Here is a 54,970-nt window from a genome sequence, read left to right on the forward strand (position 1 = left end):
GTCGGTCAGGTCGGTGGCGTAGCCGGGGCGGGAGGGCAAGGCGTCGATCCGGGTTGGTGAAGGTCGACGCCCCATGAATCATACGGCCAAGGCCGAGGGAATCCCGCTTCTCAAACACGCTCTCATATACGGACCAGATTCGAGCTTTGGTTTGGTGAATGCGCAATTCTGGAGTGATGCGAAAAAAGAAATGCTCGACACACTTAAAGCAGCGATGCCTTTGGATATCGTTTACCTCGCTCTACACGGTGCAGGTGTTGTGGATAGAACTCCCGATCTTGAAGGAGATCTGGCGGAGTCCGTCCGTGAACTTGTCGGAAAGGACACGATGATCGTCTGGTCCGGCGACCTGCATGGCAAGATCACGGACAAGATGAAGAACAATATGAATTTCTTCAGTGCATGCAAAAAATATCCTCATCTGGATATGAATGAAGCTGCACGCGATGCCATGTATCGTGCCGCTGCGATCCTGGCTGGAGAGTCGGATCCCACCCCGGCCTATCGCAAAGTGCCGCTGATGATGCCGCTCAGTAATACAGAAGAGGAAGGCATTTTTGGAAATCGGCTCAAGGAAAAGTGTATTGAGATCGAAAACCGTCCCGGTGTTCTCAATTGCTCTGTAATGCATGGTTTCCCATACCAGGACACCGATTTTTGCGGCGTGTACCCGATGGTCACCACCGAAAACAACGCTCAGCTGGCGCAAGAACTGGTGGACGAACTGTCACAGTGGATATGGGATCACAGGGAAGAGGCCTTTTATCCATTGAATGATTTGGACACGACGATGAACAGCGTACTGGCCATGCTCGACAGAGACGGCCGCTACGAACGCAAACAGCCGACCAAGGGCGATATCATCGATCATACCCCGATTGTGATTGGGGACGCTGCGGATAATCCCGGTGGTGGGGCAGGCGGCTCGGGGACGCACCTGCTGAGGGCCCTTTTGGAAACAGAGGGCTTGGGTAAAGTCGCCTTCATTTCCATACACGATCCGGAAACCGCGCAGGCCGCAGTCGCTGCCGGTGTCGGAGCGACAATCGATGTGAGCCTCGGTGGCAAGTTTGAGCCGATTGCGGGCGAGCCGATCAAAACCAAAGCCTATGTCAAGTCGATTTCGGATGGCTACGAGTTCGTCCGCGGGGGAACCGCTTACGGTATTCCTTACACGTTTGGCCCCTCAGTCAGGCTTATCATCTCGGATACGGTGGATGTCATCGTCATATCCGGCCTGGTCCAGGCTTATGACGACTCACAAGCGAGGCCACATGGCATCGCCATCCAGGAATATGACGTCATAGGTGTCAAAAGCGGGAATCACTTCCGAGCGTTCTATGAAAATTTCACCGACAAGGTGCTGATCGTTGATGTTCCCGGAGCCACCAGTCGCGACATTACTCTTTTCGAGCACACTCAGTTGACGGAACCCATCTACCCTCTCGACAAAGAAACAACTTTTTCTGTTGCGAATTAGCAAAAATTCTACAGGTACACGCTGCCAAAGGAAATTTTTCATTATGCTTCGAGCCGGCGTTGTTGATCAAATCAAAGCGGAGGCGGCCTACCTTAACGTGGCTCCGGCCCTTGGCTCCAGCTGCTTCATACATGTAGTTGGCTTTTGGCGCATCGGACTAAGAGGACTGTGTCAAGGCAGCCAAGTTGAGTGTATCGAATGAGGGCATTGCACGTCCAAAATCTGAGTTTTAATTGGCCAGGCTCACAAAATGTGACGCTGCGCATACTAAATCTGTCGCTTGCTCAGGGTGAGCGGATTTTCTTGTTTGGACCCAGCGGCAGCGGAAAATCTACGCTCCTCTCGGCTATTGCAGGCGTGGTGGATGTTTCACCGGGGGCAATCCTGATCGCGGACAAGGATGTAGGCGCGGTAAATGGCGGTGCGCGGGATCGGTTCCGGGTCGATCACATCGGCATGATCTTTCAGGTGTTCAATCTCGTTCCGTGGCTGAGCGCGCTCGAGAACGTGCTGCTGCCGTGCAGGTTTTCCGAGCGCCGTCGCAAGCGCGCCGGCGACGATCCCGCGACGACGGCCCGGCGGCTGCTCGGCGAGCTGGGCCTGTCCGATCCGGCTCTGGCGACGAGGCAGGCCGGCGAACTGAGCGTGGGGCAGCAGCAGCGTGTCGCCGCCGCGCGGGCGCTGATCGGCAAGCCGGACCTGATCCTGGCGGACGAGCCGACCTCGGCGCTGGATGAGGCGGCCACGGCGGCCTTCGTCGACCTGCTGGCGAGGGAATGCGCGGCCGCGGGATCCGCGCTCCTGTTCGTGAGCCACGACCGCAGCCTCGAGCGTCACTTCGACCGGAGCGTCGATTTCCAGGACCTGAACAAGGACGCCGCCTGATGCTGCGGTTCAGCCTGCGCAGCTTGTGGAACCGCCGGTTCGTCGCCGCGCTGACCGTGCTGGCCATCAGCCTCAGCGTCGCGTTGATCCTCGGTGTCGAGCGGCTCAGGGACGGCGCGCGCGACAGCTTCGCCAACTCGGCGTCGGGGATCGATCTGATCGTGGCGCCGCGCGGCAATCCGGTTCAGATCCTGATGGCCACCGTCTTCGGCGTCGGCGGCACCGGAACGGGCATGACATGGGAGAGCTTCGAGTGGCTTGAAGACAGGCCCGAGATCGCCTGGGCCGTGCCGATCCAGATCGGAGACAATCATCGCGGATTTCCCGTGGTCGGTACGGACGCGGCGTTTTTCGAGCATTTCCGCCACTCCGGAGGCCAGCCGTTGTCGCTGGCTGCGGGCGCGTTCTTTCCCCGTGGTGAGCCTGACGCCGCCGTCGTGGGGGCTGAGGTCGCTTCGCGGTTCGGGTATGTCCCAGGCTCGGTCATCGTCTCGGCCCACGGCTCCGGCGAGGCGTCCTTCGACCTTCACGACGACGCGCCCTTCACCATCTCCGGCGTGCTCGCGCCGACGGGCGCCGCCGTCGACCGGATGGTCTTCGTCACGCTCGAGGGGTTCGGTTCCCTCCACGCGCAGGCGGAGGCGCCTCCGGCCGACCCGCTCGACCCGACGGCCATGTCTTTCGACGATCATGGGAACCATGACGAAGACGGAGACAACGCCGAGCGCGACGATCAAGATGCGCACGACGCAGCGCGGGCTGTGCACGGACGCGAACCGGATCGGATCAATGCGGTCTATCTGGGGCTTTCCCACCGGGCGGCCGTTCTCGGCCTGCAGCGCGCCGTCAACGAACGAACCTCGGATCCGTTGAGCGCGGTCCTTCCCGCGGTCGCGCTGACCGAGCTGTGGGGCATCACCGGGACGGCGGAGCGCGGGATGCGGCTGATGGCATGGGCCGTGGCCGTGGCGGGCATGATCGGCATGGTGGTCATGCTCTCCGCCACCCTCGACGCCCGCCGCCGCGAATTCGCGATCCTGCGGTCCGTCGGCGCGACGCCTACCCGGATCTTCGGGCTGATCGTCACGGAAGCGGCCTTTCTCACCGCAGCCGGGCTGTCGCTGGGGTTGGCGCTGCTCACGCTGGCGACGCTCGCGGCCGATCCGATCCTGTCGGCCCGCTTCGGGGTGCGGCTGGGGGTGGACTTGCTGGGCGCGCGCGAAGCGACCACGCTCGCGATCATCTTCTGCGCTGGGCTTCTCGCCTCGCTGATCCCGGCGGTCCGGGTCTATCGGATGACGTTGGCCGACGGGCTGTCGGTTCGGCTGTGACTCACCAGCAAAAAGGGGCGTTCCGATGTTCAGAATCTTGCGGCTCCTCACGATGCTCGCCTGCCTCGCGCCGCCTACGCTCGCCCAGGCGTCCGAACCGAGGGATATCTCCTGGGACATGCTCGCGCCTCCGGCCGCCACGATCAAAAATCCGTTCGCAGCGCTCGCCGATGAGCAGCTGGACGCGCTGCGCCGGATCCTGCGGCTAGAGGCCCGCGCCGCGCGGGACGGCGACGCCGACGCGCGCGCCGGCGCCGAGGCGTTGCGCGCAGAGCTGGCCGAGGCGGGCATCGACGTCGACGGGCTGTTCGCCGCGCGCCTCGCGATCATGAAGGAGCGCGAGGAGGCGGCCACGGCGGTGAACGAGGATCTCGTCGGCGGCACGGTAAGGATTCCGGGGTATGTGCTGCCCTTGGATTTGAAGGACCGCAAAGCGGTCGAGTTCCTCCTCGTGCCGACCGTCGGCGCCTGCGTCCACACCCCGCCGCCCCCGGCAAACCAGATCGTGCATGTGGTCTATCCCGAAGGCGTCGAGGTCAACGGCCTCTTCACCCCGGTCTGGATCACCGGGGCCATGATCGCCCTGAGTTCGGTTCAGGAGGTGGGGTATGTCGACGGCCAGGCCCCGGTCTCAGTCAGCTATTCGATGCAGCCGATTTTGGTCGAGAAATACGGCGATTGATCACAAGAGTTGCTTTTCTCCATGGCCACTCTGGCATTGTGGCAACGAAGCCCGAACGTGTGTGTTGTACCACACAACCCGGCGCCGTTCGTGTAAAGTCCCGCCCCCCTCGCTGATGTGTTTGGATAGGCGCGGACGCCGCCTCTCCCCGCCGAGGGCGCGCCCGAGATCGTCTCGGACGCGGCCCAAGCGAGGAGAGCGACATGACCCACGTCACCGAGGACGCGGACCTGATCGGCGCGATCGACGCCGTGCCCACCTGCGAGCGCTGCGGCTCCGAGAAGGTCGTCCACGACGCCTGGGCGGCCTGGAATCCCGGCGCGGGGATCTGGGAGCTGCGGACCGCCTTCGACGAGGCCTTCTGCGAGGCCTGCGAGGAGAGCACGCGGTTCGTCTGGCTGAAGGAGGAGGACCTGAAGCGCCGGCGCATCGCCGCGCTCAACGACGCCCTCCGCCGCGGCGACCCGGGGGCGGAGGGCATGGTGGTGATCACCGAGGGCGTGCGCGCGCTCGGCCCCGCCTTTCTCGAGGCCGCGCGAGAGGCGATCCGGTGCTTCGACGGGTTCGGGCTGGACAACGACCCCCATGGCGAGCACGATTTCGGCGCGCTCGAGGTCTGCGGAGAGAAGCTGGTCTTCAAGATCGACGCCTACGACCGCCGCATGCGCGGCGCCTCGCCGGATCCGTCGATCGCGTCGGCCACGCGGCGCGTGCTGACGATCATGCTGGCGAGCGAGTACTGACGGCCGAGCGGCCGCCCAACACAAAGACCGCCCTCTCAACGGAGGGCGGTCTCTTCATGTCCGAGCAGGCGGTCGAGGCGGAGCTCTTCGGCGTCGGGGTCGTGGCTGTAGAGCAGCGTGCGGTCCCCCACCGGGAGACTGCGCCGGCGGCGGCCGAGTTCGGGCCGGCGTCGGCCGAGCGTCGGGTGCAGCGCGAGCGCCTCGCGGCAGACGGCGCGCAGGTGATCGAGCGCGACGGATGCGTCGGCCGGCCTATGGCGGGCGGCCTGATCGGTCATGTCGTCGAGGTCGGCGAGGAAGCTGGGGCTGAGGCAGATGCGCATAGGCTCAGAAGTCGATGGTCCGCTCCGCCCGCCCGAGGCGCGCCTCCCAGAGAGCGTCGCAGTCGTCAAGATAGCGATCCTCCGCGAGCTCGGCGTCGGCCTCGGAAAGCCGCGCGCGCAGCTCGGTCAGCGACGGCTCCATCAGGATCGACAGCGCGATCATGTCCCGGTCGGCCGGGTCTAGCCTGCGGACCCAGGCGACGGCCTGCTCGAAGAGGTTGGTCATGTCTGAATTCTACCATGGATCTGGATTTCCACAATCTTGACAGGTGCTTGGACACCTTCCCCGGTTCGGCCGTGGTATCATTCGAGCATATGGAACTGATCGATCTCACCGGTGCGGACCGGTTCGAACCGGAGCCGACCGGTTCGGGCGGGTTCGCCCCCTGGCTCACTGTCGCGGAGGCGGTGGCCCATTGCGCCGCCGAAGGCCTCCCCCGCACGCCGAAGACCGTCCGGAAATGGGCGCGGCTTTCCCACGAGACGCAGGAGAGCGCCGAGCTGGAGGTGCGGCGCGAAGACGTGGAGAACGGCGATCGCTGGCTGATCGAGCGCAGCTCGCTGGACCGCAAGATCGCCCAGGAGCTCGCCTTCGAGGCCCGGCGCGTCGACGAACCGGTGCGGACCGGTCCGGACCAGGCCGATCCGGTGCGAACCAGTTCGGACCGGGACGCGAACACCGCGCAAGCATCGGCCACGCCGGACGTCCGCGACACGATCATCGCGTCGCTGGAGGCGCACGTGGTCGATCTGAAGGAGGAGGTCGGCTTCCTTCGCGAGGAGCTGAAGGATCGCCGCAACGCCACCACCGCGCTGACAGGCGTCATCGAGACCTTCCGGCTGACCGCCGAGCGCAACGCTGCGTCAAGGGCCGCCGAGGACCACGATCGGAGAGGGGAGCGGCACGTCGACCATGAGAGCCGCTTGGTATGATATCATGATGAAAAACGAATTCCGCAGCGGCGAGATGAAGGCGATGTTCGAGCTGCTCGCCGAGAAGAACATCGTGCTGACCGGCGCCGACGCCTTCACCGAGAAGGGCTTCACCCAGGTGCCGAATGCGATCCTGCGGACGCGAGAACTCTCGATGGGCGCCAAGATGGCCTACGCCGCGATGCTTTCGTACAAGTGGAACGACGGAGAGTGCTTTCCCGGCCAGCAGCGCTTGGCCGACGACATCGGCGTTTCGCGCCAGACGGTAAACGAGTACGTCGGCGAGCTCAGCCGCAAGGGCTACATCTCGATATCCAAGCGGGGACAGGGCAGGCCGAACCGCTACGAACTGCATGTCGACCGGATCAGCGGTTCGAAGCGTCCGAAATCCTGATGTCGGGAATCCCGACAGCTGGTTGTCGGATATCCCGACATCTGGATGTCGGGATATCCGACACTAATAATACTCAGAGAAGAATATCCAGAAATTAATACAAAGAAGAAATTTCAAAAAATGAAAGACGGCTCGATCGGTCGAACTCACGACGATTTTGACGGGCCGTCTGCATCACGACGATGTCAGAAAACCGGCCCATCTATCCATGAGCTCTCGCCGCCGCTCGAGGCGGTCCGAACGCTGGTAGGCCCGCGCGACCGCGCCGTCGACCACGTGCCCGAGGCAGGCCTCCTTCACCTCGTATGGCGCGTCCGTGCATTCCTCGACCCAAGTGCGGAAGGTCGACCGGAAACCGTGCGGCCGGGCCGCGTACCCCTCTCGCTCCATGAAGCGTGCCATGGTGGCGTCGGACATCACCATGCCCCTGGGCGAGGGGAAGAGCAGGTCGCCATCGCCGACGCGGGGCGCTTCCGCGACCACGCGCAGCGCCTCCTCGCCGAGCGGGATCCGGTGTTCGTTCCCCGTCTTGGTGCGGTCAGCCGGGATGATCAGCACTTCGCCTGCGAGATCGTCGCGGCGCGCGAAGCGGATCTCGCTGGTCCGCGCCGCCGTCAGCATCAGGAACCGCAGCGCAAAGCACGACATGTAGGTCTTCCCGCACAGCATCCGGTAGAACGCCGGGGCCTCCGCATAGGGGATGGACGGCACGTGCTCTACGACATGCCGCTGCTTTCCGAGAAGGGCGCGAGCCTTCATCGGCGCCTGGAGGTCGACGTCGAGCCCCAGCGCGGCCGCGTGCTTGAGGGTCAGGTTGATCCGGTTCATCGCCTTGCGGGCGGTGTCGGGCTTGTCGTGCCAGATCGGCTCCATCATCCGCTTCAGCACGTGCTGGTCGACGTCCTCGACGGCGAGCCTGCCGATCGCTGGGATGACGTGCACGGTCATGGGGGAGAGCCAGCGTCCAGCAGAACCGTCGCCCTTGAGCTCCGCCTGCCGAGCCTCGAAGCAGCCCAGGATCGCTTCCTTGACGGTGAGCCGCTTCGCGCGCCGGCGGTGAGAGGCTCTCGCCTCGACCGGATCCTCGCCATCCCGCACCTTCCGGCGTGCGTCCTCGGCGCGGCTCCGCGCCTCCGCGATCGACACGTCGGGCCATGGGCCGAGACCCATCTCGCGCCTCCGGCCGTGGATCGTGACGCGCAGGATCCACTTGCCGGCGTCCTTGTCGCGCTTGACCAGCCACAGGCCCTGCCCGTCCGCGTGCTTGCCCGCGGCCAGGTTCTTCGCCTTCATCTGGGTCAGCGCGCTGCGCAGCACGGTTCGGTTCCCACCCATCCTCGAGGGCCGAAAAGTACCCAAGGCCCACCTTTCAGCCCCCCCTGATCGACGCGAAACTATGCGCAGCGATGGTTCAGTTCGGTCAAGAGGGGAACCGCAAACATCTGGAAAACAGAAGGACTTGGAGGTCTTGCGAACCGCTATGTTCAGCTTGTTCGATGCCGCCCCCGGGCACCACTTGCCCCCCCATAATCGAAACCGCGAGAGCTTGGGCGTTATGCCGACCCGGGCCCGATTGCGGTCTACGCCTTTTCAGCCGAGCGCTACGCCCGGCGCATCTGGCCGGCGTGATCGCGTGACGCGAATCCGGCGCCCGGCCGTCCTCGATCTTTCGGGCGAGGCGCGCCGCCTCGAGATCGCCGCCCGGGCGCCGATCCTCTCTCCCGTCTCGGATCGCCTGACTCGCCCGGTCCTCGGCCGCTCGTCGCCCGCAAGCCGCCTCTCCACGGTCCATCCCGCTCGTCGGCGAGCCTGGCGCGCTCCGGTTGACCGCGCCCACGCAGCGCGCTCCAGCCTCATCGCCGTCGCCCCTCCCCCAAACTTTCCGCTTGAAACAACAACCAACCAGTCGGTATTTTTCCTCCACCCGAAAGGACTCGCCCCGATGACCGACCGCCCCGCCTCCGCCCCAACCTCCCGCCCGCGCATCAAGCGCGGCGACGCGCGGCCGGCGCTGCTCGACGCCGCCCTCTCGGTGTTCCGCGCGCGCGGCTATGCGGGTGCCTCGGTGGACGATCTCTGCCAGGCGGCGGGCTGCACCAAGGGCGCGTTCTTCCACCACTTCCCCTCGAAGGAGGCGCTCGCCGTCGCCGCGGCCGACCACTTCGGCCGCCGGGCGGACGGGCTCTTCGCCGACGCGCCCTTCCGCGCCCTGCCCCGCGCCGCCGACCGCGTGCTGGGCTACGTCGCGCTCCGCCGCGCCATCATGCAGGGCCCGCTGGAGGCCTGGACCTGCTACGCCGGAACCCTGACGCAGGAGGTCTGGGCCTCCCACCCCGCGATCCGCGAGGCCGCCGCCGCCGAGATCCTGGGCCATGCCGCGGCCCTCGAGCCCGACTTCGCCGAGGCCCTGGCCGAGGCCGGAGAGGACCCCGCCGAGGCGCCCGGCCTCTCGCGCCACGTGCAGGCGGTGATCCAGGGCGCCTTCATCCTCGCCAAGGCCTCCGGCGACGCGTCCCTCGCGCGCGAGAGCGTCGACCACCTGCTCCGCCATCTCTCCGCGCGGCTGCGCGCCGAGATCCCGTCTCCGCCGACCCCGCCGACACCCTGATCCACCAAGGACGTCCCCGATGCCCGAGATCCTCGACGCCGAACCCGCCTCCGCCCGCGAGCTGGTGATCCGCCGCCGCCTCGCCGCCCCGCCCGCCGCCCTGTGGCGCTGCTGGACCGAGGCGCCGCTGCTCGAGCGATGGTTCTGTCCCACCCCCTGGCGCGCCACGGACGCGGTGCTGGACGTGCGCCCGGGCGGCGTCTCCTCGATGGTGATGCGCGGCCCCGACGGCGAGAGCTTCCCCAACGAGGGCGTCTATCTCGAGGTCGTCCCCCCCTCCCGCCTGGTCTTCACCGACGCCTTCCGCCCGGGCTGGGAGATCGCCGAGAACCCCTTCTTCGTGGGCCTGATCGAGTTCGAGGCCGACGGCGCCGGCGGCACGATCTACACCGCCCGCGCCCGCCACTTCTGCGACGAGGGCTGCGAGCGTCACAAGGCGATGGGCTTCCACGACGGCTGGGGCGCCGCCGCGGCCCAGCTCGAGGAGGTCGCCCGCACCCTCCCCGAGGCCGCCGCCTGACCCGGCGTCGGCGCGTGGCGTCCACCGGCGCCGCGGCCGCCCCGCCTTGACCCCCCGCTCCCGCGCCCCTTCTCTGGGCGCAGGAGCGGGGAGAGCCGATGACCGACGTGTTCGACGTCCAGACGCGTTCGCGGACCATGGCGGCGGTGAAGGGGCGCGACACCTCGCCGGAGCTTCGCCTGCGCCGCGCCATGCACGCGGCCGGGTTCCGCCATCGCCTGAACGTGCGTGCGCTGCCCGGCAGTCCGGACCTCGTCTATCCGCGCTTTCGCGCCGCGGTCTTCGTCCACGGCTGCTTCTGGCACCGCCACCCCGGCTGCGCCCGCGCCACCACGCCTGCGACACGCACCGACTATTGGCTGCCGAAATTCGCCCGCAACGTCGAGCGCGACGGCCAGGCCGTCGCGGCGCTGCGCGCCTCCGGCTGGCGGGTCGCGGTGGTCTGGGAATGCGCCCTGGGCGTGCGCCGCGCCCCCGCGACGGCGAAGACCCTCGCCGACTGGCTGCGCAGCGAAGCCCCCCTGCTGGAGCTTCCCGGCGCGCCGGAACCCGCCGGCGCGTGAACCGGTCGAACTTCGGGCATCATGCCCTTGGAAACGCTGGGAACCCCGACGAGCGAGGCACGGCGCCGCTTGGCTGCCCCAGTCGCGCCGAAACAGGGAGACAGGCCGCAAGACGGTCGGCCAATCGCCTGATCTGAAGGGGAATTCCGCCTCGCGCGCCTATGCGCTTTCCATCGGCTTCGCCTAAGAGCGCGCGCTGGCCTGCGCCAAGCGCCGTCCCTTCCCGCAGGCGGAGGGACCGCGGGCGCTTTGCCCGCGTTTCCCCGTCATCTCATGCGTTTGCGCCCCGATGCTCAGGTGCTGGTGAGGGTCCGGCGCACCGCGTCGCGCCAGCCTTCCACCTTCCGCGCCCGGTCGGCGTCCTCCATCGAGGGCTCGAACCGCCGGTCCAGCTTCCAGCTCGCCGCGAACTCCTCCATTCCCGGCCAGACGCCGGCCTTGGAGCCGGCGAGCCAGGCCGCCCCCAGCGCCGTCGTCTCCAGGATCCGCGGACGGTCCACCGGCGCCTCGATCATGTCGGCCAGGAACTGCAGCGCCCAGTCCGAGGCCGTCATGCCGCCGTCGACGCGCAGCACCGTGTCGGCCTCGCTGCCCGGCCAATCGCGCCGCATGGCCTCCAGAAGGTCGAGCGTCTGGTAGCCCACGCTCTCCAGCGCCGCCTTGGCGAGCTCGGCCGGCCCGGTCGCGCGCGTCAGCCCGTGGATCGCGCCGCGCGCGTCCGGGTCCCACCAGGGCGCGCCGAGGCCTGCGAAGGCCGGCACCAGGTAGACCTCTTGGTGCGGGTCCGCGCTCTCCGCCAGGGCCTGGGTTTCAGAGGCATGGCGGATGATCTTCAACCCGTCCCTCAGCCACTGCACCACCGCGCCCGCGATGAAGATCGAGCCCTCCAGCGCATAGGTCGCCCTGCCGTCGATCCGGTAGGCGATGGTCGACAGCAGCCGGTTCTCCGACAGCACCGGCTTCTCGCCGGTGTTGAGCAGCGCGAAGCAGCCGGTCCCGTAGGTCGACTTCAGCATCCCCGGCTTGAAGCAGGCCTGGCCGACCGTGGCCGCCTGCTGGTCGCCCGCCACCCCCAGGATCGGGATCGGCGCGCCGAACAGGTCCGCCCGCGCCATTCCGAAATCCGCATTGGAATCGCGGACTTCCGGCAGCAGGCTCTCGGGGATCCTGAGCAGGCGGAGCATCTCCTCGTCCCAGCGCTGCTCATGGATGTTGAAGAGCAGCGTGCGCGCGGCGTTGGTGGCGTCGGTCGCATGCACCTCGCCGCCGGTGAGGTTCCAGATCAGCCAGCTGTCCACCGTGCCGAAGGCGAGCTCGCCCGCCTCCGCCTTCGCCCGCGCCCCCTCGACGTTGTCGAGCAGCCAGGCGAGCTTGGTGGCCGAGAAATAGGGATCCAGCAGCAGGCCGGTGCGCTCGCGCGCCATCGCCTCGTGGCCCTGCTCCTTGAGATCGTGGCACATTTCGGCGGTGCGCCGGTCCTGCCATACGATGGCGGGGGCCACCGCGCGGCCGGTCTTGCGGTCCCACAGCACCACCGTTTCGCGCTGGTTGGTGATCCCGATCGCCGAGATCTCGCCCGCCCGCACGCCGGCGCGCTCCATCGCCTCGCGGCAGGTTGCGGCCGTGGTCGACCACAGGTCCGAGGGGTCGTGCTCGACCCAGCCCGAGCGTGGAAAATGCTGGCGGAACTCCTCCTGTCCCGTCGCCACGATCGCCCGGTCCTCGCCGAACAGGATCGCCCGCGTCGAGGTGGTTCCCTGGTCGATGGCCAGAACGTAGCCCATCCGCGCCTCCCTGCCGCTTCTTTCGTCCGAAAGACTTGCAGCCCCGGGCCCACGCGGCAACCCCGCCGCGTCATCGAAGCCCGCTGGCCGCACGCGCCCCAAGGCGCTCCCTTCGTCGCCCGCGCTCCGGGCGCCCCTGTCGTCGCCCGCCCCAGGCGCGACGCCGGCCCGCCGCGGCGGGCGCAGGGCCCGACCCGGGCGCGAGGGTCCACGCCGCGGCCTCCTCGCCGCGGCGCGTCGCCCGCTCAGCCGGCGCGCCAGTGCGCCTGGTAGGTCGCCAGCCGCTCCGCCTCCCGCGCGCGGAAGGCGGTCATCGCGGCTTCGCCCGTCATCTCATGATCCGGCTCCAGCCCGTTGGAAAGGCGCACGATCTGCTCGTACCACCAGGCCATCTGGGCGGAGCGGGGCGTGATCTCCGGGTCCGGCTGGCCCTCGGTCTCGCCCGCGATCAGGCGGCGGGGGAAGTCGGGGTCGGCGATCATCGGCCGCCCCAGCCCGATCACGTCGCAGGCCCCCTCGGCCAACGCCGCCTCCATCGCGGCGCGCGTGCGGAAGCCGCCCGTCACCATCATCGGCAGCGTCACCGAGCCGCGAAGCTCGGCCGCGTAGTCCAGGAAGAACGCCTCCCGCGCCCGCGTGCTCTCGCGCCGGTCGTCCCGCCGCCCGCCCAGGATCATCGCCGGCTGCTCGTAGTTGCCGCCCGAGATCTCCAGCAGGTCCACGCCCGCGTCCTGCAGCCGCCGCGCCACCTGCGCGCAGTCCGAGAGCGTGAAGCCCCCCTCCTGGAAATCGGCCGAATTCAACTTCACGGACAGCAGGAACGTCGGTCCGCAAGCCGTTCTGATCGCGTCCACGACCGCCAGCAGCGCCCGCGCCCGCGCAGGCTCCGAGCCGCCCCAGGCGTCCTCGCGCCGGTTGGCGAGCGGGTTTAGGAAGGCCGACAGCAGGTAGCCGTGGGCCGAGTGCACCTGCACCCCGTCGAAGCCCGCCTCCCGGCACAGCGCCGCGGTCTCGGCGAAGCCCGCGACCATCGCCTCGATCTGCGCGGGCGTCATCGCCACCGGCGCGCCGTGGTCGAAGCCGGTCCCGGCGAGCGGCACGGCGCTGGGGGCGAGCGGGGCGGGGTTCACCCCCTTCGGCGTCTGCCGCCCCGCATGGCTGATCTGGGCGATCGCCGGCCCCCCCGCCTTCGCCGCCGCCGCCAGCCGGCGCAGCCCGTCGAGGTCGGCGGCCTGGGCCACCACGTTGCCCGCCGCCTCCAGGTGGTCGTGGGTGGTCTGGATGTTGCCGGTGATCTGCAAGCCCGGCCGCCCCTTCGCCCAGCGCGCATAGAGGCGGACGAGTTCGTCGGAGACGAGGTTTCCGGGCCGGGCGATGCGCTCGGTCATCGCGGCGTTCGCCAGGCGATTGGGCAGCGCGGTTCCGCAGGGGAGCGTCAGGGGCGTTTCGATCATGGCCGCGATCCTGCGGCGCCGCGCCTGCGCCCGCAAGCCTGCCTGCCGGCCGGTCATGGCCCCGCGCCCGAACCCTGCGCCCACGCCCCGCGCCCGAGCCCCGCTTCCAGCGCGATTCCGGCGCGATCCGCCGCATCGGGCGCCGCGCCGGTTGCCTCGCCCGCGGCTCGCGTCTAGGCAGACCGGAGCCCGCCCAGAACCCGCACGCCCGTTCCCTGCACGCCCCGCCACGGAGACCCCGCCATGACCGACATCCGCGAAATCCCCGGCTGGACGGTGGAGACCCTGCACGAGGATCACGCCCAGGCCCTGCGCGAGACCGCGCTGCTCTACGACTCCGAAACCGAGCACCAGCGCCTGCGCGTCTTCCGCAACCCTACCTTCGGGCGCATCCTGACGCTCGACGGCGTGGTGCAGGTGACCGAGGGCGACGAGTTCATCTACCATGAGATGATGACCCACGTGCCCGTGCTGGCCCACGGCGCGGCGAAGCGGATCCTGATCATCGGCGGCGGCGACGGCGGCATGGCCCGCGAGGCGCTGCGCCACACGACCGTCGAGCACGTGACCATGGTCGAGATCGACGCCGGCGTGGTCGAATTCTCCAAGACCTACATGCCCGACATCTCCAGGGGCGCCTTCGACGACCCGCGCCTCGACCTGCAGATCGCCGACGGGGCCGAGTTCGTGAAGCGCGACCTGCCGGGCTACGACGTGATCATCGTCGACTCGACCGATCCCATCGGTCCGGGCGAGGTGCTGTTCACCGACACGTTCTACGGCCACGCCCACCGGCTGCTGAACCCCGGCGGCATCCTCGTCACCCAGAACGGCGTGCCCTTCCTGCAGGGCGAGGAGCTGACCAACACGCTGCGCGCCTTCAAGGCCCTGTTTTCGGACTGGACCTGCTACATGGCCACCATCCCCACCTACGCGGGCGGGCCGATGGCCTTCGGCTGGGGCTGCAAGGACGGCGACGCCCGCGCCACGCCGCTGGAGACGATCCGCGCGCGCTTCAACGAAGCGGACATAACCACGCGCTACTATACGCCCGACGTGCATGTCGCGGCCTTCGCTCTGCCGCGCTACGTGCTCGACCTGCTGCCCTGAGCCGACCGACCCTCCCGGCTCTTGCATGCGGGGTCGGGCCGGGCGAGGCTGACCGCGACGGCGCGCGAAGACCGCCGCGGGAGGACGCATGGAAGGCTCGGGCGACAGGCTCGGCGCACGCGGCCTCGTCGAGATCCTCGACGGGGCGGAGCTGGGCGCGTCCCTGGCGGGCGCCGCGCGGCTGGTCCTCTCCCTCGATCCCGAGCTCCTCGACATCGGGCAGCGCAGCCTGGGGCTGGCGCTGCTCGCCACGTTCGCGGCCTGCCTGATCGGCCTGCCGACGGGCATGGCGCTGGCCTTCGCCTCGCGCAGCGGGCGGCGCTTCTCGCTGGCGCTGCTCTCGGGGCTGGGGGCGCTGCCCTCGGCGGTGGTGGGGCTTGCCGCGGCGTTGGCGCTGGCCGCGACGCCCGCGGGCCGGGCGCTGCCGCCCGCCTGGGCCGTGGTCTTCGCCCAGGTCCTGCTGGTTCTGCCCCTGGTCGTCGCCGGGGCCTGCCGGGCGATGACGCGCGAACGCCTGCTGCACGCGCCGGCGCTGCGCGCCCTGCGGGTGGGCCGGCTCTTCGCCCTGGCGACGCTGGCGGCCGAGGCGCGCCCGGCCCTCGTCGCCGCCGCGCTCGCGGCCTTCGCGCGGGCGCTGGGGACCACGGGGGCGGCGCTGGCGGCGGGCGGCGCGATCCCGCAGGCGACGCAGGTGATCGCGCCCGCCCTCGCGCTCGGCCCCTCGGCCGCGCAGGCGGCCTCCCCCGCCGCCTTCCTGCTGGGGCTGGGGCTGGCGCTGGCGGCGGCGTCGCTCGCGCTCCACGCCCTCGGCGCGGCCCTCTCCCATCGGGCGGAGGCGCCGACCCATGCCTGACCGGCCCAACATCGTCCCCTTCCCCGGCGCCCGCCGCGTCCCCCCGCGGGCGGAGGCCGAGCCGCCCCCCGCGCTCGAAGGGGTGGTGGTGCTGCGCGCGGGCCGCCGGTTGCTCGACGGGCTGACCCTGCGCCTGCCCGGCCGCGGCGCCACCGCCCTGCTGGGCCCGCGCGGCGCGGGCAAGAGCCTGGCGCTCGAGGTGCTGGCGGGGCTGGCGGCGCCGGATCTGGGCGAGGTGCGCGCCCTGCGCCCGGCGACCGCGCTGGTCCCGCGCGGCTCGGTGGCGCTGCGCCGCTCGGTGCGCGCCAACCTGCTCCACGCCCTGCGCGGCGTGGGCGTGCCGCGCGCCGACCGCCCCGGCCGGCTGCAGGAGCTGCTGGCCCTCGCGGCCCTCGGCCCCCTCGCCGATCATCCCGCGCGCGAGCTGCCCCCCGGCGAGGCCCGCCGCCTCGCCATCGCCCGGGCGCTGGCGTCGAGCCCGCGGCTCCTCCTCCTCGACGATCCCACGCGCGACCTCGAGCCCCGCGCCGCCGCGGGGGTGGAGACGCTGGCCGCCCAGTGCCTGGCCGAGGGGATGGCGCTGGTGATCGCCACGCCCGACCCCCTCCAGGCCGCGCGGCTGAGCGAGCGCTGCATCTTCATGCACCGCGGCCGCGACCTCGAGACCGCGCCCACGCCCGAGCTGCTGGACCGCCCCCGCTCGGACCTCGTGCGCGCCTGGCTGTCGGGCAAGCTGCTGACCTGACGCCGCCGCCCGGCCGGGCCGTCGGAGGCGCCGCGTCGACCGTCGCGCCGGTCGCGACGCTCCCGCCCGCGGCGCAACCCGGCCCCGGCGCCCTGGGCGACCGTCGCCCGGCGCGGGCGGCGCGCCTCAGACCCCGCGCCGCGGCGACCTCAGTCGAGCGCCCGGCTCTCCGCCGGCCTTGCGCCGCGCCAGGCGTCCTGCGCCAGCACCACGGGCAGGTCGTCGCGCCCCAGCCGCTCGGCCGCCTGCGCCAGCGCCCAGGCGGCGCCCGCCGCCCGCGCCGCCGCCGCCTGCGGCGTCGCGCCCTTCACCAGCGCGGCCAGCGCCGCGGCGGCCACGAAATCCCCCGCGCCGCTGAGGCTGCGCTCCACCCGCGGGGTCTGGGTCAGCCAGGCGCCCCCGCCGCTCGCCGTCAGCAGCCCCACGCCGTCCGCGACCGGGACCGAGGTCACGATCACCACCTCCGGCCCCGCCGCCCGCAACGCCTGCGCCGCCGCCCGGATCTCCGCGACCGTGCCCACCGGCAGGCCCGTCAGCCAGCCCAGCTCGAAGCGGTTGGGCATGGCGACGTCGGCCAGCGGCAGCAGCCGCGCGCGATAGACCTCGCCGACCTCGGCGGGCAGGTAGAGGCCCGGCCCGTCGTCCCCCAGCACCGGGTCGCACAGGTAGAGCGCGTCGGGCCGGGCCGCCTTCGCCTGCGCGACCAGGTCGGCCACCGCCTCCGCCGCCTCCGCCCCGCCCGGATAGCCGGTCAGGATCGCGTCGCAGCCCGCGTAGACCCCGGCGGCGGCGAAGCCCCGCCCCAGGGCCGCGATCTCCTCGGCCGGCAGGCGGCGGCCCTGCACGCCCGGCGTCGCCGCATGGCCCGAGAGCACCACGGTGGGCACGACCACGGCCTCGATCCCCTCCAGCGCCAGCGCGTAGGCCGAGGCGCCGTGGCCGACATGCCCCGCCGCGACCAGGCTCTGGATCGACAGCACCCGGCTCATGCCCAGGCCCCCGTCCACACCGTCCCGGCGGCAGGACCCCCGGCCCGTCCCGTGGACGCCCGCGCGCCGCCGCGCCCCGCGCCACAGCCGCGCAGGGCGACGCGCCGATCGCCGGCCGCGCTCCGCGCCCGTGCCTCCGCCCGCGCCGCCCGCAGGGCCCGCCGCCGCGCCTTCGCCTCGCCGACAGGCCCGCCCGCGCGCGTCCCTCGCATCCGCCTCATGCCGCCTCCCGCGCCTCCGGGCGCGCTTTCCGCCGGCGGGCCGCTTGTCCGGCCCGCGCTCGCACCCCATAAGGAGGCGTCGCAGCCCGCATCGCAATGCCCTCGCCCCGCCCTGCCCTCCTCAAGGAGCCGCCTCCCCGTGACCCCAGATCCGCGAACCGCCCCCGGCTCCGGGTCCGTCGACGCGCTCGGCGCCCCGGCCGACGCGCTCGTCCCCGCCGCCGACGCGCCGATCCGCCTGGCCCAGGCCGCCGACGCCGCGACCGCCGCCGCCGCCGCCCCGGCCGAGCCCGCCGCCTCCGGCCTCGCCGGCCTGCCGCCCGAGCTCCTGTGGATCGGCGCGGGCATCCTGCTGCTGCTGGTCGTCTCCGCCTTCTTCTCGGGCTCCGAGACCGCGCTGACGGCCGCCTCCCGCGCCAAGCTGCACGGCATGGCCGACCGCGGCTCCCGCGGGGCGCAGGCGGCGCTGAGGGTCAAGGAGGACGGCGAGCGGCTGATCGGCTCGATCCTGCTGGGCAACAATATCGCCAACATCCTCGGCACCGCGCTCGCGACCTCCTTCTTCACGCTGCTGGTGGGGCAGAACGGCATCGCCGTCGCCACCATCGCGATGACCGCCATGGTGGTGATCTTCTCCGAGATCGCGCCCAAGAACTACGCCATCTCCAACCCCGAGCGGGCCGCCGCCTTCGTCGCGCGCCCGATCAGCCTGGTGGTTTGGCTCTTCGCGCCCGTGGTCGGCGCGGTCACCGTCTTCGTGCGCCTGCTGCTGCGCCTCGTGGGCATCCGCATGGACCCCGAGACCCACGCGCTGGCGCTGGACGAGATCCGCGGCGCCATCGACCTCCACCACTCCGAAGGCGCGGTGGAGAAGGCCGAGCGCGACCGCCTGCTCGCCGCCCTCGACCTGCGCGAGCGCGAGGTGGCCGAGGTGATGCGCCACCGCCGCAACATCGAGACGATCGACGCCTCCCTGCCCCCGGCCGAGATCCTCGACTACTGCCTGAAGTCCGCCCACACCCGGATCCCGCTGTGGCGCGACGAGCCCGAGAACATCGTCGGCGTGATCCACGCCAAGGACCTGCTGCGCGCCGTCCACCGCCTGACCGCCGGCGCCTCCGACGGGTGGAAGGCGCTCGAGCGGCTCGACGTGCTGGAGGTGGCGATGGAGCCGTGGTTCGTCCCCGACACCACCTCGCTCGACGAGCAGCTGCGCGCCTTCCTCACCCGCCGCTCGCATTTCGCGCTGGTGGTGGACGAGTACGGCGCCCTGCAGGGCCTGCTGACGCTGGAGGACATCCTCGAGGAGATCGTGGGCGACATCGCCGACGAGCACGACGCCGAGGTCGAGGGCCTGACCCGCCTGCCCGACGGCGCGCTGATCGTGAACGGGGCCACCACCATCCGCGACTTCATGCGCGCCACCGACTGGACCCTGCCCGACGACGAGGCCAACACCATCGCCGGCCTGGTGATCCACGAGGCCCAGGCGATCCCCTCCGCCGGCCAGATCTTCTCCTTCCACGGCTTCCGCTTCGAGGTGCTGGAGCGCCGCCGCAACCAGATCACCCGCCTGAAGGTGAAGAAGCTGTAGGCTGCGACGGACGGGGGCGCGGGGGCCGGGGGCGGCGGGGATGAAGCCGGCGCAGAGTGGGGCCTCGGTCCCAGCGGCGCCTTGCAGCTCCTCACCTCGTCCCGGTCTCCGCAGCGTGTCCGGATCGCCCGGGCGGCGCCGCCTGCCGACCGCGGCCCCCAAAGCGCCGCGTCCGCTCTCGCGCCAGCCGCCGCCGTCTCGCCCGCGGCGCGCCCCAGCCTGCGTGCCCGTGGCGGGGCGTATCCGCGAGCCTCGCAATCGGATGCTCGGACGACCCGCCAAGGCCGACGGCGAAGCCAAAGAAGCCCAAAAAAAGATACCTGCTATCTTCTCGGAACCACAGGCAGGCGCTCGTCTCGCCAACTGCTTGACGGTGTCTGCAGGGCTGGATGCGCCACGGGGTCGGACCCTTAGGTGCAGCTGCCGGTGGCCGGATCAACTCCGCTCCTCGCAAGACCGGGCGCGCTGCAGATAAGTTGCGTCGTTCTTTGGCCAGGTCGTGGCGTCGCCGTCTCCGCGCGCTCGGACAAGCGACCGGTCTGGGATGCCGAGGACAGCTGAGCATGAACGAGGGGGCGGGCCCCCGACACCGACCTCATTCTACTGAAAATCCACGCGGCCAAAGAGGTCCGGCTTCGACGCTCCTGAAAGTACGCCCGCTCCGGGGCGGACTCCTCGCCGCGCTCTCCGTCGCCTCACTTGATCCCGGCGATGCGCCTCCAGCTTTCGGCGCTCAGCACGGCGCCGTCCGCCTTCGCCCGCGAGACCAGGATGCGCGCCGCATGGGCCTCCGACCACCGGCAGAGCCTGCGCAGCGGAACGGCGAGGTCCCTGCCCAGGGGCGTCAGCGCGTACGAGACCCGGGGCGGCGAGGCCGGCTCGACATGGCGCGCCACCAGCCCGTCGCGCTCCAGCTCGCGCAGGGCCTGGGTCAACATCTTGGGCGTCGCTCCCTCGACCTTCCGCGCAAGCTCCGAGTGGCGCATCGACCCCATCGCGAGCGCTGAGACCACCAGCACCACCCACTTGTTCGCCAGGATCCGCAGCACCGCATGGCTCGCGCAGTCGCGCCGGAAGGCGTCGAAGACGATCGGGGCGCCGCCGCCCGCCGGGAAAGCCGCCGCCGGGTCCGCCGGCGCCGCGCCTGTCGCCGCCTCCAGCGCCCCGACCCCGGGAGACGCTGGCTCGGGCGAGCCGTCGTCGGGGGCGGTCATCCCATGCGCTGCACGCGCTGTCCGGGTCGTCGCCGCATGGCCGCCCTTCGGCGCCAAGCGCGCCCGTCCCTGGTCAAGCGCCGCTCGAACGCCCGACCGAGCTTCGGACCGCACGTCGCCGTCGACCGTCGGCCCAGGCGTCGCGTCGCGACGCGGACCTGACCCGCCGGCGTCGGCGGTCGTCTTCGAAGCCTCGGGCGACGGCGCACACCGCGACCTAACTTGGACCGGGCCGACCGTCCGGGTCAGCGCCCCCGGATCGTCGGGGTCGGTCTTCGCCTCGTCTCCGCCACGCCGCCCGGTCCCACTATGCATGAGATACCTGCTCTCTTGAAGGTAGCCGTCTCCTGCAGCATGGTCCGCGGCAATCGTTACGAAAATCGAAACCAGGCAGGAAACGCGATGCGCAAGATCTCCCAATCCGCCACGGGCGGCCCCGAGGTGCTGGAGCTGATCGAGGCGCCCGATCCCGTCCCCGCCACGGGCGAGGCGCTGGTCGCGGTCGCCGCCGCCTCGATCAACCCCGTCGACATCGCCTTCCGCGAGGGCCTGTTCCCGATGCTGCCCGACCTGCCCTTCACCGTGGGCTGGGACGTCGCCGGCACGGTCGCGGCCGTGGGCGAGGGCGAGGCGCCCTTCGCCCCCGGAACCCGCGTCTTCGGCATGCCGCGCTTTCCCAAGGAGGCCGGCGGCTACGCCTCGATGATCGCCGCGCCCGCCGCCGAGCTCGCCGCCACGCCCGAGGCGTGGAGCGACGTGCAGGCCGCCGCCGTGCCGCTCGCCGGGCTCACCGCCTGGCAGGGCCTGGTGAAGGCGGGCAAGATCCAGGCCGGCCAGCGGGTGCTGATCACCGCGGCGGCGGGCGGCGTGGGCCATCTCGCCGTGCAGATCGCCGCCGCCTTCGGCGCCGAGACGACGGCCTCCGCCTCCGCCGCCAAGCACGACCGGCTGCGCGAATGGGGGGCGGTCGAGACGCTCGACTACGCCTCCGAGCCCGCCGACGCGAAGGGCGCGCGCTTCGACCTGATCTTCGACGCCTTCGGGGGCGAGACGACCGAGGCGCTGCTGCCCGCGCTGGTTCCCGGCGGCACGATCGTTAGCCTGCGCGACCCCTCCGCCGGCACCCGCGAGCGGGCCGAGGCCGAGGGCAAGACCCTGCGCCGCATCGGCGTGCGCCCCAACGGCGAGCAGCTCGCCGAGCTCGCGCGCCTCGGCGCCGAGGGAAAGCTGACCCCCGAGGTCGCCCGCACCTTCCCCCTCGCCGAGGCGGGCGCCGCCCAGACCTGGCTGAAGGAGGCCCGCCCCGTCGGCAAGGTCGTGCTGATCCCCTGAGCCCCGCTCCGGACGGCGCCGCCGCGGCCGACGGAGACGCGGCGCCGGCCTGCGGCGGCGCCCTGTCCGGCCGCCGGGCGCAGGGGGCCGCAGGCCGGGGGCGAACGACGCGCCCCCGGCGTTCCACAGCTCGCGTCCGCCTTGCGCCGCCTCTTGCTCCGCGGGGCGCGCATCGCTAGGTCCACGGGGACGCATTCGGGAGGCTCTTTCCATGTTCACCGGCATCGTGACCGACATCGGCGAGATCGCCTCGCTGGAGAAGCGCGGCGACCTGCAGGCGCGGATCCTGTGCGCCCCCGCGACCGCGCGGGCCGAGCTCGGCGCCTCGATCGCTTGCGACGGCGCCTGCCTGACCGTGATCGCCTCGGGCGAGACCGAGGACGGGCGCGGCTGGTTCGAGGTCGACGTCTCCGCCGAGACGGTGGCCAAGACCAACCTCTCCGCCTGGACGCCGGGCGCGCGCATCAACCTCGAGCGGGCGCTGAAGGTGGGCGACGAGTTGGGCGGCCATATCGTCACCGGCCATGTCGACGCGCCGGCCGAGATCCTCTCGATGACCGAGGAGGGGGATTCGACCCGCGTCCTGTTCCGCGCGCCCGACCACCTGGCGAAGTTCATCGCGCCGAAGGGTTCGGTCTGCCTCAACGGCACCTCGCTGACGGTGAACGAGGTCGAGGGCGCGACCTTCGGCGTGAACCTGATCCCCCACACCAAGACCGTCACCACCTGGGGCCTGCGCAAGCCCGGCGACCGGGTGAACCTCGAGATCGACACGCTCGCGCGCTACGTGGCGCGGCTGAACGAGGCCGCCGGCTGAGGGCGGTATCGGAAAGAAAGCGTCCCGGAACGGGGCGATCTCGGCGCCCCTGACCGGGCGGTCCGCGCGGGCGAACGCAGGCGAAAGATCGCCAACCCGGACCGGAACGCGAAACGGCGGCCCCCAGGGGCCGCCGTCCGCGTCTCGGAGCATCGCGAGGGGAACGTCCCCCCGCCTGGTCAGTTGGTCGGCTGCGCGTCGGTCATCGCGGCGTAGACCATGCTCTTCAGCCAGGGGCGCATCTGGCCGCCCTTGGGGCGCGACTGGATCATGAAGACCACCTGCAGGTCGTTCATCGGATCGTTCCACCAGGCCGTGCCCGCGGCGCCGCCCCAGCGGTACTCGCCCTTGCGGCCCATGTCCGAGGCGATCCCGTCGCCCTCGCGCACCGCCACGCCCAGGCCGAAGGTGTAGCCCGCGCCCGGCAGGTAGTACTTGCCCGGCACGATCGCCTCGCCCAGGTGGTCCGAGGTCATCCAGGCGATGGTCTGCGGCGACAGCAGGCGCGCCCCGTCCAGCTCGCCCCCGTTCAGCAGCATCTGGGCGAAGCGCGAATAGTCGTCGAGGGTCGAATGCAGGCCCCCGCCCCCGCTCTCGAAGGCGACCTTCACGCGGGGATCGGCCATGTCGTAGGGCCCGATCTTGGAATACTGGGGATAGGGCTCGGCGATGCGCTCATGCAGGGCCGGATCCTCGACCGAGAACATCGTGTCGGTCATGCCCAGCGGCTGGAAGATCATCTCCTCGAAGACCTGGCCCAGGGGCTTGCCCGCCACCACCTCGACCACCGCGCCCAGCACGTCGGTCGAGCGGGAGTATTCCCACTTCTCGCCCGGATGATGCTCCAGCGGCAGCTTGGCGAGGTCGGCGGCGTTCTCGCGGTTGGTGCGCGCCGCGTCGCCCGCCCGCGCGTCCAGATAGGCCTTGCGCGCCGGACCCTGGCCGAAGAAGCCGTAGGTCAGGCCCGAGGTGTGGCGCAGCAGGTCATGCACCGTCATCTCGCGCTTCGCCGGCTCGGTGATCGGCTTGCCGTCGTCGCCGGTCCCGGTCGCGACCGTCATCTCCTTGTATTCCGGCAGGTACTTGGAGACCGTGTCGCCGACCTCCAGCTTGCCCTGCTCGACCAGCATCAGGGCGGCCACCGAGGTGATCGGCTTGGTCATCGAATAGATGCGGAAGATCGCGTCGCGCGTCATCTCCGGCCCGTCGGGACGGATGTCGCCCAGAACGGCGGTGTGCACGATCTTGCCGTGGCGCGCGATCAGGATCGAGGCGCCGGGCATGTCGCCGGCGTCGATATGCTCTTGGAGCTTCGCGTCGATCGCCGCCAGCCGCTCGGCGTCGAAGCCGAGCGCGGACGGATCGCCCTGGGGCAGCGGATCGGCCAGCGCCGGGAAAGCCAGCGCAAGGCCGAGCGTGAGCGCCGCGCCGAAGCGGGCGGGGGAAAAGGGTCTCATGGGCGTCCTCCCTGGACGTCGGTCTGAAATCGTCCGGCCGGTGTTCCGGTCCGGGCCCGCCGCCGGCGGAGACGGCGCGCCCTGCGAGGCTAGCCGCAACCGTAGGCCTCCGCCAAGCGATCTCCGCCGACCGCCGGTCGGCGTCCCGTCCCGCGGAAACGGCCCGTCTCCGTCCCGGGACCGCCCGGCGGACGCATCCCGTCTGGCCTCGCGGCCGCTTCCGCGGTAAGTCCGCCCCGTCAAGAAGAAGAGGCCCAGGCGAGACTCATGGCTGGCAGCGACTATTCCGACGCCCTCTCCTCGGTCGAGGAGATCATCGAGGACGCGCGCAACGGGCGCATGTTCATCCTCGTCGACCACGAGGACCGCGAGAACGAGGGCGACCTCGTGATCCCCGCGCAGATGGCGACCCCCGACGCGATCAACTTCATGGCGATGCACGGCCGCGGCCTGATCTGCCTCGCGATGACCGCCGAGCGGATCGAGGAGCTGGGCCTGCCGCTCATGTCCTCGAACAACCAGTCGCGACACGAGACCGCCTTCACCACCTCGATCGAGGCGCGCGAGGGCGTGACCACCGGCATCTCGGCCGCCGACCGGGCGCGCACGATCTCGGTCGCCATCGACCGTCGCTCGGGCCCCGCCGACATCGCCACTCCCGGCCACGTGTTCCCGCTGCGCGCCCGCGACGGCGGCGTGCTGGTGCGCGCCGGCCATACCGAGGCCGCGGTCGACATCTCCCGCCTCGCCGGGCTCAACCCCTCGGGCGTGATCTGCGAGATCATGAAGGAGGACGGGACGATGGCCCGCCTCCCCGACCTCGTCTCCTTCGCCCAGAAGCACGGGCTCAAGATCGGCGCGATCTCGGACCTGATCGCCTACCGCCGCCGCCACGACAACCTGGTGCGCGAGGCCGCGGCCCGTCCCGTCCACTCGCCCCACGGCGGCGACTGGCTGCTGCGGGTCTTCACCGACGCGACCTCCCAGTCCGAGCACCTGATCCTGTCCAAGGGCGACCTTTCCGCCCCCGGCCCGGTGCTGGTGCGCATGCACGTGCTCAACCCCGTCGACGACATCGTGGGCGCGAACCCCGCCCGTTCCGGCCTGGTCGAGACGGCGATGAAGACCATCGCCGCCGAGGGCCGCGGCGTGATCGTGCTGCTGCGCGACCACTCCCCCGGCCGGCTCGCGGGGATGATGGGCGACGCGCCCCGGGGCGTCTCGACCCAGATCCTGCGCCAGTACGGCATCGGCGCCCAGATCCTCGCCGCGCTCGGCGTGCACGAGATGGAGCTGCTGACCTCGGCCGCCGCGCCCCGCGTCGTCGGGCTCGAGGGCTACGGCCTCTCGATCGCCGGCGTGCGTCCCCTGAAACCCAGCGAGGAGGGCTGAGACATGGCCAGCACGGAACAGGAAGGCGCGCTGCCGCTGCCGGTGTTCGAGGGGTTCTCCCCCAACATCCTGCTCGTCGTCGCGCCCTTCTACCGCAAGATCGCCGACGACCTGATCGCGGGCGCGGCGGCCACGCTGAAGGCCGCCGGCGCCACCCATGACGTGATCGAGGTGCCCGGCGCGCTCGAGATCCCGCCCGCCATCCGCATGGCCCACGCCCGCGGCGGCTACGAGGGCTACGTGGCGCTCGGCTGCATCATCCGCGGCGAGACCTACCATTTCGAGCTGGTGTGCAACGAGAGCGGGCGCGGCATCACGCTGCTCGGCCTCGACGGGCTCGCCATCGGCAACGGCATCCTCACCACCGAGGACATGGCCCAGGCCGTGGTGCGCGCCGATCCGAACGAGATGGACAAGGGCGGCGGCGCAGCCGCGGCGGCCCTGCACCTGGTGGCGCTGGCGCGCCGCTTCGCGGGATGATCGCCATGACCGACACGCCCGAAACCCCCGAGGAGGCCCCGGCCCCCCGCCCCGAGCCCAGCCGGCAGGAAAAGAAGCTGATGCGCTCCGCCGCGCGGCTCGCCGCCGTCCAGGCCCTCTTCCAGATGGAGAAGAGCGGCGAGGACTGGCGCGAGGTGCGGCGCGAGTTCGTCAACCACCGCTTCGGCCAGTCGGTCGAGGGGGACGAGTATCGCGAGGCGGACCCGTACCTCTTCGACGCGATCCTCGAGGGCACGGTGAACCGCCAGGCCCAGATCGACCAGGCGACCAACCGCGCCCTGGCCGAGAACTGGCCGATCCACCGCATCGACCCGACGCTCCGCGCCATCTTCCGCGCCGCGGGGGCGGAGCTGTTCGACACCACGGTGACGCCCCCAAAGGTGATCATCTCCGAGTTCGTCGACGTCGCCCGCGCCTTCTTCCCCGAGGGCAAGGAAGGCGGCTTCGTCAACGCCGTCCTCGACAAGGTCGCCCGCGAAGCCCGCCCCGACGCCTTCCGCTGAGGGCGGCGCGCCGTCTGATCGCGAAACGGGCCGCCCCCGGAAGGGGCGGCCCGTTTTCGCTGGCGGCTCTAGGGAGTTTCAGGCGATAGAGAGTCCACGCTCTGCATTCGCCGCCATGCCTGACGCCTCAATCTCTTGCGGCGCTTCCACGCCTCGGCCGAGGGCGCCGTCCCCGACACGGCATGGTGCCGCCCATGGTTGCAGGCCCGGCACGCCGCCACGATGTTCGCCTCTGCGTTCGTGCCCCCGTCGCAGCGCGCCTGCAGGTGCTCGGCCGTGCATCGCAGGTCCCTCACCTGCGCCCGGGTCAGCCCGAGCGCCTTGGCGAGGGCTTTCGCGTTTGCACGCCACATCGGCGCGCCGCAATACCAGCAGCGCCCGCCCTGAGCGTCCATCTTTGCATTCCGAATTCTTTGAAGTCTTGCTTCGACCATCCAGGCTCTCCGAGCTTCCACCAACTCGAAGTCCGCCGCATCGGCGATCCTTCGATGTGAAAGCGCAGCGCCCGCTATAGGGAGCGCCCGGGAGACCCGAGGATAGTCCTGCGCCAACGGTCCCTGAAAAAGACCGCTCACGTGCGAAAGGACCAACCCTCCCGCGCGACCAATCTGGCCGCTCGCGCCCTCCAGATCAACGATTCCGGGCGCCAGCCCTCAAGAGCTTTCCGTTTCGTTTCTGAAAACCCCCAAACCCCTCCGATTAAATCACCCGATCGGATTTAGTCGCCCACCCCCGCGCACGAAAAAGGGGCCGCTGAAGCGGCCCCTTCCCCGTCTCGCGGCGCCGCTGGGCTCAGAGCGCCTCGTCGGTGATCTCGTGGGTCCAGGCGCCCTCGGGGGCCTTGGTGATCACCGGGTCGGAGCCGCCGGCGAGCAGGCTGTCGACGGTGCGCTTGTAGTCGGCCTCGTCCAGCGCGCCGTTGGAGCCGGAGGTGAGCTTGGCGATCTCGCCCATCATCCGCTTCTGGTGCTTCTCGGTCTGGGCGCCGGTGGCGTCGTTCTCGAGCACGATCTCGGCGGCCTCGTCCGGGTTCTCCTCGGCGTATTTCCAGCCCTTCATCGACGCGCGGACGAACTTGACCATCTTCTCCTTGAACGCGGGATCTTTCAGATTGTCCTCAAGGACATAGAGCCCGTCCTCGAGCGTCGCGACGCCCTGGTCCTCGTACTTGAAGGTGACCAGCTCGTCCTCGGAGATGCCGGCGTCGATCACCTGCCAGTACTCGTTGTAGGTCATGGTCGAGATGCAGGCCGCCTGCTTCTGCAGCAGCGGGTCGACGTTGAAGCCCTGCTTGAGCACCGTCACCCCGTCGGCGCCGCCCTCGGTCGGAATGCCGAGGTGGCCCATCCAGCTCAGGAACGGGTACTCGTTGCCGAAGAACCAGACGCCGAGCGTCTTGCCCGGGAAGTCCTCGGGCGAGGACACGCCGGATTCCTTGAGGCAGGTCAGCATCATGCCGGAGTGCTTGAAGGGCTGGGCGATGTTGACCACCGGCACGCCGCGCTCGCGCGCCGCGAGCGCCGAGGGCATCCAGTCGACCATCACGTCGGCGCCGCCGCCCGCCAGCACCTGCACGGGCGCGATGTCGGGACCGCCGGGCAGGATCTCGACCTCGAGGCCCTCTTCCTCGTAGAAGCCCTTGTCCGCGGCCACGTAGTAGCCGGCGAACTGGGCCTGCGTCACCCACTTGAGCTGCAGGGTCACGTCCTGCGCATGGGCGGCCCCGGCGGCGGCGAGGCCGGCCACGGCCGCCACCGCGGCGGCGAGAAGGGAACGGTGGGTCATCTGGCTCTCCTGTCGGTGTCCCGGGATCCTTCGCCCCGGTTTTGTCCACTTGATAAAAGGCGTATCGCGCCGACCTCGAACCCGTCAACAGAGCTGAACGCCCATGGAACGGTCAGGCCCGCGGCCCCGCCCGAAAGGCGGGCGCCGGCGCCTCAGCCAAGGCTGATTTCCGTATGCAATTTAAGCACTTCTCCCCCGTCGGCCTGGATGATCAGGTAGGCCGGCCGCTCGGGCGAGCCGTTGCGCACGATGCGCGAGCCCTTGATGGTGCGCTCCACCCGCTCGGTGTGCACCTCCTCGACGCGGCCCTCGGCCCGGCCGTTCCCCCAGCGCCAGATCACACGGTCGCCCCGCTGGTATGCCTCGGCCATGTCGTCGCTCCTCATCGTCTCTGGGAAGGGTGCCAGAAAGTGATGGAGCGCTCGACCAGCGAGACAAGGCCGTAGAACAGCGACCCCGCCACCGCGGCCACCGCGATCTCGGCCCAGACCATGTCCACGTTCATCCGCCCGACCTCGGTCGAGATGCGGAAGCCCATGCCCACGGTGGGGGTGCCGAAGAACTCGGCCACGATGGCGCCGATCAGGGCCAGCGTGCTGGCGATCTTCAGGCCGTTGAAGATGAAGGGCGCGGCCATGGGCAGGCGGAGCCTCAGCAGCTCCTGGCGCGGGGTGGCGGCCCAGGTGCGCATCAGGTCCCGCTGCATCCGGTCGGCGGCCTTCAGCCCCTCGACCGTGTTCACCAGCACCGGGAAGAACACCATGATCACCACGACCGCGGCCTTCGAGGGCCAGTCGAAGCCGAACCACATCACCATGATCGGCGCGACGCCTACGATCGGCAGGGCGGCCACGAAGTTCCCCACCGGCAGCAGGCCGCGCTGGAGGAAATCCGACCGCTCGATCGCCAGCGCCGTCAGGAAGGCCGAGCCGCAGCCCAGCGCGTAGCCGATCAGCACCGACTTCAGGAAGGTCTGCTGGAAGTCGGCCCACAGGATCTCGGGCGAGGAGACCAGCCGCGCGAAGATCATCGACGGGGGCGGCAGCAGCACCGTGGGCACGTTCGCGCCGCGCACGATCGCCTCCCACAACAGCAGCAGCGTGGCCCCGAAGACGATGGGCGCGGCCAGCGCCGCCGCCCTGCCCCAGGTCCGGTCCCGGTCCGCCAGCCGCGCCAGCGCCGAGACCAGCGCCGCCGCCGCCGCCCAGCCCGCGACCACGCAGACCCAGAAGGAGACCCCGGGCCCGAGGGCGAGCAGCGCCCGCCCCACCACCACCGCCGCGACCGCGAGCGCCAGCAGCCCCGCCGCCCGCGCGCGGACCGTTCCGACGGAGGTCGTCGTCGCCACGCTCATCGTCCGAACCCCATGCGCGCCAGCGTGATGCGCCCCGCAAGCCCGATGATCGCCACCAGCGCGGCGGCGAGCGCCGCGGCGGCGAAGAGCGCGGCCCAGATCTGGATGGTCTGCCCGTAGTAGCTGCCCGCCAGCAGCCGCGCGCCCAGGCCCGCGACCGCGCCGGTGGGCATCTCGCCCACGATGGCGCCGACCAGGCTCGCGGCCACGGCGATCTTGAGCGAGGCGAAGAGGTATGGCGCCGCCGCCGGCCAGCGCAGCTTCCAGAAGGTCTGCCCGCCCGAGGCCGACCAGGTCCGCATCAGGTCGAGCTGGATCCGGTCGGGGGAGCGCAGGCCCTTCACCATGCCCACCACCACGGGGAAGAAGGAGAGATAGGTCGAGATCAGCGCCTTGGGCACCAGCCCCTGCAGCCCCACCGCGTTCAGCACCACGATGATCATCGGCGCCAGCGCCAGGATCGGGATGGTCTGGGAGGCGATCACCCAGGGCATGATCGACAGGTCCATGGCCCGCGAATGCACGATCCCCACCGCCAGCAGCATCCCCAGCCCGGTGCCGAACAGGAACCCCAGCAGCGTCGCCGACAGGGTGATCCAGCCGTGGTAGACGAGGCTGCGCTTGGAGGTGATCTTCTTCTCGGCCGTCGTCTCCCAGATCTCGACGACGACCTGGTGGGGGGCGGGCAGCACCGGCCGCTCCTGCGCCATGGTGCCCGCGGCCATGTCGAGGAAGGCGACCTCGGTCTTCGCCCGCGCCGCCTGGTCCCGCTCCCACGGCAGGTTGAGCGCCAGCGCGCCGAGGTACCACAGCGCCACGATGGCGGCGACGACGGCCAGCACCGGCAGGGCGTTGCGGCCGAGGCTCATGACCGCCCCCGCTTGGCGCGTCCCGATGCGCCGTGCGCCGCCTGCAGGACCGGCGCATGGAGATGCGCCCGACGGGCCGGCTCAGTCATAGGAATGCCCCGCGCGCAGCCCCTCGCGCACCCGGTGGGCGACGGCGAGGAACTCCGGGCTCTCGCGGATGTCGAGCGGACGGTCGAGCGGCAGGGGGCTCTCGATCACGTCCACGATCCGGCCGGGGCGCGGGCTCATCACCACGATGCGGGTCGAGAGATAGACCGCCTCCGGGATCGAATGGGTGACGAAGCCGATGGTCTTTCCCGTTTCCCGCCAGAGCCTTAGAAGCTGTTCGTTGAGGTGGTCCCTCACGATCTCGTCCAGCGCGCCGAAGGGCTCGTCCATCAGCAGGATGTCGGCGTCGAAGGCGAGCGCGCGGGCGATGGAGGCCCGCTGCTGCATGCCACCCGAGAGCTGCCAGGGATATTTCTTGCCGAACCCGTCGAGCTCGACCAGCTTCAGCACCCGCTCGATCCGCTGGGTCTGCTCGGCCTTCGAGAAGCCCATGATCTCGAGCGGCAGGCGGATGTTGCCGGCGATGGTCCGCCAGGGATAGAGCGCGGCCGCCTGGAAGACGTAGCCGTAGGCGCGGGCGCGCCGCGCCTCCTCCGGGCTCATGCCGTTGACCGAGATCGTGCCCGAGGTCGGCCGCTCCAGGTCCGCCACCACGCGCAGGAAGGTGGTCTTCCCGCACCCCGACGGCCCGATGAAGGAGACGAAGTCGCCCTGCCCGATGGTCAGGTCGATGTCGGACAGCGCATGCACCGGCCCGTCGTTGGTGTTGAAGGTCAGGCACAGGTCCCGCGCCTCGATCACCGATCGAGGCGCGGCGGCGTTGGCTCGGGTCGCGTCGGCGGCCTGGCTCATCGGCGCTCAGACCCCCGAGGGGATGTTGAGCGGATCGCGCTCGATCGCCCGCGGCGCGGTCAGGGCCTTCCAGGTCGACAGCGCCTTGTTCGGCGCCGGGAAGGCCGGGCGCGGGATGAACTTGCCCCGGCCGGGCTGGGGCTGGGAGTTCTGGCCGGCGGCCCAGACGACGTCCCCGCGGGACAGCGTGTAGCGCGGCAGGCCCGTCACCTCGAACCCCTCGAAGACGTTGTAGTCGATGATGGATTTCTGGGTGGCGGCCGAGATGGTCTTGGTGGCCTTCGGGTCCCACACCACGATGTCCGCATCCGCCCCGGGCAGGATCGCGCCCTTGCGGGGATAGACGTTGAGGATCTTGGCGATGTTGGTCGAGGTCACGGCGACGAACTCTTCCGGCGTCAGCCGGCCGGTCTCGACGCCATGGGTCCACAGGACCGAGAGCCGGTCCTCGATGCCGCCGGTCCCGTTGGGGATCTTGGTGAAGTCGCCCAGGCCGAACCGCTTCTGCTCGGTCGAGAAGGCGCAGTGGTCGGTCGCCACCACCTGCAGGGAGCCGGCCGAGAGGCCGTTCCACAGGCCGTTCTGATGCTCCTTGTTGCGGAACGGCGGGGACATCACGCGGCGGGCGGCGTAGTCCCAGTCCTTGTCGAAATACTCGCTCTCGTCGAGCGTCAGGTGCTGGATCAGCGGCTCGCCGTAGACGCGCATGCCCTTCTGGCGGGCCCGGCGGATCGCCTCGTGCGCCTGCTCGCAGGAGACGTGGACGATGTAGAGCGGCACGCCCGCCGCATCCGCGATCATGATCGCGCGGTTGGCGGCCTCGCCCTCCACCTCGGGCGGGCGCGAGTAGGCGTGGCCCTCGGGGCCCGTCACCCCGTCGGCCATGTACTTCGCCTGCAGCTCGGCGACGATGTCGCCGTTCTCGGCATGGACCAGCGGCATCGCGCCCAGCTCGGCGCAGCGCTTGAACGAGGCGAACATCTCGTCGTCCTGCACCATCAGCGCGCCCTTGTAGGCCATGAAGTGCTTGAACGTGTTGATGCCGCGGTCGACGGCCCACTTCATCTCCTCGAAGATCGTCTCGTTCCAGCCGGTGATGGCCATGTGGTACGAGATGTCGACCGAGATCTGGTCCTTCGACTTGCGGTCCCACTCGAGGATCGCGTTCCTGATGGATCCGTCCTCGCCCGGCAGGCAGAAGTCGACCAGCATCGTGGTCCCGCCCGCGGCGGCGGCGAAGGTGCCGGATTCGAACGTTTCGGCGGCTGTCGTGCCCATGAAGGGCATTTCCAGGTGCGTATGCGGGTCGATGCCGCCGGGCATGACGTAGGCGCCCTCGGCGTCGATGGTCTCGTCGCCCTTCAGGTTCGCGCCGATCTCGAGGATCGTCTCCCCGTCGATCAGGACGTCGGCCTCGTACGTGCGGTCGGCGGTGACGATCGTGCCGCCCTTGATGACTTTGGTCATTGGTGCATCCCTGCTGATGAGTTTTCTCGGCGCGGTTATTGGTCAGATGACTCCGCGCCGTTTGAGGTCATCGCGATCAAACGCGCCGTCGATGATCAGGTCCCCACTGACTTGCCCATCTTGCTCAGCGGAGTTTGCTTTAACCCAGACTTTCCAGCCAGGGTTCATCAGCAAGAACACCGCAGCATCTTCGATCAGATCGAATTCGCGCACGTCAACGACTTCATTCGAACCCGGAGGGAAACAAGCGAACTTTCCCTTTCGACGCGCCGCTTCGCGTCCCGATGGCTTATGAACAATCCTCACCCCACGATCTCCGCCGTCTCCAGCACCGCGCGCAGCAGCACGTTCGTGCCCTTCGCCGCCCACTCCTGGGTGATCTCCTCGTCCTCGTTGTGGCTCAGGCCGTCCACGCAGGGGCACATGATCATCGAGGTGGGGGCCACCTTGTTGATCCAGCAGGCGTCGTGGCCGGCGCCGGAGATGATGTTCATGTGGGAGTAGCCCAGCGACTCGGCCGCCTTGCGCACCGCGGTCACGCAGCCCTCGTCGAAGGTGACCGGGTCGAAGTGGCCGGCGACCTCGATCTCGATGCCGAGCCCGAGGTCGGCTGCGATCTTGGGGGCCTCCGCCTCCAGCCGCGCGCGCATCCCGTCGAGCTTCGCCTGGTCGGGGGAGCGGAAGTCGACCGTGAAGACGGTCTTGCCCGGGATCACGTTGCGCGAGTTGGGGTAGACCTCGACATGGCCGATGGCGCCCACGGCGCCGGGCTGGGCGTCCATGGCGATGGTGTGCACCAGCTCGGTGATGCGCGCCATGCCCAGGCCCGCGTTCACCCGCATCGCCATGGGGGTCGAGCCGGTGTGCGCGTCCTTGCCGGTCAGGGTGATCTGCAGCCACCACAGGCCCTGGCCGTGGGTGACGACGCCGATGTCCTTGCCCTCGGCCTCCAGGATCGGACCCTGCTCGATGTGCAGCTCGAACATCGCCTTCATCGGGCGGCCGCCGACCTCCTCCTCGCCCTTCCAGCCGATGCGCTCCAGCTCGGCGCCGAAGGACTTGCCCTCGGCGTCGGTGCGCTCATAGGCCCAGTCCATCTCGTGCACGCCGGCGTAGACGCCCGAGGCGAGCATGGCGGGGGCGAAGCGGGTGCCCTCCTCGTTGGTCCAGTTGACCACCACGATGGGGTGCTTCGTCTTCACGTTCAGGTCGCGCAGGGTGCGCACCACCTCGAGTCCGCCGAGCACGCCCAGGATGCCGTCGTAGCGCCCGCCGGTGGGCTGGGTGTCGAGATGCGAGCCCATGTAGACCGGCGGCAGGGAGGGGTCCTCCCCCTCCAGCCGGGCGAACATGTTGCCCATCTTGTCCACGCCCATGGTCATGCCCGCGTCCTCGCACCAGGACTGGAACAGGCGGCGGCCCTCGGCGTCGGCGTCGGTCAGCGTTTGGCGGTTGTTGCCGCCCCGCACGCCCGGCCCGATCTTGGCGAGCTCGTGGATCGAGTCCCACAGGCGGTCGGAGTTGATCTGGAGGTTGGAGCCGAGGTCAGCCATGGGTGCGATACAGCCTGTCTTGGCCGCGCCGGGCGCGGCGGAGGGAGAGATGCGGGCGGAGGGGCGGCGCTGCGCCGAACGACCGGCGGGAGCCGGGTCGCGGAGCCTCAGGACGGGTGCGCGTGGCGTCTGGCGTCGCGCCTGCGGGCATCGGGGAGGTCCTCCGGCCTTCGCCGGGGCCGCCCCCGGACCGGCGAAAGCTCTTGCGGCGAGTTAACCGTCTGGTCAAAGTTCACGCTAGCAGGACGGCCCCGACCGTCAACAGGAAAACCCGGGAGGCGAGCGGCCCATGACGGCGACAGCAGCGCGCACCCCCGCCCCTGGTCCGGCGCGACGCCGGCGGGCGGGCGCGTGACCAGCACCGAGCCGCCCCGCGCCGCGCGCACCAAGCGGCGCACCCGCATCCAGCAGCAGAACGAGGGCAAGATCCTCGACAGCGCGCTGGAGGCCTTCTCCCAGCACGGGTTCAAGGGCGCGACGCTCGACCAGATCGCCGAGGGGGCGGGCATGTCGAAGCCCAACCTGCTCTACTATTTCCGCCGCAAGGAGGACATCCACGCGGCCCTGATGGAGGGGCTGCTGGACGAGTGGCTGGAGCCGCTGGAGGCGCTGTCGGCCGACGGCGACCCGATGCGCGAGATCCGCGCCTACCTTCGCCGCAAGCTCGACATGGCCCGCGAGCGTCCGCGCGAGAGCCGGCTGTTCGCCTCGGAGGTGATGTCGGGGGCGCCGCGGATCGAGGCCTATCTGCACGGCCGCCTGAAGGCGCTGGTCGAGGAGAAGGCCGAGGTGATCCGCGCCTGGATCCGCGCCGGAAAGATCCGCCGCGTGGACCCCCATCACCTGATCTTCGCGATCTGGTCGACGACCCAGCACTACGCCGATTTCGACGTGCAGGTGCGCATCGTGCTGGGCGTGGAGGGCGACGGCCACATCGACGACGCCGCGCGCTTCCTCGAGGACCTGTTCCTGCGGGGGCTGGCGCCGGACGCCTGAGCGCCCGGGGCGACGGGCCCGACCGGACCGCCTGGCCTTCGCGCCGTCCGCGGGGGCTCGGGACCGTGCCGGACGCCGCGGCCGCCCTATCTTCCACCCACCCGCACCCTGTCCGAGGAGACGTCCATGCGCGCCGTCGATCTTCTTCCCGCTCGCCTCGCCGTCGCCGTCGCGCTCGCCGCCGCGAGCCTGGCCGGCCCGGCGGTCGCGCAGGAGCCCGCGGAGGTGACGCCCGTGGCTGGGTTCGACCTGGAGCGATATCTCGGGCTCTGGCACGAGATCGCGGTGATCCCGAACTGGTTCCAGTCGGACTGCGCGGCCGGCACGACGGCGACCTATTCGCCGGCCCCGGACGTCGACGGGATCGAAGTCGTCAACAGCTGCCTCGAGGCGGACGGCGCCCGCAGCACGGCGGAGGGACGGGCGAGATTCACCGGACCTTCGGACGTGGGCGCGCTCGAGGTCACTTTCGTGAGCTTGCTGGGGACCTGGCTCTGGCCCTTGTCGGGGGACTACATCGTCATCGCGCTCGACCCGGATTACCGCTGGGCGGCGATCGGGCATCCCTCCCGCGACTACGGCTGGATCCTGGCCCGCGAGGATCGGCTCGCGCCCGAGGTCCTGTCGTCGATCGCGGCGCGTTTCGAGGCGGTCGGATACGACGCCTGCAGCCTGCTCATGTCGCCGCGGGCGGTGGGCGATCCGCGACCGCCGCTCTGCGAGGCGCTGTGATCGTCGCCGGGCGGGGCGGCCCCGGCGGCGCCCCGGCGCGCGCGTCGCCGGAGCGGCCGCCGACCCGTCCCGGCCTTACGGCCGGGTCGTGCCGTCGCCCTCGACCAGGTACTTGAACGAGGTCAACTGCTTGGCCCCGACCGGCCCGCGGGCGTGCATCTTTCCGGTGGCGATGCCGATCTCGGCGCCGAAGCCGAACTCGCCGCCGTCGGCGAACTGGGTCGAGGCGTTGCGCAGCAGGATCGCGCTGTCGAGGCGGGCGAAGAACCGCTCCGCCACCGCGTCGTCCTCGGTCAGCACCGCCTCCGTGTGCTGGGAGCCGTAGCGCTGGATGTGGGCAATGGCGGCGTCGACGTCGTCCACCACCCTGGCGGCGAGGATCATGTCGAGGAACTCGCAGCCCCAGTCGGCGTCGGTCGCGGGGACCACGCGGGGGTCAATCGCCTGAACGGCCGCGTCGCCGCGCACCTCGACGCCGGCGTCGAGCAGCATGGCGATGGTCGCCGCGCCCTGCCCGGCCGCGTAGTCGCGGTGCATCAGCAGGCACTCGGCCGCGCCGCAGATGCCGGTGCGCCGGGTCTTGGCATTGAGGATGACCTTGCGCGCCTTCTCGGGGTCGGCGGCGGCGTCGGCGTAGACGTGGCAGATGCCCTCGAGATGGGCGAAGACCGGCACGCGGGCCTCGGCCTGAACCCGGCCCACCAGGCCCTTGCCGCCGCGCGGGATGATCACGTCGATCGCGCCCTGCATGGTCAGCATCTCGCCCACCGCGGCGCGGTCGCGGGTGGGCACCCGCTGGATCGCGTCGGCGGGCAGGTCTGCTGCCCGCAGCCCGTCCTGCAGGCAGGCGTGGATCGCGCCGGCGGAGTGGAAGCTCTCCGAGCCGCCGCGCAGGATCGCGGCGTTGCCGGACTTCAGGCATAGCCCGCCCGCGTCGGCGGTCACGTTGGGGCGGCTCTCGTAGATCACGCCGATCACGCCCAGCGGCGTCGCCACCTTGCGGAAGCGCAGGCCGTTGGGGCGGGTCCACTCTTCCAGCACGCGGCCGACGGGATCCTCCTGGGCCGCCACTTCGCGCAGGCCCTGGGCCATCGCCGCCACACGCGGTGCCGTCAGCAGCAGGCGGTCCATCATCGCGTCGGTCAGGCCCTTCTCGCGCCCGAAGGCCATGTCCTTGGCGTTGGCGGCCAGGATCTCGGCCTCGCGCGCCTCGATCGCGTCGGCGGCGGCGCGCAGGGCGGCGTCGCGGGCCGAGGCGGGGGCGTAGGCGAGCTCGGCGGCGGCGGCCTTGGCGCGGCGCCCGATCTCGGCCATGACCGCCGGGACGTCGAGGGTCTTCGCGTCGCTTGCGATCGATCCGTCCATCACTCGGTCTCCTCCGTTTCGGCCGGGGCGGCCCGTGCGGCCCCCGCTTCCCATATGACGATGTTGTCGCTGTGCGCCACCTCGACCCGGCCGGGGTGACCCAGCGCGCCTTCAACCTCTCGCGAGTGCAGGCCCGCCACGGCGCGCGCCTCGGCGTCGCCGTAGCCCGCGAGCGCGGCGCCGACCGAGACGCCGGCCTCGGTGACGATGGCCACGGGGTCGCCCCGCTCGAACCCGCCCTCGACGGCGCGAAGGCCGGCGGGCAGCAGGGACTTGCCGCGCAGCAGCGCGCGCGCGGCGCCGGCGTCGACCACCAGCCGGCCCATAGGCTTCATGCCCGCGATCCACTGCTTGCGCGCGTTCAGCGGCGAGACCTCGGCGCGGAACAGCGTGGCGGGCGCGCCCTCGGCCAGCGCGGTCAGGGGGCGGTCCACTTCGCCCTTGCAGATGATCATCGCGCAGCCGCCGCGCGTGGCGGTCTTGGCCGCCAGCAGCTTGGTGCGCATGCCGCCCGAGCCGGCGTCGGAGCCCACGCCCGCGCCCATCGCCTCGATCGAGGGGTTGATGCGGTCGACCACGTCGAAGCGGGTCGCCTCCGGGTCGCGGCGCGGATCGGCGGTGTAGAGCCCGTCGACGTCCGAGAGCAGCGCCAGCAGGTCCGCGCCCGCCATCAGCGCCACGCGGGCGGCGAGCCGGTCGTTGTCGCCGAACTTGATCTCGTCGGTGGCGACGGTGTCGTTCTCGTTCACCACCGGGATCACGCCCAGGCCCAGGAGCTGGCGCAGGGTGGCGCGGCCGTTGAGATAGCGCCGCCGCTCGCGGGTGTCGTCGAGGGTCAGCAGCACCTGGGCCGCGGTCAGGCCGTGGGGCTCGAGCACCTCGGCATAGGCCTGCGCGAGGCGGATCTGGCCGACGGCGGCGGCGGCCTGCGCCTGCTCCAGCGCCAGCGCGCCGCGGCGGAAGCCCAGCACCCGGCGGCCCAGCGCGATGGAGCCGGAGGAGACGACCATCACCTCCGCCCCCCGCGCGCGGATCGCCGCGAGGTCGGCGGCGACGCCCTTCAGCCACTCGCGCCGCAGCTTGCCGGTGGCCGCGTCGACCAGCAGCGCCGAGCCGATCTTCACCACCAGGCGCGAACACTGGCCGAGCGCCGCGGACGAGGCGCCGGCCCCGGGCGCGACGGCCGACGCGGCGCCTTGCTCGGCGGCGCGGGAGAGGGCGCCGTCGTCTGCGCTCAGGGACGCCACGTCTCGGTCTCCTCCGCCTGGCCCTCCTCGATCGCCTTCTGATCGGCCTCGGCGCGGCGCTTGGTCATCACCTCGCGGCGCAGCAGGCGCAGGGCCTCGGTGACGTTGTGGCCCGAGACGCCGGACATCGGCAGGACCTTGCCCGCGCCCGCCTCGGCGAGGGCCGCGAGCTTCTCGGCCACCTCCTCCTCGGTCAGGGCGTCGACCTTGTTGAGGCCCGTCACCACCGGCTTGTCGGCCAGCGAGCCGCCGTAGAGGCGCAGCTCCTCGCGGATCACGTGCCAGTCGTGGACCACGTCCTCGGCCGTGCCGTCGATCAGGTGCAGCAGCACCGCGCAGCGCTCGACATGGCCCAGGAACTGATCGCCCAGGCCCCGGCCCTCGTGGGCGCCCTCGATCAGGCCGGGGATGTCGGCGACCACCATCTCCGCCCCGTCCACCGCGGCGACGCCGAGGTTGGGGTGCAGGGTGGTGAACGGATAGTCCGCCACCTTCGGACGCGCGTTCGACACCGCCGAGAGGAACGTCGACTTGCCCGCGTTGGGCAGGCCGGCGAGGCCCACGTCCGCGATCAGCTTCAGGCGCAGCCACAGCGTGCGCTCCACCGCCGGCTGGCCGGGGTTGGCGCGACGGGGCGCGCGGTTGGTGGGCGTCTTGAAGTGCAGGTTGCCCCAGCCGCCGTTGCCGCCGCGCGCCAGCAGCACCCGGTCGCCGACGTTGGTGAGGTCGGCGAGCACCGTCTCCTCGTCCTCGTCGAGGATCTCGGTCCCCGCGGGCACGCGCAGCACGATGTCGTCGCCGTCCGCGCCGGTGCGCTGCTTGCCCGCGCCCGGCCGCCCGTTCTTGGCGAAGAAGTGCTGCTGGTAGCGGAAGTCGATCAGGGTGTTCAGCCCGTCCACGGCCTCGGCCCAGACGTCGCCGCCCTTGCCGCCGTCGCCGCCGTCGGGGCCGCCGTATTCGACGAACTTCTCCCGCCGGAACGAGAGGCACCCGTTCCCGCCGGCGCCCGAGCGGATGTAGACCTTGGCGAGGTCGAGGAATTTCATGCCGCGTTCCTTTCCGGGCAGGCCGCCAGGGCCGCGTCGAGCGCCGCGCGCGTCAGCGACAGGCGCTTGAGCATCGCGATCTCGGCGCGCCCCGGCGCCGTGCCGAGCCCGCTGCCGTCCGTCGCGAAGCCGAAGCGCGCGAGCACGGTCAGAGAGCCTGTGTTGTCCTCGAACGCCTCCGCCCGCAGCATCTGCAGGCCGAAGCGATCCATCACGTGGGGCAGAAACGCCGCCATCGCCTCCGAGGCGAAGCCGCGTCGCCGCCAGTCGGGGCCGAACCACATCGAGACGTCGGGCGCGCCGCCGTCGCGGGGGATCGGCGCGAGGCCCAGCTCGCCGACCAGCCGGCCGTCGTGGCGCACGCCCACGCAGAAGCCGGGGCGGCTGCGGAAGCGCCGGCCGGCGATGCGGGCGGCGGCCTCGGCCTCGGTCATCGGGTGGTGCACGCTCTCGGTCATCCGCGCCGTCTCCGGGTCGGTCAGCGCGGCGAGCTCGGCCGCGTCCTCCGCCGCCAGCGGCGCGATCACCAGCCGGGGCGTGGCGAGGGCGAAGCCCTGCCCGGCCGCCCAGGCGTCGCGGGTCAGCGTCATCACGTGCCCGTCCGCCGCCGCCCCGCGCCCCAGCGAGAAGCTGCGGTCCGAGCCCGCCCACCGGAAGCCCAGCTTGCACAGCACCCGCAGCGAGGGCGCGTTGTCGGCGTAGACCCGCGCCTCGATCCGCGTGCGGCGCAGGGGGCCGAAGGCATGGGCGATCATCGCCCGCGCCGCCTCCTGCGCATAGCCTCGGCCGCGCGCCTCGCGCCCCAGCCAGTAGCCCAGCGCGCCGTCGGCCGAGATCGAGACCAGCCCCTGCGCGCGCCCGTCGTCGATCACCCGCACCACCTCGCCCGCCATCGCCATGGCGACCAGCGCCTCGCGAACCGCCTCGGCGCTGTTGGGATAGGGGATGCGCGTGGTCATCCGCGCCACCTGGGGATCGGTCGACAGCTCCGCCAGCCGCCCGGCGTCGCCGGGCGCGGGAAGGCGCAGGCGCAGACGCGGGGTCAGGAGCTCCGTGTAAGCCACCGGTCCCGCTCCAGCCTGTAGCGCCAGGTCGGCGCGACGGCGTCGCGCGCGGCGGAATACGCCTCGCCCTCGCCGAGGTAGTCGAAGCCGGCGCGCGTCAGCACGTGGGCCGAGACGTCGTTGTCCTGGTAGACCTTCGCGGTCAGCGCCTTGGCGCCGGCGGCGAACAGGTGGTCGCGCACCGCGCCCAGGGCCTCGATCGCGTAGCCGGTGTTGCGGAAGGCCGGACCCACCACGTAGGAGACCTGGAAGACGCCGTCCTCCTTCTCCTTGTTGAGGAACACCAGCCCGACCATCTCGGGTCCGTCCGAGGGCGTGGCGTCCATCACGTAGAGGGGGCCCGAGCGCTTGCCGGCCAGCGCCCGCTCGATCATCTGCTCGGCGGCGCCGGGGGGATAGGGATGCGGGATCAGCGCCAGCGACTTCGCGGCGCGGGCGTCGGACAGGTAGAGCGCGATCAGTCCGGCGTCGCGCGGGCGCGGCGGCCTCAGGACCATCCGGTCCGCTTCGATCAGGGGCGCGATCGTCAGCCCGTCCAACATCTTTTCCTACTCCCTCCCGGGGGACTCCTTCCCATGCCGTCGCGCCTCTGCCGGGCGCCTCGTTCCGGCGACGAAATCGTCGATGGCGGCGCGGGGGCGCGCCTGAAATGCCGGAGGGCCGGCGGGGTGTTCCCGCCGGCCCTCCCGATGATCGTCCCGGGCGGGGTGCGGGATTACTCCGCGGCCTCCGGGAGCGGGATCACGGACACGAAGGTCCGGCCGCGGAAGCCCTTGGTGAACTTCACGGCGCCCTCGACGGTGGCGAACAGGGTGTGGTCCTTGCCCATCCCGACGTTCTCGCCCGGCCACCACTTGGTGCCGCGCTGACGGATCAGGATGTTGCCGGGGATCACGGCCTCGCCGCCGTATTTCTTGACGCCCAGGCGACGGCCTGCGGAGTCGCGGCCGTTGCGGGAGGAGCCGCCTGCCTTTTTATGAGCCATGACTTATGTCTCCTTGCGCTGACGGTTACTCGGCCGCGACGGCCGCGGGGGCCGAGGCGGCGCCGACGGCGGCCTTGACGCCGGTCGCGTCGCCGCCCGAGGCGAGGATCTCGGTGATCTTCACCAGGACGTACTTCTGGCGGTGACCCTTGCGGCGCGCCGAGGAGTGCTTGCGGCGGCGGCGCTTGAACGAGATCACCTTGGGGCCCTTGGTGAACTCGACGACCTCGGCCTGCACCGCGGCGCCGGTCACGAACGGCGAGCCGATCGAGGGCTCGCCCTCGCCGCCCAGCATCAGGACCTCGTTGAACTGCACGGTCTCGCCGGCCTCGGCGGCCAGCAGCTCGACCTGGAGCTCGTCGCCGGCGGCGACCTTGTACTGCTTGCCGCCCGTCTTGATGACAGCGAACATCGCGTCTTCCTTCATCCTTCCGCGTCCTGCGGCGCCGCTTTCGCGGACTTTCGGGAGCGTTTGCGGCGGGGCCTTCGCCCTGCCCGTCCGCTCCGCCTCGGACGGCGCGCCCCTCTGCGGGGGCGTGCGGCGCCGGTCGCGCCAGAAAATCACGCGGCAGGAAGGACCCGCCGCGACCGGAGCCGGGCTTATGCCGCCGCGCCCCGGCTATGTCAAGCAGACAAGGGGGAATCGCGGGCGGGGCCGCGGCGCCGGCTCCGGCGGGCGCGCCGGAGGCCGCGAGCGGCATGCGCGGTCGACCGCGAGCGAAGATGTGGGATGACGACGCCGGCAATGATAGGGCCGGCCGCTCGTCGTGAAGCGTGCCGACCGCCGGACCGCGAAGCCGGCGACCGCCGTCCGCGTCTCAAGGGTCGAACCTTCGCCGGCCCCCAGCCGCTCGCCCCCCGAGCGCGACGTCATCGAAAATTCCCCGCGCGCCCCCTCTTGCAACCGCTCCGGGTCGCGGCTACACGTCCGCCCGTCCTGACCACGGACGTGCGGAGAGGTGCCGGAGTGGTCGATCGGGGCGGTCTCGAAAACCGTTGTAGGGGCAACTCTACCGTGGGTTCGAATCCCACCCTCTCCGCCACTTTCTTAATATATTACATTGTAGATCAGAGATATAACGCCTAGAAGGGCGGACCGTTCCCACATTCGCTCCCACATCACGTGCAAGGCCCGTGCGTCGGCATCAGCTTTGCGAGGGCATTTGCGAAACGGATCAGCGCTCGCCGCCTCCAGACCGACGCTCCTTCAACCGCAGCAACATGGACAGCATCCGCTCCAGCTTGCGGTCCAGATGCGACTCGTACCTCGCCAGCTTGTCGAGGCGATCCGCATCGAGGGATTCTCCGATGGCCTGCATCCTGATCAAAGGGCGGGCCTCGATCGCGAGGCGGCGGCGGGCGACGAAGTCCTCGATGCGCTCGATGAAACAGGCCCCGAGTTCGTCGCCGTCGGCCAGATCGGCCAAGTCGTCCTCTTCCGGGTTCACGCCCGTCGCACGAAGGAAATCCGCCGCGAGGTCCTGGAGGATCGGCGGCAGGTCGTCCAGGAACGCCTCCAGCGCCGCCTCGCCCGGCCCTGACATTGCCGCGCATCCCTTGTGGACCGACGCGGCGAACGCCTCCAGCGCCCCTAGATCCGCGGCGTCGAGGCTTGGGTCCGCCTCGAGCGCAGGGCCGGTCGGCTCTTTGTGCACGCTCGCCCGACGGTGGGTCGTCGCCGCGCCCGACAGGTCTTTCCAAGTCTTCGCCCCCTCCTGCAGCCCTCTCTGGTGCGCCGCTCGCTCGGCCATTCGCAAGCGGCGCTTGCGCCAGATCACGCCCGCGATCTCCTCGGTTAGGTGCTCCTCGGTCGGGCCGGACGGCCGGTGCTCTTCCACCAGCGCCTGCAGCAACGCCTCGAACTCGGAAGGGTCCTCCCACGGCAGGAGGGCGTCTCGCGTCAGGACGCCATGACGGATAGCGTTGAACCGGGTCACGGCGAAGGAACCTGCATCGCTCATGGTCGTCCCCTTTTCGGCTGTCGCTTGCCATCGATGATCGCGAGGAGGGCCTCGGCCTTGTGGAAGAAGGCGCGATCAGCCGCATCCTCCAGGTTATGGATCTCGTCGACGGTCCGATCATAGGTCCGCCGCCACATGCCTTTGGGCCGGCGCGGAATCGCCGCGCCCAGGCCCGGCTCGCCGCCGAGCCGCCGGCGCAACTTGTTCGCGCGGCGCAGAGCCCGGTCCATGGCATCCTCGCGCTGGCTGGCGTAGGGCGAGCGGGCGCAATGCCGGCACAGGAACCACTTGCCAACCGCGTAGAGCATCGCCACCCGCCGACCGCAGGGCGCGCCGTTCACGACGCCGGGACAGCGGAACCAGGGACGGTCGCCGCCGAACCGGCAGGGCGTCCGCTCGACCGGCACGAACTCGTCGACGTCCTCCCAGTCGCGTCCCGCCAATCTCACGCTGTAGATCAGGCGCAGCCCGCCAGGCGCGGCGACCAAGTTGATGCGCGCGATCTCTTCGCCCTCGCTCGACCAGGTCCAGGAAGGCGTCCACGCCTCGCGCAGACAACCGGCGCGATGCAGTCGGCCGATCTCGATGCGGCGGCGGTGCTCCAGCGGCGTGCGTCCCCAGCCGGAGCGTCGCCCGGACCCTAACCCGCCCATGATCTGCCCCTCGGATTTTCTCGAAATCCCCTGGCGAACCGGCTGGTCGATCGATTGCCATCGACGCCGCTCACGGCGACGCGGGGTGACGGGTGACACGTGGTGACGGGTTTTCGCATATCTCTCTTGAGGCGCGCGCGCGTAGGCTCGATATCCCCTAAAAAAGCGTCACCACGTGTCACCCGAGGTGCAAGCCATTGATTTCGCCTCATGTGAGGGTGACACGTCACGGGGGTCTGATCTGTCACCCGTTCCGTCATCGCTCATCACCCCAGTGCGGAGCCGCCTCTTTCAGCGGCGTCAGGCCGATCCGCCCGCGGGCCTGCTTGCCCCCGACCTTCCTCCGCGTGCCGAGGTATCCCCGCTGTTCCAACTGGTCGCCGAACACCTTCAGCGCGCCGGGCTTTTCACCGTTGGCCACGCACCATTCGGTCCAGGACGCGAAGAGGTCCGCAGCCGGCTCGAAGCGCGCGGCGTTCCCGGGATCGACCAGGCAGCAATCGTCCAGCCATTGGCCGATCAGGTCCTGCGTCCCGAAGTAAGCGTCCGTTTCCTTCAGCACCGCCGCAGGCGGGCGCAGCCCGCGCGCCTGCCACTCGATGCAGCCGTCGATCGCCCATCGCAGGATTCCCGGCCATTCGTCGCGCAGCCGCTCGCCCAGCGTCCGGTCCGGCCACGCGGGCTTTCGCGTGAAGGGGACGATCTGGAAGCGACGGCGGGCGGCCTTGTCGACATTCCGCAGAACCGGCTTGTGGTTGCCGACGATGACCAGCTTGAACTGCGGCTGGACGGTGAAGAAGTCCTGCCGCATGAACCGGGTCGAGATTGGATCCCCGCCCGTCAACTGCTTGATGCGCGCCTCGGCCCAGCCTCGACCGCTCTCGGTCTCGGACGCGGTCACCAGGCGCGCGCCGTTCATCATCGCCAGTTCCGTGGCGTGACGGTCGGTGTTCGACGCCGTGAAGGCGTCCATCGGGGCGGTGACCGCGTAGTCGCCGAGGATACCGTGGAGCGCGTTGAGGAAGACGGACTTCCCGTTTCCGCCGGGGCCATAGATGAAGACGAGCACGTGCTCGCGCGTATCGCCGGTCAACGCGTAGCCGAAGATGCGCTTCAGGTAGCCGATCAACTTCTCGTCGCCGCCCGTCGCCTCGTGCAGGAACTCCAGCCAGGCCGGGCAGTTCGCGATTTCGGCGGGCGCGACGCAAGCCTGCCGCGTGACAAGGCTCGCACGGTCCGGGCGAGTCAGCTCGCCGGTGGCGAGGTCCACCTCGCCGCCGGGCACGCCCAGCCGCATCGGGTCCGGGTTCCAATCGTCCTGGCGGACCGCGACCCGGCGGTCGACGCTGGCCAGCTTCTCGGCCCCCTGAGCGAAGCTCGACTTGCGGGCCGCCACGCGAGCCCTGGCATCGAGACCCTCGCTGACCTCGCGGGCCAGGGCGCGCACATGGTCCGCGGTGGCGCGGGTGACGTCCCTCGCCCAATGATCGCCCTGCCAACGGAACCAGGCCCCGGCGTCATGGTCGAACCGAAGGTCTTCGCCCTCTCGGTCGACCAGGAGCAGCGCGACACTGTCTTCCGTCGCCTCGCCCCCCGTGTCCGGCGTCTTGTCTCCATCGTTCGTCGTTGAGGTCCGGCCTGCCGCCTTCCCCCAGGAACGCTGGAACTCGGCGTCCAGTCGATCATGGAACTTGCGGGCCGGTCCGTCCGGATGCCGGCGCACGATCTCCGAGGCCACGTCGCGCGGAAACCGCTTGCGAAGCGCATTCACGATCGCCTGGAAGTCTGCGGAGCGGTCGCCGCTGCGGACATACGCGAGCAGGCGCTTCAGCGCCGGGGACAGGGACGCGAGCGCGGCCTCGACCTGGCTTTCGAAGGAGTCCTGCCCGTGGTTCGCTTCGCCCTCGGCATCGCCTCGGACGACGTCATCGTCTCCTTCCTCGGAGCTGCTCTGTGTCGCCTCGAGCGAGGCGATCGCATCGTCGATGGACGCCAGTTCCGCCGGGGCGTCCTTCAGCGCCTCCCCGGTGACGGTGATGTAGCGTCCGGTTTCCGTGTTCGCGTAGATCTCGAACGAGCCGCCTTCCGGATGGGGCTGCCTGCGATGGATCGGCGGGCGGTCGTCCCGCACCCGGCCGATGACCCGCAGCCCTTCCCGGCTCGGCGTGCTCTCGACATAGGCTCCCGGCGTTTCGGCGAGGCGCGCGGCCCAGGGCAGCAGAGCGCCCGTCTCGGCATCACGCACATCGTCGAGGTCGATCGCCGCCAAACCCTTCAGGTCGAGCAGCTGAAGGCCGATCCCATCGAGGCCGCCGGCATCGAGCGCGGCCAGCGCCTCGTCGAGGGTGGCCCAGGTCGAAGGATCATCGTTCTTCGCGTAACCGCCATCGCGACCGTCCCCGACCCGATGGGGCGGCTTGGTCGCCCTGCCCTTGCGCGTTTCCCAGCGCCAACCGACCCACCGCCGCTCCGGCGCGAGGAAGGCAAGACACTCCGGAAGCGTGAAGCCGCCGGCAAAGGGCGCGCCGCCGTCCATCAGGCCGCGCCCGTCCGGGCTTCCATCGCGGCGAGCCACGCCTCGATCGCCGCCACGCGCACCAGCCGGCGCTTGCCGAACTTGATGCTCGGAAGCTCGCCGCTGCCGATCGCTTCGTAGATCTTCGTGCGCCCGACGCCAGCCAATCGAGCCGCGTCGGCCGGCGAGACCGCCAGACCTCCGCCGCCCAGGCTCGCGCCGCTGTCCGAAATTCGCATGGGTCCGCTCTCCATCGTGACGGTGCATCGATGGTGGCTGACGACAGGTGGGCGAAAACAGTGGGCAAGAACCGGCGAGGTTTTCGCCCAGACACGGTAGCGTCTCAGCCGGAATGGCCCCGAAGCATGGACCTCGTATCCGCAGCCGAGAAGCTGTCACATCACTCGTCAGCCCGCCGCACTCGCTGCGCCTAAGACACTGGGCAGCCGGCTGAGCTCCACGATGAGGTCGACCCACATGAATTCAATTTTCTTGATCACGCCGCGACGGTTCATCAGCATGATGAGGAATCGCACAGGGAGCTGATCATGCTTGGGATTGAACCGCGCCGGGTCTGTCGGAGGCTCCACCTCCTGAGTAGGATTGAGGCTCATGAGCAAGACGACGAACAAGTTCGCCCCTGAGGTCCGCGAGCGCGCGGTTCGCTTGGTGCTGGAAAGCGAAGCGGAGGGCGGCTCCCGCTGGGCCGCGATCGTGTCGATTGCACCGAAGATCGGCTGCGCGGCGCAGACGCTGAACGAATGGGTGAAGCGGGCGGAGATCGACGGCGGCCGCCGGGCGGGCGTTCCCGCCAAGATCGCCAAGAGGATAAAGGCGCTGGAGCGGGAGAACCGGGAGCTGCGCCGGGCCAACGGGATCCTTCGCAAGGCGTCAGCGTATTTCGCCTAGGCGGAGCTCGACCGCCGGTCGAAGACATCATCGCCTTCATCGACGATCACCGGGCGGAGCATGGGGTCCAGCCGATCTGCCGAGTCCTGCAGATCGCCCCTTCCAGCTACTATGATCGCCTCGGCAAACGTACGGAGCCGTCGCGCCGTTCGGCTAGCGCGCGGCGGGACGAAGTCCTGCGCCCAGAGATCCGGCGTGTCTTCGACGCAAACCTCGGCGTCTACGGCGTGCGCAAGGTCTGGAGCCAGATGCGCCGCGAGGGCTTAGATGTCGCCCGATGCACCGTGGCGCGGCCGATGAAGGATCTGGGTTTCGAGGGGGTGAACCGGGGGGAGCCGCACAGGACCACGGTCCCGGACAAGGCCGCCCCAAGACCGCTGGACCGGGTGAAACGGCGGTTCCGGGTCCCGGCCCCGAACATGGTGTGGGTCAGCGATTTCACATACGGCGCGGCCTGGCAGAGCTTCGTGCACGTCGCCTTCGTCATCGACGCTTTCGCCCGGGAGGTCGTGGGCTGGCGCGTCAGCCCCACGGCGCATGCAGGCTTGGTGCTGGACGCCCTGGAACAGACCGTCCACCAGCGGCGGCCCGGCGCGGGGCTGGTTCACCACTCGGACAGGGGCTCGCAGTATCCGTCCATTCGCTACACCGAGCGCCTGGCGGAAGCGGGCATAGAGCCGTCGGTCGGCAGCGTCGGCGACAGCTACTACAACGCCTTGGCCAAGCCTCAAGTGCGGATCCGGTTTAAATGTTAGTGGACGCTGGCATTGGCTGCGATCGCTATTGACGTTGTCTGGTGCGGCCAGGCGGCCGCCTGGGCCATGCTGACGACGGGGGCTGGCGGCAGCCATCCGAGGGCGGAGTGGGGCCGGATGGTTTTGTCGTGCCGCCGCCAGGCTTCGATCAGGATCTGCGCCTCCTTCGGGGATTAGAAGATCTCCCCGTCGAGCAGCTCGTCCCGGTGCGTCGAATTGAAGCTCTCGAGATAGCCGTTCTCCCATGGGCTGCCCGGCTCGATGAAGGCGGCGTCGACGCCGAGGCGACCGAGCCATTCCCTCGCCGCGACGGCGGCGAACTCCGGGCCGTCATCGGATCGGATGTGCGACGGCGTCCCCCGCGCCAGCATCGGCTCGGCCAGAACCTCGAGCACGTCCGACGCGTTCAACCTGCGCTTCGGCACGATCGCCAGCGCTTCGCGGGTGAACGCGTCGACCACGCACAGCATGCGGAACTTGTGGCCTTCAAGCGTTCGGCGCCCCGCGAAGTCGCATGCTCAGACATGGTACGCACGCTCCGGCCGAAGCCGGATGCACGAGCCGTCGGTCAGCCATGGCCGCCCCTTCTTCGTTTGTCTTCCCCGCGCTTGCAGCCCCTCCCGCAGCCAGATCCGTTCGACCCTCCTGGCGTTCACCGCCCAGCCTGCCCGGCGCAGCAGAGCGGTGATCCGCCGATAGCCGTAACGACCGTGGGTCGTCGCCAGCCACACGATGTCCGCGGTCAGCCGCTTATCGTCCTCGGCGCACCGCGGAACCCGGCGCTGTGTGGATCGCGGCTGGCCCAGAACCCGGCGGGCGCGGCGCTCGGAGACGCCGAGCTCCGCGCACGCCTCCCGGACCTTCTCGCGGCGGCGGGCGGGGCTGATCGTTCGGCCTGAAACGGTCCGCCGGACCGTTTCCGAGACGGCCTTCACCCCCCGCAAGCTCTCCTGCAGGATCAGCTCGTCGAGCGTCAGGTCCGAGACCGCCCGTCTCAGCCGGGAGTTCTCCTGCTGCAGCTCCTTGAGCCGCTTCAACTGGTAGAGCTTCAGACCGCCGCACTCGTTGCGCCAGCGGCGGCAGGTCGCCTCGCTGACGCCGATCCCCCGGATCGCGTCCGCCGGCGCGACGCCCTGCGCCACCGCAACGTCCACCTGCCGCAGCTTGGCGACGATCTCCTCGGGCTTGCGCTTCTTCCTCGGCATGGATCCTCCTCGTCGGCTCAACCGACATTACGAGTGGACCCGCTTCAGGGGGGAGGGCCAGGTCGGGCCGTGAGCCTCGAACTCGCGCGCGACGAGCGGGAAGATCGGGCCGTCGTGATCGCTATCGGTGGTCCGGACGAAGCGCCTCCGGGGCCGAGGGTTGAGATCGTGCGCCTTCAACAAGCGACGGCCCATTCTCGCGTTAACGACGTGGCCCCGGTGACGGAACTCGGCGCCGACGCGTCGATAGTTCTCGCGCTCGAACGCGTCCGTGATGGCGCGGATCTCGGCGACGATCTCCTCGTCGCGCAGCATTTCGACAGGCGCGGCGTAGAAGCTCGACCTCGAGATGCCCATCCGTTCGCATCCCCGCCGGACGGAGAGGCCGCGGGGCCGCTGGTCACGGATGGATGCGCGCTTCTCGGCGACGTTCCGGAGCGCAAGGCCCCATCTGGAGAATCGATCGCCAGCGCCTGAGGGCCGAGCAGGCATTGCAGCACGGCGAACCACCCCTGTAGCCGGAGAGCAGCTCAGCGGCCGACGGGAGACGGAGCCGCCGGAGCGGTTCACGTGGACCTGCGAATGGGTAGTGGAGCGCGCTGTTTCGAGAAAGCCCTCCGGGCGACGCGTGCGACGCGTGCGACGCGCTCGGCCGGGAGGCGCGATCCCGCTTGCCCTCGGCCGTCGATCGCCCGGCGGGGGAGGCGGATCGCGATCGGCCGGCCTCCGTCCCTCAGGCTTGCGACGGACGAGGCCTGCTCAGCGTCGGAGGGGGATCGAGCGACGACCTGACGAGGCCCGGTGCCAGGCGGGGCCGCGCCACGACGCCGTCCGGGACGGGGGGTGCGCCGGCCTCGCCCTAGGGTCGCGGATGGTCCCTAGCGCTTTCTCGCCACGAAGAATGGCCGCACGTCCTTGCCTCGCAACCCATGGCGAGCCCGCTCGACGATATCGAACCCGGCCCCTTCGACGTCGCGCTCCAGTTCCCCTGCGTCGAAGGACGCCACGAACGGCGCCTTGCCGACGGCCTGCATGACGGGAATGGCGAGGCGCACGAGCGGGTTCATCTCCCTCAGGCAAGGCGTCTTGGAAATGAATAGGCCGCCTGGCTTCAACAACCGATGCACGCCGTCCAAGGCCGCCGCGCGCGCTTCGATCAGGTGAAGCACGTTGAAGCCCAGGACCGCGTCGAACGTCCCCTCGGGCCAGCGAGGATCGTCCGGGGTCCCGACCTCGAACCGCGCGTTGCCGCACCCGTCGGCATCGGCCTTCTCGCGGGCGATCGCGATCATGGCGCCGGAGATGTCCGTCGCCACGATGCGCCCGACCGACGGGGCGAGCCTGAGCGCCGTCGTGCCCGTGCCGCAGCCGAACTCGAAGACCGCGTCGTCTGCGCCGAGGACCTGCCGTGTGCGGTCGAGCGTGCGCTCGTAGCCTGCGAGGTCGGAGATTGAACTGGCCGCATACTTTCTGGCGCTGCGATCCCAGAAGCGTGCGTCGTCGACGGTTCGGAACATGGAAGCCTCCTGTGCCGCGTCGTCTAGCATATGCGCCGACGAATGAAATTGCGCTTCTGCGCACGTTCTATATGCATGGATGCATGAAAGATCTCGACTGGAACCGGGCCCGCGCATTCCTTGTGACCGCGGAGGCGGGATCGCTCTCCGCGGCGGCGAGACGGCTCGGCCTGACCCAGCCGACCCTGTCCCGACAGGTCGCCGCCCTGGAGGCCGATCTCGACGCAACCCTGTTCGAAAGGATCGGCAAGCGGCTGGTCCTGACCGAGACGGGCGAAACCCTTCTCGAACACGTCCGCGCCATGGGCGAAGCGGCGAGCGCGATGACGATCGCGGCGTCCGGTCGCTCGCAGTCCATCGAGGGCCGCGTGAGCATCTCCGCAAGCGACGTCTTCGCCGCCTGCATCCTGCCCGAGATCGTCGAGCGCATCCGCCGGGACGCGCCCCGGATCACGCTGGCCATCGTGTCGAGCAATGCGTTGAGCGATCTGCAAAGGCGCGAGGCGGACATCGCGATCCGGCATGTCCGGCCTGAAGAGGACGGACTCGTCGGCAAGCTGGTTCGCGAGAGCAAGGCGGGTTTCTACGCGGCCCGCTCCTGGGTCGAACGCCATGGCGCGCCGGCCTCGGTTTCGGACATCGCCCGGGAGGAATTCATCGGCTTCGAAGACATCGACCCCTTCTCGGCATTCCTGCGCGGCGTCGGCGCGGACGTCACGGCGAACGACTTCAGGCTGATGTCCGAGAGCGGCGTCGTCGTCTGGGAACTGATGAAACGCGGACTGGGGGTCTGCGTCATGGCGCGAGAGATCGCGATGCGGACGGAGGACGTCGTCGAGCTGTTTCCCGACGCCCCCGCGACGCGGTTCCCGGTCTGGCTGGTCACCCACCGCGAACTGCGGACCAGCCGGCGGATCCGGCTCGTCTACGACATCCTCGCCGATGAGCTGGCGCGGATCGAAGACGTCGCGCGCCCCCGGCGACAGCCTGGAGCCTGAGCTCGCAGGCCCGCTGACCGCGCCCCGCCCTGGCCTCGGCGTACTTGCGCCGACACGCGTCTCTCCCATCGGCTCGCTCGAGATTTCGCATCGCGAGGAGACGGACCTCCGGCGGCGTCGGGCCGAGGCTCCCGAGAGCGAGCTCAAGGCCGGCCTGCATGGCCGCGCCCCGGAAGCGGCTGCCCAAGGACCACGAGAAAGCGCCAGCCGGGCGGAAGACGTCGTCGCAGGCTCTCAGAAGATGAAGTCGTCCGAGGTCATCAGGTTCACGTTCCAGCCCGCGATCTCCAGGCAACCGTCCGCTTCCAGCGCGTCGAGGTCGATGATCACCTCGCCCCCCGCACGGTTCTCCCACGCCGGCTTCACGTCGCGCAGCGAGGATGAGATATCGATGTTGGGCGCGCGGAGGTCCAGCTTGTCCTTACCGTCGACCCAGTCCGTGATCACGTCGTCCCGGAATGGCGTCTGAAGCGGAACACGTCCGCCAGGCTTCCACCGGTCTGCTCGTCGTCGCCGCTCCCCCGGTCGATGACGTCCGCGCCCGCACCGCCTCTCAGCACATCGTCTCCAGCCTTGCCCGCGATCCTGTCCGCGCCGCCGCCCCCCTCGACCGTGTCCTCACCGTCGCCGCCGACGACGGCGTCGTTGCCTTCGCCCGAGACGATGCGGGCGTCCACGACCGAGCCCCTGCCGCCCCCGTTGAGGTCGTTGCCTGCGCCAAGTCGAGGTCGCCCGCGATCAAGCCCTTGCCGTTGAACGCCCTGTCCCCGACGTCGCCGAACGACACGTTGCCGTGGATCTCGCCGAGGGCGTTGTGCGGCAGGTCGTCGCCTGCATCCAGCCGCCGTCGGGGCCCGGCAGGAAGGCGACGGCGTCGGCGATGTCCCGGGGCCGGCCGAGGCGCTCTGGCGGGGCGAGCTTCGCGAGGCGGTCGACGACCTTCTGCGGCTTGCCGTCCCGGACCGAGGCCGTCGGCCCGGGCTAGACCGCGTTCACCGTGACGTAGCGGCCAAGGAGCGCCTTCGACAGGAGATGGTTCAGCGCCTCCACGCCGGCCCTAGCGGCGGCGCAGACGCCGTAGCTTGGCTGCTGGAGACCGACGGCGCTGGAAAAGAGATCGACGATCCGATTGTCATTGCACCGCAGCCTCGAAGCCCCGCGAAGGGTGTCGACCGTTCCCCTTAGGTTGATCGCGGCGCCGATGCCGCGCAACGCGCCCGCGACAATTGAGATTCGGTTTGCGGGAGATGTCATCTTCGGTCTCCGTCTGGTTCCGCGTGTGGGCGATGAGGAGAAGCAGGGCCTTCCGCCCGGCCGGATGATCGATCTGGATCCGGCGACGTCAACCGGGATGCGCGGATAATGGCTCTGTTCGACGCCATGCGGGTCTTCGTCCGTATCGCCGAGCGGCGGAGCTTCACGCTCGCCGCCAAGGATCTTGGCCTGCCCCGGTCGACCGCGACCGATGCGCTCAAGGCGCTGGAGCGCCGGCTCGGCGGGCGCCTTCTGGAGCGGACCAGCCGCGCGGTGCGCCTGACGCGCGACCGCGAGGTCTGTCGCCACTGCGGCTTCTGCCCGCACGTCACCGAACGACGCCAGCCGCTGGACCTGGTACGAGTGGGCGACGACGGCATCATCCGGGCGGGCGCACCGTCGCCGGAGTCGGCCCGGTTCCGCCGCTTGCTCGCCTATCTGCCGCGGCGCCTTCACGCGCCCCGGCTGCCTCGTCGCGTTCGGCCGGCCCCGGACCGTCGACGACTTGCGGCGCGGGCATCGGACGGTCGGCCTTCTCGCGCCAGGCGGCGCGCCCGGCTGTGCGCAGGGATTGCGCGTGCTACCTTCCCGCCCTCGCCTTTCGACGCACCGGAGCGCCATGACACGCCGAGGCCGGGCCTGGGCCCTTCTTCCGCTCGCCGCGACGGCGGCCTTCGCCTTCGGCGCGCTCGCCTGGACATCCGGCGCCCGCGCGGCGGAGGCGCGCGCCGGGGCGGGCGCGGTGGACGTCGCGGCGTTCCTGGAATCGCTCGGCGACCGGGGGTTCGCGGCGCCGCAGGGGCCGTGGGTGCTGAGCCTGCCGGCCGATCACGGCGGGCACGATGCGGCGCGGATGGAGAGCTGGGCGATCTCGGCGCATCTGCGCGACGCGCAGGGGCGGCCGGCGGGGGTGCAGGTGACGCTCTCGCGCGTGGGGCTGCGGGCGGAGGCGGGGGCTTCGCCCTGGACGCCGAGCGCGCTGCACGTGGCGCAGGCGGCGCGGACGGGGCCGGGGGCGGAGGCCGCGGGGGAGGAGCGGCTGAGCCGCGGCTCGCTGGGCGTCGCGGGACATGACGGGGCGGCGGGCGAGGCGTGGCTAGACGACTGGACGCTGTCGTGGGATCCGCAGGCGGGGGCGGACGGCGGGGCGCTGAGCCTCGTCGCCACGGTGGAGGGGGCGCCGGTCCGGCTGCGGCTGACGCCCGAGAAGCCGGCGCTCGCGATCGACGCCGACGGCCGCGGGCCGGCGCGGGGCTATGCGATGCCGCGGATGCGGGTCGAGGGGGAGATCGGCGCGGGAGAGGCGCGGCAGGCGGTCTCGGGCCTCGCCTGGCTCGACCACCTCTGGGGCGCCCTGCCCCCGCCCGGCGGTCCGGTCGCGCGCGACCGGCTGATCCTCCAGCTCGACGACG

General features: G+C 70.5%; 55 protein-coding genes, 1 tRNA gene, 4 pseudogenes and 1 other annotated feature (1 of these 61 cut by a window edge). Of the genes and pseudogenes, 27 read left to right on the top strand and 33 right to left on the bottom strand.

What is annotated here, in order from left to right:
• The first annotated feature begins 73 nt into the window (after positions 1-73).
• The 5 genes from P2H44_RS03775 (at position 74) to P2H44_RS03795 (ending at position 5,121) form a co-directional block, all read left to right on the top strand.
• On the top strand, positions 74-1,480 hold the full coding sequence (locus P2H44_RS03775; RefSeq protein WP_275762109.1) for a M81 family metallopeptidase: 1,407 nt from the start codon (positions 74-76) through the stop codon (positions 1,478-1,480).
• Positions 1,481-1,732: 252 nt separating this feature from the next.
• Positions 1,733-2,365: an ABC transporter ATP-binding protein gene (locus P2H44_RS03780; protein ID WP_275762110.1), complete on the top strand. Its 633-nt coding sequence runs from the start codon at positions 1,733-1,735 to the stop codon at positions 2,363-2,365.
• Entirely contained in the window at positions 2,365-3,696 is a 1,332-nt protein-coding gene (locus P2H44_RS03785) for an ABC transporter permease (RefSeq protein ID WP_275762111.1), read from the top strand. Before P2H44_RS03780 ends, P2H44_RS03785 begins: the two co-directional genes overlap by 1 nt.
• A gap of 25 nt (positions 3,697-3,721) precedes the next feature.
• Positions 3,722-4,378: a DUF3299 domain-containing protein gene (locus tag P2H44_RS03790; protein ID WP_275762112.1), complete on the top strand. Its 657-nt coding sequence runs from the start codon at positions 3,722-3,724 to the stop codon at positions 4,376-4,378.
• A gap of 203 nt (positions 4,379-4,581) precedes the next feature.
• Entirely contained in the window at positions 4,582-5,121 is a 540-nt protein-coding gene (locus P2H44_RS03795; RefSeq protein ID WP_275762113.1) for a DUF3768 domain-containing protein, read from the top strand.
• 35 nt (positions 5,122-5,156) lie between these two features.
• Here the strand turns inward: P2H44_RS03795 and P2H44_RS03800 are convergent, their stop codons facing one another.
• Positions 5,157-5,444: a type II toxin-antitoxin system RelE/ParE family toxin gene (locus tag P2H44_RS03800; protein ID WP_275762114.1), complete on the bottom strand. Its 288-nt coding sequence runs from the start codon at positions 5,442-5,444 to the stop codon at positions 5,157-5,159.
• A gap of 4 nt (positions 5,445-5,448) precedes the next feature.
• The gene (locus P2H44_RS03805) at positions 5,449-5,670 is read right to left on the bottom strand and encodes a hypothetical protein (RefSeq protein ID WP_275762115.1); all 222 of its coding nucleotides are present in this window, start codon (positions 5,668-5,670) and stop codon (positions 5,449-5,451) included.
• 14 nt (positions 5,671-5,684) lie between these two features.
• On the opposite strand from P2H44_RS03805, the gene P2H44_RS03810 reads away from it, so the two are divergent.
• Positions 5,685-6,377 carry a hypothetical protein gene (locus P2H44_RS03810; RefSeq protein WP_275762116.1) on the top strand — a complete coding sequence of 231 codons (693 nt, stop codon included), beginning with the start codon at positions 5,685-5,687 and terminating at the stop codon, positions 6,375-6,377.
• Between the two features lie 7 nt (positions 6,378-6,384).
• Positions 6,385-6,771, top strand: coding sequence for a helix-turn-helix domain-containing protein (locus P2H44_RS03815; protein WP_275762117.1), 387 nt, complete (start codon positions 6,385-6,387; stop codon positions 6,769-6,771).
• 174 nt (positions 6,772-6,945) lie between these two features.
• On the opposite strand, the gene P2H44_RS03820 is transcribed toward P2H44_RS03815, so the two are convergent.
• Positions 6,946-8,088, bottom strand: coding sequence for a tyrosine-type recombinase/integrase (locus P2H44_RS03820; RefSeq protein ID WP_275762118.1), 1,143 nt, complete (start codon positions 8,086-8,088; stop codon positions 6,946-6,948).
• A gap of 625 nt (positions 8,089-8,713) precedes the next feature.
• Here P2H44_RS03820 and P2H44_RS03825 point away from each other — a divergent pair.
• From P2H44_RS03825 to P2H44_RS03835, 3 genes are all read left to right on the top strand, one after another.
• Positions 8,714-9,379, top strand: coding sequence for a TetR/AcrR family transcriptional regulator (locus P2H44_RS03825; RefSeq protein ID WP_275762119.1), 666 nt, complete (start codon positions 8,714-8,716; stop codon positions 9,377-9,379).
• A 19-nt stretch (positions 9,380-9,398) separates the two neighbouring features.
• On the top strand, positions 9,399-9,899 hold the full coding sequence (locus tag P2H44_RS03830; RefSeq protein ID WP_275762120.1) for an SRPBCC family protein: 501 nt from the start codon (positions 9,399-9,401) through the stop codon (positions 9,897-9,899).
• A gap of 98 nt (positions 9,900-9,997) precedes the next feature.
• Entirely contained in the window at positions 9,998-10,462 is a 465-nt protein-coding gene (locus P2H44_RS03835) for a very short patch repair endonuclease (RefSeq protein WP_275762121.1), read from the top strand.
• A 293-nt stretch (positions 10,463-10,755) separates the two neighbouring features.
• On the opposite strand, the gene glpK is transcribed toward P2H44_RS03835, so the two are convergent.
• Complete coding sequence (gene glpK / locus P2H44_RS03840; protein WP_275762122.1) at positions 10,756-12,246, bottom strand: glycerol kinase GlpK; 1,491 nt, start codon at positions 12,244-12,246, stop codon at positions 10,756-10,758.
• A 245-nt stretch (positions 12,247-12,491) separates the two neighbouring features.
• Complete coding sequence (locus tag P2H44_RS03845; protein WP_275762123.1) at positions 12,492-13,700, bottom strand: NADH:flavin oxidoreductase/NADH oxidase family protein; 1,209 nt, start codon at positions 13,698-13,700, stop codon at positions 12,492-12,494.
• 243 nt (positions 13,701-13,943) lie between these two features.
• On the opposite strand from P2H44_RS03845, the gene speE reads away from it, so the two are divergent.
• The 3 genes from speE (at position 13,944) to P2H44_RS03860 (ending at position 16,408) form a co-directional block, all read left to right on the top strand.
• Entirely contained in the window at positions 13,944-14,810 is an 867-nt protein-coding gene (gene speE, locus P2H44_RS03850; protein WP_275762124.1) for a polyamine aminopropyltransferase, read from the top strand.
• Positions 14,811-14,898: 88 nt separating this feature from the next.
• The gene (locus tag P2H44_RS03855; RefSeq protein WP_275762125.1) at positions 14,899-15,663 is read left to right on the top strand and encodes an ABC transporter permease; all 765 of its coding nucleotides are present in this window, start codon (positions 14,899-14,901) and stop codon (positions 15,661-15,663) included.
• On the top strand, positions 15,656-16,408 hold the full coding sequence (locus P2H44_RS03860; protein ID WP_275762126.1) for an ATP-binding cassette domain-containing protein: 753 nt from the start codon (positions 15,656-15,658) through the stop codon (positions 16,406-16,408). Before P2H44_RS03855 ends, P2H44_RS03860 begins: the two co-directional genes overlap by 8 nt.
• A 149-nt stretch (positions 16,409-16,557) precedes the next feature.
• Here the strand turns inward: P2H44_RS03860 and pdxY are convergent, their stop codons facing one another.
• A complete protein-coding gene (gene pdxY, locus P2H44_RS03865) occupies positions 16,558-17,397 on the bottom strand; it encodes a pyridoxal kinase (protein WP_275762127.1) in 840 nt (279 codons plus the stop codon).
• A gap of 534 nt (positions 17,398-17,931) precedes the next feature.
• On the opposite strand from pdxY, the gene P2H44_RS03870 reads away from it, so the two are divergent.
• Complete coding sequence (locus P2H44_RS03870) at positions 17,932-19,212, top strand: HlyC/CorC family transporter (protein ID WP_275762874.1); 1,281 nt, start codon at positions 17,932-17,934, stop codon at positions 19,210-19,212.
• A gap of 695 nt (positions 19,213-19,907) precedes the next feature.
• On the opposite strand, the gene P2H44_RS03875 is transcribed toward P2H44_RS03870, so the two are convergent.
• Positions 19,908-20,426, bottom strand: a complete 519-nt coding sequence (locus tag P2H44_RS03875) for a winged helix-turn-helix transcriptional regulator (RefSeq protein ID WP_275762128.1) — start codon at positions 20,424-20,426, stop codon at positions 19,908-19,910.
• A gap of 402 nt (positions 20,427-20,828) precedes the next feature.
• On the opposite strand from P2H44_RS03875, the gene P2H44_RS03880 reads away from it, so the two are divergent.
• Together P2H44_RS03880 and P2H44_RS03885 are read left to right on the top strand one after the other, a co-directional pair.
• Positions 20,829-21,758 (top strand): NADP-dependent oxidoreductase, encoded by a 930-nt coding sequence (locus tag P2H44_RS03880; protein ID WP_275762129.1) that lies wholly within the window; start codon positions 20,829-20,831, stop codon positions 21,756-21,758.
• A gap of 211 nt (positions 21,759-21,969) precedes the next feature.
• Positions 21,970-22,575, top strand: coding sequence for a riboflavin synthase (locus P2H44_RS03885; RefSeq protein WP_275762130.1), 606 nt, complete (start codon positions 21,970-21,972; stop codon positions 22,573-22,575).
• Between the two features lie 179 nt (positions 22,576-22,754).
• On the opposite strand, the gene P2H44_RS03890 is transcribed toward P2H44_RS03885, so the two are convergent.
• Positions 22,755-24,032 (bottom strand): serine hydrolase domain-containing protein, encoded by a 1,278-nt coding sequence (locus tag P2H44_RS03890; protein ID WP_275762131.1) that lies wholly within the window; start codon positions 24,030-24,032, stop codon positions 22,755-22,757.
• Positions 24,033-24,299: 267 nt separating this feature from the next.
• Here P2H44_RS03890 and ribB point away from each other — a divergent pair, with 267 nt between their 5' ends.
• Genes ribB through nusB form a run of 3 tightly spaced genes read left to right on the top strand, consistent with a single transcriptional unit; the run spans position 24,300 to position 26,428 of the window.
• Entirely contained in the window at positions 24,300-25,424 is a 1,125-nt protein-coding gene (gene ribB / locus P2H44_RS03895; RefSeq protein WP_275762132.1) for a 3,4-dihydroxy-2-butanone-4-phosphate synthase, read from the top strand.
• Between the two features lie 3 nt (positions 25,425-25,427).
• A complete protein-coding gene (locus P2H44_RS03900; RefSeq protein WP_275762133.1) occupies positions 25,428-25,904 on the top strand; it encodes a 6,7-dimethyl-8-ribityllumazine synthase in 477 nt (158 codons plus the stop codon).
• Between the two features lie 5 nt (positions 25,905-25,909).
• Entirely contained in the window at positions 25,910-26,428 is a 519-nt protein-coding gene (gene nusB / locus P2H44_RS03905) for a transcription antitermination factor NusB (protein WP_275762134.1), read from the top strand.
• Positions 26,429-26,496: 68 nt separating this feature from the next.
• Here the strand turns inward: nusB and P2H44_RS25545 are convergent, their stop codons facing one another.
• From P2H44_RS25545 to P2H44_RS03945, 9 genes are all read right to left on the bottom strand, one after another.
• Positions 26,497-26,862: an HNH endonuclease gene (locus P2H44_RS25545; protein WP_462976256.1), complete on the bottom strand. Its 366-nt coding sequence runs from the start codon at positions 26,860-26,862 to the stop codon at positions 26,497-26,499.
• Between the two features lie 358 nt (positions 26,863-27,220).
• Entirely contained in the window at positions 27,221-28,213 is a 993-nt protein-coding gene (locus tag P2H44_RS03910) for an ABC transporter substrate-binding protein (RefSeq protein WP_275762135.1), read from the bottom strand.
• Positions 28,214-28,365: 152 nt separating this feature from the next.
• A complete protein-coding gene (locus P2H44_RS03915) occupies positions 28,366-28,584 on the bottom strand; it encodes a hypervirulence associated TUDOR domain-containing protein (protein WP_275762136.1) in 219 nt (72 codons plus the stop codon).
• Between the two features lie 11 nt (positions 28,585-28,595).
• On the bottom strand, positions 28,596-29,390 hold the full coding sequence (locus tag P2H44_RS03920) for an ABC transporter permease (protein ID WP_275762875.1): 795 nt from the start codon (positions 29,388-29,390) through the stop codon (positions 28,596-28,598).
• Between the two features lie 173 nt (positions 29,391-29,563).
• Positions 29,564-30,436, bottom strand: coding sequence for an ABC transporter permease (locus P2H44_RS03925; RefSeq protein ID WP_275762137.1), 873 nt, complete (start codon positions 30,434-30,436; stop codon positions 29,564-29,566).
• 81 nt (positions 30,437-30,517) lie between these two features.
• Positions 30,518-31,336, bottom strand: a complete 819-nt coding sequence (locus P2H44_RS03930) for an ABC transporter ATP-binding protein (RefSeq protein ID WP_275762138.1) — start codon at positions 31,334-31,336, stop codon at positions 30,518-30,520.
• A 6-nt stretch (positions 31,337-31,342) separates the two neighbouring features.
• A complete protein-coding gene (gene hydA, locus P2H44_RS03935) occupies positions 31,343-32,803 on the bottom strand; it encodes a dihydropyrimidinase (protein WP_275762139.1) in 1,461 nt (486 codons plus the stop codon).
• 42 nt (positions 32,804-32,845) lie between these two features.
• A complete protein-coding gene (locus P2H44_RS03940) occupies positions 32,846-33,016 on the bottom strand; it encodes a hypothetical protein (protein ID WP_275762140.1) in 171 nt (56 codons plus the stop codon).
• Between the two features lie 89 nt (positions 33,017-33,105).
• Positions 33,106-34,356, bottom strand: a complete 1,251-nt coding sequence (locus tag P2H44_RS03945; RefSeq protein ID WP_275762141.1) for a Zn-dependent hydrolase — start codon at positions 34,354-34,356, stop codon at positions 33,106-33,108.
• 351 nt (positions 34,357-34,707) lie between these two features.
• Here P2H44_RS03945 and P2H44_RS03950 point away from each other — a divergent pair, with 351 nt between their 5' ends.
• Both P2H44_RS03950 and P2H44_RS03955 read left to right on the top strand, forming a co-directional pair.
• A complete protein-coding gene (locus tag P2H44_RS03950) occupies positions 34,708-35,352 on the top strand; it encodes a TetR family transcriptional regulator C-terminal domain-containing protein (RefSeq protein ID WP_275762142.1) in 645 nt (214 codons plus the stop codon).
• A 126-nt stretch (positions 35,353-35,478) separates the two neighbouring features.
• Entirely contained in the window at positions 35,479-36,084 is a 606-nt protein-coding gene (locus tag P2H44_RS03955) for a lipocalin family protein (protein ID WP_275762143.1), read from the top strand.
• A gap of 75 nt (positions 36,085-36,159) precedes the next feature.
• Here P2H44_RS03955 and P2H44_RS03960 read toward each other — a convergent pair whose 3' ends face one another.
• The 7 genes and pseudogenes from P2H44_RS03960 to rplU all read right to left on the bottom strand — a co-directional run.
• A complete protein-coding gene (locus tag P2H44_RS03960) occupies positions 36,160-37,449 on the bottom strand; it encodes a glutamate-5-semialdehyde dehydrogenase (protein ID WP_275762144.1) in 1,290 nt (429 codons plus the stop codon).
• Positions 37,449-38,579 carry a glutamate 5-kinase gene (gene proB, locus P2H44_RS03965; protein WP_275762877.1) on the bottom strand — a complete coding sequence of 377 codons (1,131 nt, stop codon included), beginning with the start codon at positions 38,577-38,579 and terminating at the stop codon, positions 37,449-37,451. Before proB ends, P2H44_RS03960 begins: the two co-directional genes overlap by 1 nt.
• A gap of 104 nt (positions 38,580-38,683) precedes the next feature.
• The gene (gene obgE / locus P2H44_RS03970; RefSeq protein WP_275762145.1) at positions 38,684-39,742 is read right to left on the bottom strand and encodes a GTPase ObgE; all 1,059 of its coding nucleotides are present in this window, start codon (positions 39,740-39,742) and stop codon (positions 38,684-38,686) included.
• Complete coding sequence (locus tag P2H44_RS03975) at positions 39,739-40,806, bottom strand: GNAT family N-acetyltransferase (RefSeq protein WP_275762146.1); 1,068 nt, start codon at positions 40,804-40,806, stop codon at positions 39,739-39,741. Before P2H44_RS03975 ends, obgE begins: the two co-directional genes overlap by 4 nt.
• Positions 40,785-41,345 (bottom strand): GNAT family N-acetyltransferase, encoded by a 561-nt coding sequence (locus tag P2H44_RS03980; protein WP_275762147.1) that lies wholly within the window; start codon positions 41,343-41,345, stop codon positions 40,785-40,787. The genes P2H44_RS03975 and P2H44_RS03980 overlap by 22 nt, the downstream gene beginning before the upstream one ends.
• A gap of 176 nt (positions 41,346-41,521) precedes the next feature.
• Positions 41,522-41,791, bottom strand: a complete 270-nt coding sequence (rpmA, locus tag P2H44_RS03985) for a 50S ribosomal protein L27 (protein WP_275762148.1) — start codon at positions 41,789-41,791, stop codon at positions 41,522-41,524.
• Positions 41,792-41,822: 31 nt separating this feature from the next.
• A pseudogene (rplU, locus tag P2H44_RS03990) lies at positions 41,823-42,203 on the bottom strand (50S ribosomal protein L21); the annotation flags it as partial.
• A 541-nt stretch (positions 42,204-42,744) separates the two neighbouring features.
• Between rplU and P2H44_RS03995 the strand changes: the two are divergent.
• Positions 42,745-42,834, top strand: a tRNA-Ser gene (locus tag P2H44_RS03995).
• 132 nt (positions 42,835-42,966) lie between these two features.
• Here the strand turns inward: P2H44_RS03995 and P2H44_RS04000 are convergent.
• From P2H44_RS04000 to P2H44_RS04015, 4 genes are all read right to left on the bottom strand, one after another.
• Positions 42,967-43,752 carry a hypothetical protein gene (locus P2H44_RS04000; protein WP_275762149.1) on the bottom strand — a complete coding sequence of 262 codons (786 nt, stop codon included), beginning with the start codon at positions 43,750-43,752 and terminating at the stop codon, positions 42,967-42,969.
• A complete protein-coding gene (locus P2H44_RS04005) occupies positions 43,749-44,504 on the bottom strand; it encodes a hypothetical protein (RefSeq protein ID WP_275762150.1) in 756 nt (251 codons plus the stop codon). Before P2H44_RS04005 ends, P2H44_RS04000 begins: the two co-directional genes overlap by 4 nt.
• A gap of 157 nt (positions 44,505-44,661) precedes the next feature.
• Complete coding sequence (locus P2H44_RS04010) at positions 44,662-46,941, bottom strand: phage/plasmid primase, P4 family (protein ID WP_275762151.1); 2,280 nt, start codon at positions 46,939-46,941, stop codon at positions 44,662-44,664.
• A complete protein-coding gene (locus tag P2H44_RS04015; protein WP_275762152.1) occupies positions 46,941-47,159 on the bottom strand; it encodes a helix-turn-helix domain-containing protein in 219 nt (72 codons plus the stop codon). Before P2H44_RS04015 ends, P2H44_RS04010 begins: the two co-directional genes overlap by 1 nt.
• 373 nt (positions 47,160-47,532) lie before the next feature.
• Here P2H44_RS04015 and P2H44_RS04020 point away from each other — a divergent pair.
• Positions 47,533-48,554, top strand: a pseudogene (locus P2H44_RS04020) (IS3 family transposase); the annotation flags it as partial.
• Positions 47,814-47,930 (top strand) — a sequence feature (AL1L pseudoknot). It overlaps the preceding pseudogene by 117 nt.
• A gap of 26 nt (positions 48,555-48,580) precedes the next feature.
• Here the strand turns inward: P2H44_RS04020 and P2H44_RS04025 are convergent.
• Positions 48,581-49,789 (bottom strand): annotated as a pseudogene (locus P2H44_RS04025) (IS3 family transposase).
• A gap of 69 nt (positions 49,790-49,858) precedes the next feature.
• Between P2H44_RS04025 and P2H44_RS04030 the strand changes: the two are divergent.
• Entirely contained in the window at positions 49,859-50,266 is a 408-nt protein-coding gene (locus P2H44_RS04030; protein WP_275762153.1) for a hypothetical protein, read from the top strand.
• A gap of 401 nt (positions 50,267-50,667) precedes the next feature.
• Here the strand turns inward: P2H44_RS04030 and P2H44_RS04035 are convergent, their stop codons facing one another.
• Positions 50,668-51,306 (bottom strand): class I SAM-dependent methyltransferase, encoded by a 639-nt coding sequence (locus P2H44_RS04035; RefSeq protein WP_275762154.1) that lies wholly within the window; start codon positions 51,304-51,306, stop codon positions 50,668-50,670.
• 83 nt (positions 51,307-51,389) lie between these two features.
• Between P2H44_RS04035 and P2H44_RS04040 the strand changes: the two genes are divergently transcribed.
• The gene (locus P2H44_RS04040) at positions 51,390-52,304 is read left to right on the top strand and encodes a LysR family transcriptional regulator (RefSeq protein WP_275762155.1); all 915 of its coding nucleotides are present in this window, start codon (positions 51,390-51,392) and stop codon (positions 52,302-52,304) included.
• A gap of 234 nt (positions 52,305-52,538) precedes the next feature.
• On the opposite strand, the gene P2H44_RS04045 is transcribed toward P2H44_RS04040, so the two are convergent.
• The 3 genes from P2H44_RS04045 to P2H44_RS04055 all read right to left on the bottom strand — a co-directional run bounded on the left by P2H44_RS04045 (position 52,539) and on the right by P2H44_RS04055 (position 53,558).
• Positions 52,539-52,751, bottom strand: coding sequence for a hypothetical protein (locus P2H44_RS04045; RefSeq protein WP_275762156.1), 213 nt, complete (start codon positions 52,749-52,751; stop codon positions 52,539-52,541).
• Complete coding sequence (locus P2H44_RS04050; protein ID WP_275762157.1) at positions 52,748-52,981, bottom strand: calcium-binding protein; 234 nt, start codon at positions 52,979-52,981, stop codon at positions 52,748-52,750. Before P2H44_RS04050 ends, P2H44_RS04045 begins: the two co-directional genes overlap by 4 nt.
• A 304-nt stretch (positions 52,982-53,285) precedes the next feature.
• Complete coding sequence (locus tag P2H44_RS04055; protein ID WP_275762158.1) at positions 53,286-53,558, bottom strand: SDR family oxidoreductase; 273 nt, start codon at positions 53,556-53,558, stop codon at positions 53,286-53,288.
• Between the two features lie 126 nt (positions 53,559-53,684).
• On the opposite strand from P2H44_RS04055, the pseudogene P2H44_RS04060 reads away from it, so the two are divergent.
• Positions 53,685-53,786: pseudogene (locus P2H44_RS04060) on the top strand (helix-turn-helix domain-containing protein); the annotation flags it as partial.
• 391 nt (positions 53,787-54,177) lie between these two features.
• Positions 54,178-54,970, top strand: the 5' portion of a protein-coding gene (locus tag P2H44_RS04065; RefSeq protein ID WP_275762159.1) for a lipocalin-like domain-containing protein. Its footprint extends 350 nt past the window's final position; 793 of the gene's 1,143 nt are visible here — the first part of the coding sequence; it begins with the start codon at positions 54,178-54,180; its stop codon lies off the right edge, out of view.

It is taken from the genome of Albimonas marina (assembly GCF_029223255.1).
GTDB lineage: Bacteria > Pseudomonadota > Alphaproteobacteria > Rhodobacterales > Rhodobacteraceae > Albimonas.

What these genes read in the sequence shown, in the direction of transcription:
- P2H44_RS03885 (WP_275762130.1), top strand. Translation starts at nt 21,970, where the DNA reads ATGTTCACCGGCATCGTGACCGACATCGGCGAGATCGCCTCGCTGGAG.
- P2H44_RS03900 (WP_275762133.1), top strand. Translation starts at nt 25,428, where the DNA reads ATGGCCAGCACGGAACAGGAAGGCGCGCTGCCGCTGCCGGTGTTCGAG.
- P2H44_RS03875 (WP_275762128.1), bottom strand. Translation starts at nt 20,426, where the DNA reads ATGACCGCCCCCGACGACGGCTCGCCCGAGCCAGCGTCTCCCGGGGTC.
- P2H44_RS04010 (WP_275762151.1), bottom strand. Translation starts at nt 46,941, where the DNA reads ATGGACGGCGGCGCGCCCTTTGCCGGCGGCTTCACGCTTCCGGAGTGT.
- P2H44_RS04055 (WP_275762158.1), bottom strand. Translation starts at nt 53,558, where the DNA reads ATGACATCTCCCGCAAACCGAATCTCAATTGTCGCGGGCGCGTTGCGC.
- P2H44_RS04000 (WP_275762149.1), bottom strand. Translation starts at nt 43,752, where the DNA reads ATGAGCGATGCAGGTTCCTTCGCCGTGACCCGGTTCAACGCTATCCGT.
- P2H44_RS03825 (WP_275762119.1), top strand. Translation starts at nt 8,714, where the DNA reads ATGACCGACCGCCCCGCCTCCGCCCCAACCTCCCGCCCGCGCATCAAG.
- hydA (WP_275762139.1), bottom strand. Translation starts at nt 32,803, where the DNA reads ATGACCAAAGTCATCAAGGGCGGCACGATCGTCACCGCCGACCGCACG.
- P2H44_RS03795 (WP_275762113.1), top strand. Translation starts at nt 4,582, where the DNA reads ATGACCCACGTCACCGAGGACGCGGACCTGATCGGCGCGATCGACGCC.
- P2H44_RS03955 (WP_275762143.1), top strand. Translation starts at nt 35,479, where the DNA reads ATGCGCGCCGTCGATCTTCTTCCCGCTCGCCTCGCCGTCGCCGTCGCG.
- P2H44_RS03810 (WP_275762116.1), top strand. Translation starts at nt 5,685, where the DNA reads ATGGATCTGGATTTCCACAATCTTGACAGGTGCTTGGACACCTTCCCC.
- P2H44_RS04040 (WP_275762155.1), top strand. Translation starts at nt 51,390, where the DNA reads ATGAAAGATCTCGACTGGAACCGGGCCCGCGCATTCCTTGTGACCGCG.
- P2H44_RS03790 (WP_275762112.1), top strand. Translation starts at nt 3,722, where the DNA reads ATGTTCAGAATCTTGCGGCTCCTCACGATGCTCGCCTGCCTCGCGCCG.
- P2H44_RS03925 (WP_275762137.1), bottom strand. Translation starts at nt 30,436, where the DNA reads ATGAGCCTCGGCCGCAACGCCCTGCCGGTGCTGGCCGTCGTCGCCGCC.
- obgE (WP_275762145.1), bottom strand. Translation starts at nt 39,742, where the DNA reads ATGAAATTCCTCGACCTCGCCAAGGTCTACATCCGCTCGGGCGCCGGC.
- glpK (WP_275762122.1), bottom strand. Translation starts at nt 12,246, where the DNA reads ATGGGCTACGTTCTGGCCATCGACCAGGGAACCACCTCGACGCGGGCG.
- P2H44_RS25545 (WP_462976256.1), bottom strand. Translation starts at nt 26,862, where the DNA reads ATGGTCGAAGCAAGACTTCAAAGAATTCGGAATGCAAAGATGGACGCT.
- P2H44_RS03960 (WP_275762144.1), bottom strand. Translation starts at nt 37,449, where the DNA reads ATGGACGGATCGATCGCAAGCGACGCGAAGACCCTCGACGTCCCGGCG.
- P2H44_RS03805 (WP_275762115.1), bottom strand. Translation starts at nt 5,670, where the DNA reads ATGACCAACCTCTTCGAGCAGGCCGTCGCCTGGGTCCGCAGGCTAGAC.
- pdxY (WP_275762127.1), bottom strand. Translation starts at nt 17,397, where the DNA reads ATGAGCCGGGTGCTGTCGATCCAGAGCCTGGTCGCGGCGGGGCATGTC.
- P2H44_RS04035 (WP_275762154.1), bottom strand. Translation starts at nt 51,306, where the DNA reads ATGTTCCGAACCGTCGACGACGCACGCTTCTGGGATCGCAGCGCCAGA.
- P2H44_RS03775 (WP_275762109.1), top strand. Translation starts at nt 74, where the DNA reads ATGAATCATACGGCCAAGGCCGAGGGAATCCCGCTTCTCAAACACGCT.
- rpmA (WP_275762148.1), bottom strand. Translation starts at nt 41,791, where the DNA reads ATGGCTCATAAAAAGGCAGGCGGCTCCTCCCGCAACGGCCGCGACTCC.
- P2H44_RS03800 (WP_275762114.1), bottom strand. Translation starts at nt 5,444, where the DNA reads ATGCGCATCTGCCTCAGCCCCAGCTTCCTCGCCGACCTCGACGACATG.
- P2H44_RS03930 (WP_275762138.1), bottom strand. Translation starts at nt 31,336, where the DNA reads ATGAGCCAGGCCGCCGACGCGACCCGAGCCAACGCCGCCGCGCCTCGA.
- P2H44_RS03815 (WP_275762117.1), top strand. Translation starts at nt 6,385, where the DNA reads ATGAAAAACGAATTCCGCAGCGGCGAGATGAAGGCGATGTTCGAGCTG.
- P2H44_RS03890 (WP_275762131.1), bottom strand. Translation starts at nt 24,032, where the DNA reads ATGAGACCCTTTTCCCCCGCCCGCTTCGGCGCGGCGCTCACGCTCGGC.
- P2H44_RS03855 (WP_275762125.1), top strand. Translation starts at nt 14,899, where the DNA reads ATGGAAGGCTCGGGCGACAGGCTCGGCGCACGCGGCCTCGTCGAGATC.
- P2H44_RS04015 (WP_275762152.1), bottom strand. Translation starts at nt 47,159, where the DNA reads ATGCGAATTTCGGACAGCGGCGCGAGCCTGGGCGGCGGAGGTCTGGCG.
- speE (WP_275762124.1), top strand. Translation starts at nt 13,944, where the DNA reads ATGACCGACATCCGCGAAATCCCCGGCTGGACGGTGGAGACCCTGCAC.
- P2H44_RS03835 (WP_275762121.1), top strand. Translation starts at nt 9,998, where the DNA reads ATGACCGACGTGTTCGACGTCCAGACGCGTTCGCGGACCATGGCGGCG.
- P2H44_RS03915 (WP_275762136.1), bottom strand. Translation starts at nt 28,584, where the DNA reads ATGGCCGAGGCATACCAGCGGGGCGACCGTGTGATCTGGCGCTGGGGG.
- ribB (WP_275762132.1), top strand. Translation starts at nt 24,300, where the DNA reads ATGGCTGGCAGCGACTATTCCGACGCCCTCTCCTCGGTCGAGGAGATC.
- P2H44_RS03845 (WP_275762123.1), bottom strand. Translation starts at nt 13,700, where the DNA reads ATGATCGAAACGCCCCTGACGCTCCCCTGCGGAACCGCGCTGCCCAAT.
- P2H44_RS03860 (WP_275762126.1), top strand. Translation starts at nt 15,656, where the DNA reads ATGCCTGACCGGCCCAACATCGTCCCCTTCCCCGGCGCCCGCCGCGTC.
- P2H44_RS03910 (WP_275762135.1), bottom strand. Translation starts at nt 28,213, where the DNA reads ATGACCCACCGTTCCCTTCTCGCCGCCGCGGTGGCGGCCGTGGCCGGC.
- nusB (WP_275762134.1), top strand. Translation starts at nt 25,910, where the DNA reads ATGACCGACACGCCCGAAACCCCCGAGGAGGCCCCGGCCCCCCGCCCC.
- P2H44_RS03830 (WP_275762120.1), top strand. Translation starts at nt 9,399, where the DNA reads ATGCCCGAGATCCTCGACGCCGAACCCGCCTCCGCCCGCGAGCTGGTG.
- P2H44_RS03945 (WP_275762141.1), bottom strand. Translation starts at nt 34,356, where the DNA reads ATGGCTGACCTCGGCTCCAACCTCCAGATCAACTCCGACCGCCTGTGG.
- P2H44_RS03785 (WP_275762111.1), top strand. Translation starts at nt 2,365, where the DNA reads ATGCTGCGGTTCAGCCTGCGCAGCTTGTGGAACCGCCGGTTCGTCGCC.
- P2H44_RS03880 (WP_275762129.1), top strand. Translation starts at nt 20,829, where the DNA reads ATGCGCAAGATCTCCCAATCCGCCACGGGCGGCCCCGAGGTGCTGGAG.